53 protein-coding genes (2 of these 53 only partly in view) are annotated in these 55969 nt (G+C 65.9%); 26 read left to right on the top strand and 27 right to left on the bottom strand.

Translation table 11 applies throughout. The annotated features are described in order from the left end of the window. From iolE to BMZ97_RS14070, 4 genes are all read right to left on the bottom strand, one after another. Positions 1-826, bottom strand: partial view of a myo-inosose-2 dehydratase gene (gene iolE / locus BMZ97_RS14085; protein ID WP_092170344.1) — the 5' portion only. The gene continues 74 nt to the left of window position 1, outside the view; 826 of the gene's 900 nt are visible here — the first part of the coding sequence; the start codon lies at positions 824-826; its stop codon lies off the left edge, out of view. Positions 827-962: 136 nt separating this feature from the next. Next, the gene (gene iolD, locus BMZ97_RS14080; protein ID WP_092170341.1) at positions 963-2801 is read right to left on the bottom strand and encodes a 3D-(3,5/4)-trihydroxycyclohexane-1,2-dione acylhydrolase (decyclizing); all 1839 of its coding nucleotides are present in this window, start codon (positions 2799-2801) and stop codon (positions 963-965) included. 11 nt (positions 2802-2812) lie between these two features. Then, on the bottom strand, positions 2813-4726 hold the full coding sequence (iolC, locus tag BMZ97_RS14075; RefSeq protein WP_092170339.1) for a bifunctional 5-dehydro-2-deoxygluconokinase/5-dehydro-2-deoxyphosphogluconate aldolase: 1914 nt from the start codon (positions 4724-4726) through the stop codon (positions 2813-2815). 15 nt (positions 4727-4741) lie between these two features. Next, positions 4742-5605: a MurR/RpiR family transcriptional regulator gene (locus BMZ97_RS14070; protein ID WP_092170335.1), complete on the bottom strand. Its 864-nt coding sequence runs from the start codon at positions 5603-5605 to the stop codon at positions 4742-4744. A gap of 119 nt (positions 5606-5724) precedes the next feature. On the opposite strand from BMZ97_RS14070, the gene BMZ97_RS14065 reads away from it, so the two are divergent. The 6 genes from BMZ97_RS14065 to BMZ97_RS14040 all read left to right on the top strand — a co-directional run bounded on the left by BMZ97_RS14065 (position 5725) and on the right by BMZ97_RS14040 (position 12827). Then, positions 5725-6525 (top strand): SDR family oxidoreductase, encoded by an 801-nt coding sequence (locus tag BMZ97_RS14065; RefSeq protein ID WP_092170332.1) that lies wholly within the window; start codon positions 5725-5727, stop codon positions 6523-6525. A gap of 64 nt (positions 6526-6589) precedes the next feature. Continuing rightward, positions 6590-7588: an inositol 2-dehydrogenase gene (gene iolG / locus BMZ97_RS14060; RefSeq protein WP_092171428.1), complete on the top strand. Its 999-nt coding sequence runs from the start codon at positions 6590-6592 to the stop codon at positions 7586-7588. Between the two features lie 2 nt (positions 7589-7590). Next, positions 7591-8373, top strand: a complete 783-nt coding sequence (locus BMZ97_RS14055) for an inositol monophosphatase family protein (RefSeq protein WP_092170329.1) — start codon at positions 7591-7593, stop codon at positions 8371-8373. Positions 8374-8466: 93 nt separating this feature from the next. Beyond that, positions 8467-9507, top strand: a complete 1041-nt coding sequence (locus tag BMZ97_RS14050; protein ID WP_092170327.1) for an ABC transporter substrate-binding protein — start codon at positions 8467-8469, stop codon at positions 9505-9507. A 30-nt stretch (positions 9508-9537) separates the two neighbouring features. Beyond that, positions 9538-11766: an ABC transporter permease gene (locus BMZ97_RS14045; RefSeq protein WP_092170324.1), complete on the top strand. Its 2229-nt coding sequence runs from the start codon at positions 9538-9540 to the stop codon at positions 11764-11766. Positions 11767-11807: 41 nt separating this feature from the next. Then, positions 11808-12827, top strand: a complete 1020-nt coding sequence (locus BMZ97_RS14040) for an ABC transporter ATP-binding protein (RefSeq protein WP_092171425.1) — start codon at positions 11808-11810, stop codon at positions 12825-12827. A 13-nt stretch (positions 12828-12840) separates the two neighbouring features. Here the strand turns inward: BMZ97_RS14040 and BMZ97_RS14035 are convergent, their stop codons facing one another. Continuing rightward, positions 12841-13350, bottom strand: coding sequence for a 2'-5' RNA ligase family protein (locus tag BMZ97_RS14035; RefSeq protein WP_092171422.1), 510 nt, complete (start codon positions 13348-13350; stop codon positions 12841-12843). 123 nt (positions 13351-13473) lie between these two features. Here BMZ97_RS14035 and BMZ97_RS14030 point away from each other — a divergent pair, with 123 nt between their 5' ends. The 13 genes from BMZ97_RS14030 (at position 13474) to BMZ97_RS13970 (ending at position 27008) form a co-directional block, all read left to right on the top strand. Beyond that, a complete protein-coding gene (locus BMZ97_RS14030; protein WP_244546406.1) occupies positions 13474-14589 on the top strand; it encodes an ABC transporter ATP-binding protein in 1116 nt (371 codons plus the stop codon). A gap of 30 nt (positions 14590-14619) precedes the next feature. Beyond that, positions 14620-15750 (top strand): ABC transporter substrate-binding protein, encoded by a 1131-nt coding sequence (locus BMZ97_RS14025; protein WP_092170323.1) that lies wholly within the window; start codon positions 14620-14622, stop codon positions 15748-15750. A gap of 163 nt (positions 15751-15913) precedes the next feature. Beyond that, positions 15914-16750: an ABC transporter permease gene (locus BMZ97_RS14020; RefSeq protein WP_092170321.1), complete on the top strand. Its 837-nt coding sequence runs from the start codon at positions 15914-15916 to the stop codon at positions 16748-16750. Beyond that, on the top strand, positions 16747-17562 hold the full coding sequence (locus BMZ97_RS14015) for an ABC transporter permease (RefSeq protein WP_092170320.1): 816 nt from the start codon (positions 16747-16749) through the stop codon (positions 17560-17562). Before BMZ97_RS14020 ends, BMZ97_RS14015 begins: the two co-directional genes overlap by 4 nt. A gap of 285 nt (positions 17563-17847) precedes the next feature. After that, a complete protein-coding gene (locus tag BMZ97_RS14010) occupies positions 17848-18435 on the top strand; it encodes an amino acid synthesis family protein (RefSeq protein WP_092170317.1) in 588 nt (195 codons plus the stop codon). Next, positions 18428-20227 (top strand): alpha/beta fold hydrolase, encoded by a 1800-nt coding sequence (locus tag BMZ97_RS14005; protein WP_092170314.1) that lies wholly within the window; start codon positions 18428-18430, stop codon positions 20225-20227. Before BMZ97_RS14010 ends, BMZ97_RS14005 begins: the two co-directional genes overlap by 8 nt. A 15-nt stretch (positions 20228-20242) precedes the next feature. After that, positions 20243-21280, top strand: coding sequence for an LLM class flavin-dependent oxidoreductase (locus BMZ97_RS14000; RefSeq protein ID WP_092170311.1), 1038 nt, complete (start codon positions 20243-20245; stop codon positions 21278-21280). An 18-nt stretch (positions 21281-21298) separates the two neighbouring features. After that, positions 21299-22768: an aldehyde dehydrogenase gene (locus tag BMZ97_RS13995; protein WP_210188264.1), complete on the top strand. Its 1470-nt coding sequence runs from the start codon at positions 21299-21301 to the stop codon at positions 22766-22768. A gap of 14 nt (positions 22769-22782) precedes the next feature. Then, on the top strand, positions 22783-23097 hold the full coding sequence (locus tag BMZ97_RS13990) for an NIPSNAP family protein (RefSeq protein WP_092170306.1): 315 nt from the start codon (positions 22783-22785) through the stop codon (positions 23095-23097). 77 nt (positions 23098-23174) lie between these two features. Further along, positions 23175-24173 (top strand): ABC transporter substrate-binding protein, encoded by a 999-nt coding sequence (locus BMZ97_RS13985; RefSeq protein WP_244546440.1) that lies wholly within the window; start codon positions 23175-23177, stop codon positions 24171-24173. A 37-nt stretch (positions 24174-24210) separates the two neighbouring features. Continuing rightward, complete coding sequence (locus BMZ97_RS13980; protein ID WP_092170301.1) at positions 24211-25089, top strand: ABC transporter permease; 879 nt, start codon at positions 24211-24213, stop codon at positions 25087-25089. 3 nt (positions 25090-25092) lie between these two features. Continuing rightward, positions 25093-25893: an ABC transporter permease gene (locus BMZ97_RS13975; RefSeq protein ID WP_092170298.1), complete on the top strand. Its 801-nt coding sequence runs from the start codon at positions 25093-25095 to the stop codon at positions 25891-25893. Next, positions 25890-27008 carry an ABC transporter ATP-binding protein gene (locus BMZ97_RS13970; RefSeq protein ID WP_092170296.1) on the top strand — a complete coding sequence of 373 codons (1119 nt, stop codon included), beginning with the start codon at positions 25890-25892 and terminating at the stop codon, positions 27006-27008. Before BMZ97_RS13975 ends, BMZ97_RS13970 begins: the two co-directional genes overlap by 4 nt. A gap of 129 nt (positions 27009-27137) precedes the next feature. Here the strand turns inward: BMZ97_RS13970 and glnT are convergent, their stop codons facing one another. From glnT to BMZ97_RS13925, 9 genes are all read right to left on the bottom strand, one after another. After that, positions 27138-28436, bottom strand: a complete 1299-nt coding sequence (gene glnT, locus BMZ97_RS13965) for a type III glutamate--ammonia ligase (protein WP_092170293.1) — start codon at positions 28434-28436, stop codon at positions 27138-27140. Between the two features lie 60 nt (positions 28437-28496). Then, on the bottom strand, positions 28497-29822 hold the full coding sequence (locus BMZ97_RS13960) for an FMN-binding glutamate synthase family protein (protein ID WP_210188263.1): 1326 nt from the start codon (positions 29820-29822) through the stop codon (positions 28497-28499). 56 nt (positions 29823-29878) lie between these two features. Beyond that, complete coding sequence (locus tag BMZ97_RS13955; protein ID WP_092170290.1) at positions 29879-30568, bottom strand: GltB/FmdC/FwdC-like GXGXG domain-containing protein; 690 nt, start codon at positions 30566-30568, stop codon at positions 29879-29881. After that, the gene (locus tag BMZ97_RS13950) at positions 30568-31458 is read right to left on the bottom strand and encodes a class II glutamine amidotransferase (protein ID WP_092170286.1); all 891 of its coding nucleotides are present in this window, start codon (positions 31456-31458) and stop codon (positions 30568-30570) included. Before BMZ97_RS13950 ends, BMZ97_RS13955 begins: the two co-directional genes overlap by 1 nt. 76 nt (positions 31459-31534) lie before the next feature. Further along, positions 31535-32188 carry a helix-turn-helix domain-containing protein gene (locus BMZ97_RS13945; RefSeq protein WP_092170283.1) on the bottom strand — a complete coding sequence of 218 codons (654 nt, stop codon included), beginning with the start codon at positions 32186-32188 and terminating at the stop codon, positions 31535-31537. Between the two features lie 148 nt (positions 32189-32336). Then, a complete protein-coding gene (locus BMZ97_RS13940) occupies positions 32337-33515 on the bottom strand; it encodes an iron-containing alcohol dehydrogenase (protein ID WP_092170280.1) in 1179 nt (392 codons plus the stop codon). Positions 33516-33563: 48 nt separating this feature from the next. Continuing rightward, entirely contained in the window at positions 33564-34295 is a 732-nt protein-coding gene (locus BMZ97_RS13935; RefSeq protein WP_092171414.1) for an amino acid ABC transporter ATP-binding protein, read from the bottom strand. A 29-nt stretch (positions 34296-34324) separates the two neighbouring features. Next, a complete protein-coding gene (locus tag BMZ97_RS13930; RefSeq protein WP_092170278.1) occupies positions 34325-35020 on the bottom strand; it encodes an amino acid ABC transporter permease in 696 nt (231 codons plus the stop codon). Between the two features lie 103 nt (positions 35021-35123). Beyond that, positions 35124-35945, bottom strand: a complete 822-nt coding sequence (locus BMZ97_RS13925; RefSeq protein ID WP_175525583.1) for a transporter substrate-binding domain-containing protein — start codon at positions 35943-35945, stop codon at positions 35124-35126. Between the two features lie 243 nt (positions 35946-36188). On the opposite strand from BMZ97_RS13925, the gene BMZ97_RS13920 reads away from it, so the two are divergent. After that, entirely contained in the window at positions 36189-36878 is a 690-nt protein-coding gene (locus BMZ97_RS13920; RefSeq protein WP_092170272.1) for a GntR family transcriptional regulator, read from the top strand. A 10-nt stretch (positions 36879-36888) separates the two neighbouring features. Here BMZ97_RS13920 and BMZ97_RS13915 read toward each other — a convergent pair whose 3' ends face one another. From BMZ97_RS13915 to BMZ97_RS13885, 7 genes are all read right to left on the bottom strand, one after another. Next, positions 36889-37962 carry a LacI family DNA-binding transcriptional regulator gene (locus BMZ97_RS13915; protein WP_092170270.1) on the bottom strand — a complete coding sequence of 358 codons (1074 nt, stop codon included), beginning with the start codon at positions 37960-37962 and terminating at the stop codon, positions 36889-36891. A gap of 24 nt (positions 37963-37986) precedes the next feature. After that, positions 37987-39015 carry a M14 family metallopeptidase gene (locus tag BMZ97_RS13910; RefSeq protein ID WP_092170267.1) on the bottom strand — a complete coding sequence of 343 codons (1029 nt, stop codon included), beginning with the start codon at positions 39013-39015 and terminating at the stop codon, positions 37987-37989. Positions 39016-39111: 96 nt separating this feature from the next. Further along, entirely contained in the window at positions 39112-39921 is an 810-nt protein-coding gene (locus BMZ97_RS13905; RefSeq protein WP_092170265.1) for a transporter substrate-binding domain-containing protein, read from the bottom strand. A 41-nt stretch (positions 39922-39962) separates the two neighbouring features. After that, positions 39963-40691 (bottom strand): amino acid ABC transporter ATP-binding protein, encoded by a 729-nt coding sequence (locus tag BMZ97_RS13900; protein WP_092170262.1) that lies wholly within the window; start codon positions 40689-40691, stop codon positions 39963-39965. Then, the gene (locus BMZ97_RS13895) at positions 40678-41328 is read right to left on the bottom strand and encodes an amino acid ABC transporter permease (RefSeq protein WP_092170260.1); all 651 of its coding nucleotides are present in this window, start codon (positions 41326-41328) and stop codon (positions 40678-40680) included. The genes BMZ97_RS13900 and BMZ97_RS13895 overlap by 14 nt, the downstream gene beginning before the upstream one ends. A gap of 10 nt (positions 41329-41338) precedes the next feature. After that, on the bottom strand, positions 41339-41998 hold the full coding sequence (locus BMZ97_RS13890) for an amino acid ABC transporter permease (RefSeq protein WP_092170257.1): 660 nt from the start codon (positions 41996-41998) through the stop codon (positions 41339-41341). A 16-nt stretch (positions 41999-42014) separates the two neighbouring features. Continuing rightward, positions 42015-43328, bottom strand: coding sequence for an alanine racemase (locus tag BMZ97_RS13885; RefSeq protein WP_244546405.1), 1314 nt, complete (start codon positions 43326-43328; stop codon positions 42015-42017). Between the two features lie 195 nt (positions 43329-43523). Here BMZ97_RS13885 and BMZ97_RS13880 point away from each other — a divergent pair, with 195 nt between their 5' ends. From BMZ97_RS13880 to BMZ97_RS13870, 3 genes are all read left to right on the top strand, one after another. Further along, entirely contained in the window at positions 43524-44090 is a 567-nt protein-coding gene (locus BMZ97_RS13880) for a helix-turn-helix domain-containing protein (protein ID WP_092170254.1), read from the top strand. A gap of 201 nt (positions 44091-44291) precedes the next feature. Next, positions 44292-45281, top strand: a complete 990-nt coding sequence (locus BMZ97_RS13875) for an aldo/keto reductase (protein WP_092170252.1) — start codon at positions 44292-44294, stop codon at positions 45279-45281. A gap of 321 nt (positions 45282-45602) precedes the next feature. Continuing rightward, on the top strand, positions 45603-46496 hold the full coding sequence (locus BMZ97_RS13870) for a LysR family transcriptional regulator (protein WP_092170249.1): 894 nt from the start codon (positions 45603-45605) through the stop codon (positions 46494-46496). A gap of 89 nt (positions 46497-46585) precedes the next feature. On the opposite strand, the gene BMZ97_RS13865 is transcribed toward BMZ97_RS13870, so the two are convergent. The 5 genes from BMZ97_RS13865 to BMZ97_RS13845 form a co-directional block, all read right to left on the bottom strand. Further along, positions 46586-47719 (bottom strand): polysaccharide biosynthesis/export family protein, encoded by a 1134-nt coding sequence (locus tag BMZ97_RS13865; protein ID WP_244546404.1) that lies wholly within the window; start codon positions 47717-47719, stop codon positions 46586-46588. 220 nt (positions 47720-47939) lie between these two features. Then, positions 47940-49052 (bottom strand): AGE family epimerase/isomerase, encoded by a 1113-nt coding sequence (locus BMZ97_RS13860; protein WP_092170247.1) that lies wholly within the window; start codon positions 49050-49052, stop codon positions 47940-47942. Continuing rightward, the gene (locus BMZ97_RS13855; RefSeq protein ID WP_244546403.1) at positions 49049-49579 is read right to left on the bottom strand and encodes a D-glycero-alpha-D-manno-heptose-1,7-bisphosphate 7-phosphatase; all 531 of its coding nucleotides are present in this window, start codon (positions 49577-49579) and stop codon (positions 49049-49051) included. The genes BMZ97_RS13860 and BMZ97_RS13855 overlap by 4 nt, the downstream gene beginning before the upstream one ends. Before the next feature lie 34 nt (positions 49580-49613). Further along, entirely contained in the window at positions 49614-51074 is a 1461-nt protein-coding gene (gene rfaE1, locus BMZ97_RS13850) for a D-glycero-beta-D-manno-heptose-7-phosphate kinase (RefSeq protein WP_092170241.1), read from the bottom strand. A gap of 392 nt (positions 51075-51466) precedes the next feature. Then, positions 51467-52633 carry a KpsE/RkpR family capsule polysaccharide export protein gene (locus BMZ97_RS13845; protein ID WP_092170238.1) on the bottom strand — a complete coding sequence of 389 codons (1167 nt, stop codon included), beginning with the start codon at positions 52631-52633 and terminating at the stop codon, positions 51467-51469. Between the two features lie 32 nt (positions 52634-52665). On the opposite strand from BMZ97_RS13845, the gene BMZ97_RS13840 reads away from it, so the two are divergent. From BMZ97_RS13840 to BMZ97_RS13830, 3 genes are read left to right on the top strand one after another with little or no spacing between them, the layout of a single operon-like run. Then, a complete protein-coding gene (locus BMZ97_RS13840) occupies positions 52666-54072 on the top strand; it encodes a KpsE/RkpR family capsule polysaccharide export protein (protein WP_092170235.1) in 1407 nt (468 codons plus the stop codon). Next, positions 54050-54784, top strand: coding sequence for an ABC transporter ATP-binding protein (locus BMZ97_RS13835; protein WP_092170232.1), 735 nt, complete (start codon positions 54050-54052; stop codon positions 54782-54784). The genes BMZ97_RS13840 and BMZ97_RS13835 overlap by 23 nt, the downstream gene beginning before the upstream one ends. 42 nt (positions 54785-54826) lie before the next feature. After that, positions 54827-55807: a hypothetical protein gene (locus BMZ97_RS13830; RefSeq protein ID WP_092170230.1), complete on the top strand. Its 981-nt coding sequence runs from the start codon at positions 54827-54829 to the stop codon at positions 55805-55807. Positions 55808-55943: 136 nt separating this feature from the next. On the opposite strand, the gene BMZ97_RS13825 is transcribed toward BMZ97_RS13830, so the two are convergent. Continuing rightward, positions 55944-55969 carry the 3' end of an FkbM family methyltransferase gene (locus BMZ97_RS13825; protein ID WP_175525557.1) on the bottom strand. It continues 709 nt past the right edge of the window, so the window shows 26 of its 735 coding nt (coding positions 710-735); the start codon falls outside the window, past its right edge; its stop codon occupies positions 55944-55946.

Here is a 55969-nt window from a genome sequence, read left to right as displayed (position 1 = left end):
CCTTCTCAGGGTCCTGTTCGGCCTCGACCACGACCCAGCCGGAATAGCCGGGCAGGGCGCGGAAGACGGCGGGATAATCGACCATGCCGTCGCCGGGCACGGTGTAGACGCCGAGATCGCTGCCCTGGCCAAGGACGGCATCGAGGAAGCTCCAGCCGCCGGCCCTGGCCTGCTCCATCACGCCTTTGCGCACATCCTTGGCATGGACATGGCTGATCCGCTCGCGATAGCGCGCGGCGAGCGCGGCCGGATCGGCCCCGCCCCAGGTCGCGTGGCCTGTGTCGAGCAGGAGATGCACGGCCTCGCCGGTTGCCGCCATGAAGGCGTCGATATCGGCCTCGCTCTCCACGATCGTGCCCATATGGTGGTGGTAGACCAGCCTGACGCCCTCAGCGAGGGTGCGCTCGGCGACCTCGGTGATCCGCTTGCCGAATTGCGCCCAGTCGCCCGCTGCCAGCACAGGCCGCTGCGAGAGCGGCTTGCTGCGGTCGCCATGGATCGCGTTCGAGGTCTCGGCGAAAACCAGGACATTCGAGCCCATCGCCTTGAGCAGATCGAGATGCGGCCGCAGCTGGATCATTTCCGCATCGGCGTCGCGCAGCAGCAATTCGGCGGAGTACCAGCCCGAGATGCAGGCCATGCCGAAGGGCGCGAGCGCGGCCTTGAGTGCGGCGGGTTCGCGCGGGAATTTATGGCCGAGTTCCATGCCCTCAAAGCCGGCCTCGCGGGCCTCGCTTAGGCAGGTTTCGAGCGAGGTCGCGCCGCCGATCTCCTGCAGGTCGTCATTCGACCAGCCGATAGGGTTGGCGCCGATGCGGATAGGCATGTCGTTGGTTCCGTAATCTTCGAGGTGATCAGAGAGAGGCAGGGGCCCCGTCATTGCGAGCGAAGCGAAGCAATCCAGGAGTCTCACGCACCCCCCTGGATTGCTTCGCTTCGCTCGCAATGACGGTGGTATTTGATCATGGTCGCGCCTTGAGCGCGTCGTCATAGCGTTGGCGAGCCCGAGCGACCTCGGCCCGCGTCGAAATCTCGGGCACCGCGACATCCCACCAATGCCCGCCGGCATCGGTCGAGATCATCGGGTCGGTGTCGATCACGACGACGCTGGTGCGGTCATGTGCCCTGCTTTCGCCCAGCGCCTCGTCGAGTTCGGCAAGGCTTACCACCTTGCGCGAGACCGCACCGAGCGAGGCGGCGTGCGCGGCGAAATCGATTGCCGGCAGCGTCTCGTGACGACTGTCGGCCAGGAGGTTGTTGAAGGGGGCGCCGCCGGTCGCGCCCTGCAACCGGTTGATGCAGCCAAACCCGCGATTATCGAGCACGACGATGGTGAGCTTCAGCCCCAGCATCACCGAGGTGGCGATCTCGGAGTTCATCATCAGATAGGAGCCGTCGCCGAGCATGACGACGACCTCGCGGGCGGGGTCGGCCATCTTGACGCCGAGCCCGCCGGCGATCTCGTAACCCATGCAGGAATAGCCGTATTCCATATGGTAGCCGCCGGGCGCGCCGGCCTGCCAGAGCTTGTGCAGCTCGCCCGGCAAGCCGCCGGCGGCGCAGACCACGACATCGGAAGGCTTGCTCCAGCGCTGCACGGCGCCCAGCACCTGCGCATCGCTCGGCAGAGCCGCGTTGCCGGCGGCGGTGTAGCGCGCGGCGATGGCGAGCCAGTCGGTCTTTGCGGCCTTCGCCTGCGCCGCCCAGGCCTCGGGCGCGCGATGGCCTGCAAGTGCCGCATCGAGCTCGGCAAGCCCGGCGCGGGCATCGCAGAGGAGCGGTTGGGCGCGCTGCTTGCCCGCGTCGAAGGCCTGCACGTTCAGCCCGATGATGCGGCAGGCGGGGTTGGCGAAGAGCGACCAGGATCCGGTGGTGAAGTCCTGCAGGCGCGTACCGATGGCGAGCACGAGATCGGCCTCTCCCGCCATGGCATTGGCCGCGCCGGTCCCGGTGACGCCGATCGCGCCGAGATTGAGCGGATGGTCGAAGGGCAGGGCGCTCTTGCCGGCCTGCGTCTCGGCTGCCGGCAGCCCATGCGCTTCGCAGAAGCGGGCGAGTTCGACTTCGGCCTCGCCATAGAGCACGCCACCACCGACCACGACGAAGGGCTTTTTCGCGGCCTTGAGCAGCGCGGCGGCTTCTGCCAGCTCGACTTCGTCCGGCCGCTGGCGGCGCGGCGTCCAGATGCGCTCGGCGAAGAAGCCTTCCGGATAATCAAAGGCCTCGGCCTGTACATCCTGGCACAGGCAAAGCGTCACCGGCCCGCATTCGGCTGGATCGGTGAGGACGGCCATGGCGTGCTCGAAAGCCGGTATCAATTGCTCGGGCCGGGTCAGCCGATCGAAATAGCGCGAGACCGGCTTGAAGCAGTCATTGGCCGAGACGGTACCATCACCGAAATCCTCGATTTGCTGCAGCACCGGGTCGGGCCGGCGTCCGGCGAAGACATCGCCCGGCAGCAGCAGCAGCGGCAGGCGATTGACATGGGCGACTGCGGCGGCGGTGACCATATTGGTCGCGCCGGGGCCGATGGAGCTGGTGACCGCCATCATCCGGCGCCGGCGGGAGGCCTTGGCGAAGGCGATCGCCGCATGCGCCATCGCCTGTTCGTTATGGGCGCGGAAGGTCGGCAGTACATCGCGTGCGCCATGGAGCGCCTCGCCGAGGCCCGCGACATTGCCGTGACCGAAGATCGCCCAGACACCTGCGAAGAGCGGCAGCGTCTGCCCGTCGATCACCGTTTTCTGCGCGGCAAGCGCCTTGACCAGCGCCTGCGCCATGGTGAGCCTGATCTTGGCCATCGGCTGTCTCCTCACCGGCTTTCCCAGGCAGCGGCCAGCTTGCCGAAATTCTGTGCCATCCGCGCGGTCGCGGCTTCGTCGTCGATCGTGCCCGAAAGCCATGCGCGCGCCACCTCGCCGAAGATGGTGCGCCCGACCGCGAAGCCCTTGACCGAGGCGGCATTTCGCGAGCCCCGGAAGGCCTGCATGACGATGTCCTCCGGCGCGTCGAGCCCGAGCAGCAATACGCCGCGGCAATGGGGATCGCGTGTCGCGATCACATTGTCGATCGCTTGCCAGGCGGCGGGCGAGGGCTGGGTTTCCAGCTTCCACCAATCGGGCCGGATGCCGATGGCGTAGAGCCGTTCCATCACCTGCGCCGTGGTGTCGTCATGCAGCGGGCCGTGCTTGGAGGCGATGATCTCGACCAGCAATTCGCGCCCGACCTGCCGGCAGGCCAGCGCAACGCGCTTCAGCACGGCCTCCTGCGCGGCCTTGAGCTCGGCAGGGTCGTCCGGGTGGTAGAAGCACAGGCATTTGGCGATGTGATCCATCGGCCATTCCGCCAGTGTCGCCCCCAGCGAGCCGGTCGCATCCGTCTCGAGCTCCAACGGCCGCGAGCCGGGCAATTCGAGCGGGCGCGCGATCCAGAAATCGTGGTCGCAGGCCCGGAACAGCGCCTCGCGGCCATGCTTGCCGTCGATCAGCATGCCGAAGCCTTGGCGCCCGGCCGCGACGCGCGCGGCGGCCGCGACCGCGAGCGTCTTGAAGGTGGCGATGCGCTCGCGCGGTGCGCCCACGGCGTCGGCCATGTTCTCCAGCTGGGCACGATGGTCGATGGCGAGCGCCATGATGCCGGCGGGCTGGGGCCGGCGCGTCGTCGCCCAATGGACGTGGTTGATCTCGGCGTCGTGGCGCAGCGCGCGATGCTGCGAGCCATGCTTCAGGAAATATTGCAGCTCCGGGAAGGTCGGGCTTTCCGGCGAACAGAGCAGCCGCGAGACCGCGAAGGCGCCGCATGCATTGGCCCAGGCGCAACAGGTCTCGATCGGCTCGTCACGCAGAAAACCGCGCAGGAAGCCGGACATGAAGGCGTCGCCGGCGCCCAGCACATTATAGACCTCGACAGGAAAGCCCGGCCCCTTGATGCCGTCCTCGATCGAGGCGGGGATCGCGCCTGTGAAGACCACGCAACCCATCGGCCCGCGCTTGCAGACGATGGTCGCAGTGCTCAAGCTGCGGATCGTGCGGATGGCGGTGAGCGTATCCTCGGAGCCGCCGGCGGCGTGGAGCTCCTCCTCGGTACCGACGATCAGGTCGCAATCCGGCAGGATCTCCTGCAAATGCCGCGTCACATTGTCGGAACGGACATAGCGTTCCTCCCCGGCGGCATGGCCTGCCAGGCCCCAGAGATTGGGCCGGTAATCGACATCGAACACGACCTTGCGGCCATGCTTGCGGGCGAAGCGGATAGCCTTTTTCTGTGCCGCGGCGGCATCGGGCAGCGCAAAATGCGTCCCCGTCACGACGATCGCCTTGGCCGAGGCGATGAAGGCCTCATTGATCTCGCTCTCATGCAGGGCCGCATCGGCGCAGTCGCTGCGGTAGAAGATCAGCGGAAAGGTCTTCTCGTCGCGCACGCCCAGGATCACCAGTGCAGTCAGGCGCTTGGGGTCGGTGACGACGCCTTTCGTCTCGACGCCTTCGCGCTCGAGCTGCTCGAGGATGAAACGGCCCATCTGCTCGTCGCCGACGCGGGTGATCACCGCCGATTTCAACCCGAGCCGCGCCGTGCCGATGGCGATATTGGTCGGGCAGCCGCCGACGGCCTTGACGAAGGTCCCCATATCCTCCAGCCGGCCGCCGATCTGCTGGCCGTAGAGATCGACCGAGGAGCGGCCGATGGCGATGACGTCGAGCGTCGTGTCGGAGGCGGCTGTCGGCATGTGAGGCCTTAGGTTCTATCGATCGAGGTCAGGGTCGGCCGAGAGGCCGGATTTCTCGGCCGTCGCGACGGCCAGCGTCATCGCCACCGCGAAGGTCGCGGCGACCGAGCGAAAGGCGCCGTAATCGGCCTCGGCGACCTCGAGCCAGAGGCGGCAATTCTCGGCGAGCGGGCTGAGCGCGCTGTCGGTCAGGGCGAGCACGGGCACACCGCGCTGATGCGCGGCTGCCGCGATCTCGACGGTCATGGCGGCATAGGGCGCGTAGCTCACCGCGAGCACGACGTCGCCCGGGCCGGCGATCGCTGCCTGCTCGGGCCCCAGCCCCGCGACATTGTCGACCAGCACGGCGCGGATGCCGAGCTTGCCGAAAGCGTAGGCGAGATAGGAGACGACCGGGAACATGCGTCTGGCGCCGACCAGCACGATCGTCCGGGCTCCGGCCAGCAGGGTCACGGCGGCTTCGAGATCGGCAGACCGGATCGCGGCCTTGACCTGCGTCAGCGAGGTTTCGCTGGCATGGACGAAGCCCTCGAGCAGCGCTGCGGCACCGCCTGTCGCCGCTTGCGTGCCGCGCAGCGCCGCCAGCCGCTCGCGATGGTCGACGACCTGGCGGCGCAGGCGCGAGCGGAAGACCTCCTGCATTTCGCTGAAGCCGGAATAGTCGAGCGCCTGGGCGAAACGCACCAGGGTCGAGGCCTGCACGCCGGCGCGTTCGGCGATCTGCGCCGTCGAGCCGAAGGCCATGTCGTCGAGATGGGCGAGAGCGTGGTCGGCGACCTGCTTCAGGCGCTTCGGCAGCATCGGCCGGCGCTGGCGCAGCAGCGCGACGAAGCCGTCGAAGTCCTTGATCGGCGAGGCTGGCTGTGGCTCGGCTGGCATGCGTTTCCCGCTTGGGCACGGCCTTGACTTCGTAAGCCGGCGGGCGGAATGTTTATTCCAATCTACGAGAAAAACAATCCGCTCATATCAAAATGATGCGCATGGGAGTGTGACGCCAGGTGCCGAACCGTGATGCCTTCAGCAGGGATCTGACGGGCAAGCTCGCCGTCGTGACCGGTGGCAGCCAGGGGCTGGGCGAGGCAATTGCGCGCGAATTCGCGGCGCGCGGCATCGCCGGCCTGCTGCTGACCGGCCGCAACCGGGTGCGCGGCGAAGCCGTGGCGGCGTCGCTGCGTGGCGCGGGCTGCGATGTCCGTTTTCATGAGGCTGATCTCGCCGATCTCGCCGCGGTGAAGGCGATCGTGCCGGCAGCCGAGGCCGCCTTCGGGCGCATCGATATCCTGGTCAATGCCGCAGGTGACACCGACCGTGGCACGATCCTCGACACCACGCCCGAGCTCTATGAGCGCATCATGGCGGTGAATCTGCGCGCGCCCTTTTTCCTGATCCAGGATGCGGCGGAGGCGATGGCGCGGCTCGGTATCGAAGGCGCGATCGTCAACATCCAGTCGATGTCGGCCCATGGCGGCCAGCCTTTCCTCTCCGCCTACAGCGTTTCCAAGGCGGCGCTCGCCGCCTTGACCAAGAATGCCGCCTTCGGCCTGCTTGAGCAGCGCATCCGGGTCAACGGCCTCAATATCGGCTGGATGGCGACGCCGGGCGAGGACGCGATCATGCGGCTGCGTCATGATGCAAGGGATGGCTGGCTCGACGAGGCGGCGCGCAAGCAGCCCTTCGGCCGGTTGCTCGATCCGCGCGAGGTCGCCAAGGCGGTGGCCTATCTGGCGTCGGGCGAATCGGGCCTGATGACCGGCTCCAATATCGATTTCGACCAGACGATTCTGGGTGCGCATGACTGATCTTGGCGCGCATGATTGATGCGGGCTCGACGACACGAAGCTTGACCATAGGACAATGACGACGATGCGATTTGGATTGCTGGGCGCCGGGCGGATCGGCCGCATTCACGGACTGAATGTCGCGGCGCGGGCGGATGCCGCGCTGGTCGCGGTCGCCGACGCCTCGAACGAGGCGGCCTCCGCGCTGGCGGCGGGGACGGGCGCGCATGTCGCCGGCATCGACGCCATTCTGGCCGACGCCAGCATCGACGCCATTTTGATCTGCACGCCGACCGACACCCATGCCGATCTCATCGAAGCGGCCGTCTCGGCCGGCAAGGCGGTGTTCTGCGAGAAGCCGGTCGATCTCGATGCACAGCGAATCCGTCGCTGCCTGAAGCAGGTCTCGCAGACCGGCAAGCCGTTGATGATCGGCTTCAACCGCCGCTTCGACCCCAGTTTCGCGGCGCTTGAACGCCGCCTGCGCGCAGGCGAGGCCGGCGCAATCGAGATCGTCAGCGTGATCTCGCGCGATCCTTCGCCGCCGCCGGTCGAGTATGTCTCTCGTTCGGGCGGGCTGTTCCGCGACATGATGATCCATGATTTCGACATGGCGCGCTTCCTCCTGGCCGAGGAGCCGGTCGAGGTTTTCGCGCTGGGTTCGGCATTGGTCGATCCGGCGATCGGGCAGGCCGGCGATGTCGACACCGCTGCCGTGCTGATGAAGACCGCCTCGGGCCGGATCGCGCAGATCTCGAATTCTCGGCGCGCCACCTATGGCTATGACCAGCGCATCGAGGTGCATGGCTCCAAGGGCATGCTGCGCGCCGGCAATATCCACGAGACCACGGTCGAGAGTGCGACCGTTGCCGGCTTTCGCGCGGATCCCGTGCAGAACTTCTTCCTCGAGCGCTATGCGGCGGCCTATCGCGCCGAGCTCGAGGCCTTCATCGCCGCCTGCCGGGGCGGAACGGCGGCAAGGCCGTCGGGTCTCGACGGCCTCAAGGCCCAGATCCTGGCCGATGCCGCCACGGAGTCGGCGCGCACGGGCAAGCCTGTCGCCGTTGCGCTGGAGGCGAATTGACCATGTCGCCTGCCGAACTCGACCTTCGCCAATATGCCGTGCTCGGCCTCGTCACCGAGGCGAGCCGGATGGCGCTCGACTATTTCCGCAAGCGCGACAGCCTCGGCGTCACCATGAAGGGCGCGCAGGACTGGCTCACTGTCGCCGATGGCGCGGTCGAGGATTTTCTGCGCCAGCGCCTCGGCGTGCTGTTTCCTTCGGATGCCGTCATCGGCGAGGAGGGCGGCGGCGAGAATTCCGACGCGGTCTGGATCATCGACCCGATCGACGGCACCTCGAATTTCGCACGTGGCGACCGCAACTGGTGCATCTCGATCGGCTTCCTGAGCCAAGGCGTGCCGGAGATCGGCATCATCGCGGCTCCGGCCCTGGACGAGGTCTATCTCGGCCGGCGCGGGCGCGGCGCGACCATGAACGGGCAGCCGATCCAGGTTTCGGGGGCAAACGACATCACGCGCGCTTATGTCGAGATGGGCTGGTCGACCCGCATTCCCGCAGCCGACTATCTCGCCATGGTCGGGCGTGGCCTGGCGGCAGGCGCATCGGTCAAGCGCTCGGGTTCCGGCGCGCTCGGGCTTTGCCATGTCGCGAATGGCCGCACTGAGGCCTATGTCGAATTGCACATCAATGCCTGGGACGTCGCGGCAGGCGTCGTCATCGCGGGCGAGGCCGGTGCCGTGCTCAATGATTTCTTCACCGGGGACGCCATCGCCAAGGGTAACCCGGTCCTGTGCTGCACGCCAGCGCTCGCCGGCGCGGTGAGGGCGATCAGCGGAATTTTTTAGCCAGCAACTGATCCGTTGATCTTTGCGCGAAAGCCGTCAGAGTTCAGCCAACGACAAAACAACGAACGAAACGTTCGACCAGGGAGGACGACCATGAAGACCCAATCCTGGCTTGCCGCCGGAGTGTTCGCCGCTGTTGCCGCCGCTTCGCCATTGGCAACCTCTCCAGCGAAGGCACAAGGCGCGCTGGTGATGTATTGCGGCGTGCAGGAGGAATGGTGCCGCGCCATGTCGACCGCCTTCGAGAAGGAGACCGGCATCAAGGTTGCGATGACGCGCAAATCGGCGGGCGAGATCTATGCCCAGCTCAAGGCGGAATCGGCCAATCCGCGCGGCGACATCTGGTGGGGCGGCACGGGCGACCCGCATCTCCAGGCAGCCGAGGAGGGGCTGACACAGGAATATGAATCGCCCGCCAACAAGGATCTGAACGGCTGGGCGATTTCGCAGTGGAAGGCCGCCAAGCAGCGCTCGATCGGCATCTATGCCGGCGCGCTCGGCTTCGGCTTCAACACCCAGCAGATCAAGTCCAAGGGCATGGCCGAGCCTAAATGCTGGGCCGATCTGCTCGACCCCAAGCTGAAGGATGACGTCCAGGTCGCCGACCCCAACTCGTCAGGCACCGCCTACAACCTGCTGGCGACGATGGTGCAGCTGATGGGGGAAGACAAGGCCTTCGACTACCTCAAGGCCCTGCACAAGAACGTCAACCAATACACCAAGTCGGGCGCTGCGCCGGCCAAGGCGACGAGCCTGGGCGAGACCGCCGTCGGCATCGTCTTCATCCACGACGCCGTCGTCTTCGCGGTGCAGGGCGATCCGATCAAGCCGGTCGCGCCCTGCGAGGGCACGGGCTACGAGATCGGCTCGATGTCGATCGTCAAGGGCGCGCGCAATCTCGACAACGCCAAGAAGTTCTACGACTGGGCGCTGACGCCCGCCGCGCAAGGGCTCGCCGGACCGGCGAAATCCTATCAGGTGCCGTCGAACAAGAATGCGCCGGTGCCGCCGCAATCGCCGAAGATGTCTGAGATGAAGCTGATCGACTACGACTTCGTCAAATACGGCTCCTCGGCCGAGCGCACGCGGCTGCTCGCCAAATGGGACCGCGAGGTCAAGGCGCTGCCGAAGTAGGCGACGGGCCCTCGGGCGGAGACGGCTGACATGCGCCGCGCCACGCAACTCGTGCTCCTGATCGGCTGGCTCGGCTATGCCCTGCTGCCCTGGTATCTGCCGGAGGGCATGAGCCTGACGCAGTTCGGCTGGCTCTCCGGTTACCCGCTCGGCAAGGCCGGCAGCGCGCTCGCGCTCGCCTTGTCCGGGGAAGCGCCCTGGCTGCTGCCGGTCGGATTGGCCCTTCTGGTGGCGACGGCGTTCTGCCGCGGCGCTGACTCCGGCAAGGTGGCGCGTGTCCTCGTCGCGGCCGGCGCTGCGGGGCTAGCGGTTTTCTTCCTGCAGGGCTTCGGCATCGTCCTCAAGGGCTCGGCCGCCGGCTGGGCCATGGCGCTTTTCGGCGCGGATGTCGCACAGGGCGGCATGGGCGGCGGCGCCTTCCTGACGGTGCTCTCGCTGCTGCTCCTGACCTGCCATGGCCTGGCTTATCGCGGCTATTGCCGGGGCGACCTGTTCACCACCTCGGCCATCGGCATCGTCGTCCTGCTGATCGGGCTGTTCATCTTCTGGCCGGTCATGGTCATCCTGAAGAGCGCCCTGGTCGATCAGAACGGCCATGTCGCGCTCTCGGCTTTCTCGGACAGGTTCTTCAGCGCCACGATCTGGGGGCTCGGCTGCGTCTCCGGCGGCACGAGTTGCGGCGTTGCCTGGAACACGCTGATCCTGGCCGTGCTGACCGGGGTGATCACGACCCTGCTCGGCCTTGCCTGCGCGCTGCTGCTCCAGCGCACGGCGATGCCTGGCAAGCGCCTGATGCGGGCGCTGACGGTGCTGCCGATCATCACGCCGCCCTTCGTGATCGGGCTTGCGCTGATCCTGCTCTTCGGCCGTTCCGGCTTCTTCACCGGGATCATGGCGGACTGGTTCGGGTTTCCGCGCTCGCGCTGGATCTATGGTTTGCCCGGCGTGCTGCTGGCGCAGGTTCTCGCCTTCGCGCCGATCGCCTTCCTCGTCCTGATCGGCGTGGTCCAGGGCATCAGCCCGAGCCTGGAGGAGGCTTCGCAGACATTGGGGGCCGGCCGCTGGCAGACCTTCTCGACCGTGACCTGGCCATTGCTGCGACCCGGCATCGCCAACGCCTTCCTGCTCGGCTTCGTCGAGAGCATGGCTGATTTCGGCAACCCGCTGGTGCTCGGCGGCAATTTCGAGGTGCTCTCGACCAAGATCTTCTTCGCCGTCGTCGGCGCAGCCTATAACCAGGGCCAGGCGGCGGTGCTCGCCATGGTGCTGCTCGCCTTCACGCTCGGCGCCTTCTGGCTGCAGCAGGGCTGGCTCGGCGGCAAATCCTACACGACCGTGACGGGCAAGGGCGATGCCGGCCTGCCGACGCCGCTGCCGCGCCGGGTCACCTGGCTTGCGGGGCTGGCCGTTGCGCCCTGGGTGGCGCTCACGCTGGTGATCTATCTCGTCATCCTCGTCGGCGGTTTCGTCAAGACGATGGGCCGCGACTACACGCCGACGCTGGAGCATTACCGCACCGGTTTCGCGATCGATTTCAGCCGCGGACTCTTCTTCGAGGGCGCGGCCTGGAACTCCTTCTTCACGACGCTCAAGGTCGCGGCGATCTCGGCGCCGTTGACGGCGCTGATCGGCCTGCTCACCGCCTATCTGCTGACACGGCAGAAATTCAGCGGGCGCGGCACCCTGGAATTCGCGACGATGCTCTCCTTCGCCATTCCCGGCACGGTGCTCGGCGTTGCCTATATCCTGGCCTTCAACGTGCCCCCGATCGAGATCACCGGCACCGGGCTGATCCTGATCATCGCCTTCGTCTTCCGCAACATGCCGGTCGGCGTGCGCTCCGGCATCGCCGGCCTGTCGCAGATCGACAAGAGCCTGGACGAGGCCTCGACGACGCTGCGCGCCCGCAGCTTCACCACGCTCTGGCGCGTCGTGCTGCCGCTGCTGCGCCCGGCCCTGGTTGCGGCGCTGGTCTATAGCTTCGTGCGCAGCATGACCGCCGTCAGCGCGGTGATCTTCCTGGTCTCGGCCGAGTACAACCTCGCCACCGCCTATATCGTCGGCCGGGTCGAGGCCGGCGAGTTCGGCTTGGCCATCGCCTATTCCTCGGTGCTGATCGTGGTCATGGCTGCCGGCATCGGACTGATCCAGCTCGGCGTCGGCGAACGCAAGCTCGGCCGGCGCCAAGTCGGCCGGCGCAAGGTCGTGGCGCTCTCCAGCTCGGTCTCCGATCCCATCAGTCAAGGAGCAGCAAGTTGACGAAGGCCGGCCCCGCATCCGTCGAGTTCCGCAATGTCAGCATGCGCTATGGCGCGGTGACGGCCGTCGACGATGTCAGCTTCGCCATCGAGGCGGGCAAGCTCGTCACCCTGCTCGGCCCCTCCGGCTGCGGCAAGACCACGACGCTACGCATGATCGCCGGGCTCGAGATCGCCAGCGCGGGCCAGATCCTGATCGGCGGCAAGGATGTGACGCGGCTCTCGGCCGCCGATCGCGACGTCAGCATGGTGTTCCAGTCCTATGCGCTGTTTCCGCATATGAGCGTGCTGGAGAACGCCGCCTATGGCCCGACCGTGAAGGGGCTGGGCAAGGATGTGGCGCGCGAGATGGCGCTGTCGAAGCTCGCGCTCGTCGGCCTGAAAGGTTTCGAGAACCGCTACCCTTCGGAGCTCTCCGGTGGGCAGCAGCAGCGCGTCGCGGTGGCGCGCGCACTGGTCCTGGAGCCGCAGGTGCTGCTCTTCGACGAGCCGCTCTCCAACCTCGACGCGAAACTGCGCCGCCGGGTCCGCGAGGAGATCCGCGAATTGCAGCAGAGTCTCAACCTGACGGTCGCCTATGTCACCCATGATCAGGAGGAGGCGCTCGCGGTCTCCGACCGCATCATCGTGATGTCGAATTCGCGCATCGCGCAGGAGGGCGCGCCGCGCGAGCTCTATGAGGAGCCGGCCAATGCCTTCGTCGCGGATTTCATCGGCGACGCCAATCTGATCGACGTGACGATCCGCTCCGTCGCCGAGGGGCGCGCCGATGTCGCGATCGGCTCGGCCAGCATCTCCTTGCCGGCGCGCGGGCTTGGGCCGGGGCCGGCCCGGGTCGCGGTTCGACCGGAGAGCCTGATTCTGTCGGAGGCGACGGGCGAGGGGCTGCCCGGCACGATCCGCAAATGCACCTATCTCGGCAACCACCTCGACATCATCGTCGCGACGGAGGCCGCCGATCTCTTCGTGGTGCAGTACGGCGCCCGCCCGATGCTGGCCGAGGGCGCGCCGGTGAAGCTCGGCTTCGCGAATTCGGGCGTGACGCTGATCCCGCCGGACTGAGCCGGCCGCGCCATCAGCCCAGCCGCGCGGTCGCGATCATGCGCCAATCGGCGATCGGGATATCCTGGCCCGAGCGCACCACGCAGAGCCGGTCGAAGCTGATGGCTCGCCCTTTCAGCCTCCGCCCGACCTCCTCTGCAGCTGCGACCTTCAGCTCTGGCGCGACCGCGCCGTAGAGCAGCGAGACATGCGGCATGAAGGCCTCTGCCGCCTGCGCGTCCAATCGCTGCTTCAATCGCGCCAGCGGCGCGCTGACCGCGAAGCGCGCATAGAACGAGCGGAAATAGGTTTCGCTCGTTTCGATCGCGGTGATCTCTTCTGCAAACCTCGCGACCGCGCCGGCCGCCTCCGCGATCGCGGCTTCGAGCGCGGCTATGGGCAGGTCGGTGTCGCCCTTCACCGTCAGATGCGGCGCGAAGAGCGGTGTGTCGAAGCGGCGCGACAGCTCCGTAACCACCTCCGCCAGCAGCGTCTCGTCCTCGGTTTTCGGCAGCAGCCAGATGGAGTGGATCAGGGGTGTCATCAGAGGTTCACAAACCTATTGCACACGGCCGGAGACGGGCGTTATATTTATTCCAAGCGTATCAGAAATTGGAAGAGACGTTCCAATCATTCTGAAAAAGATCGCGGCAAGGGAGACGGCGTTTTGCCAACGGAATTGCAGCACGGGCCGCAAAGCGGCGCGGCCATTGCCGTGCGCGACCTTCACGTCGCCTATGGCGGCACGCGGGTGCTGCACGGCGTCAGCCTTGATTTCACGCCCGGCAGCTTTACCGCGCTTCTCGGCTCGTCGGGCTGCGGCAAGACCACGCTTTTGCGCTCGCTGAGCGGCTTCGTGCCGGTCGAATCCGGCTCGATCATCGTCGGCGGCCGGGATGTCGCATCCCTGCCGCCGGAGAAGCGCGGCATGGCGATGGTATTCCAGTCCTATGCGCTGTGGCCGCATATGACCGTGCTGCAGAATATTGGCTACGGCTTGAAGCTGCGCGGCGCCACCAAGGCGCAGATCGCGGCCAAGGTCGCTGCGATGCTCGAATTCCTCGGCCTTGCCGGCTATGAGGACCGCAAGGTCACTGCGCTCTCGGGCGGCCAGCGCCAGCGCGTCGCGCTCGGCCGGGCGCTTGCGATCGACCCCGGCATTCTGCTGCTCGACGAGCCGCTTTCCAATCTCGACGCCAAGATCCGCATGACGATGCGCCATGAGATCCGGGCGATCCAGCAGCGCCTGGGCTTGACCGCCGTCCATGTCACGCATGATCGCGAGGAGGCCATGACCATGGCCGACCGGCTCGTCATCATGCAGGCGGGCAGGATCGCGCAGGTCGGCACGCCCGAGGAGGTCTATGACCGCCCGGCGACCGCCTTCGTCGCGAATTTCATGGGCGCGGAGAATGTCCTGCCGCTGCGCGTCGAGCGCTCGGAGCAGGGCGCATCCCTTAGTGCCGGAGACGCGACTGCCCACATCGCAGCGGGGCTGTCCAACACTTTGCCCGCCGGTGACGCCGTCGCCTATTTCCGTGACGACGTCGCGCGGCTCGATGCCAGCGACGCGACCTCTGCCGACGATCTGATCGTGCCGGGGTTGATCGCCGCGCGCGCCTATCCAGGCGGCGTCTACCGCTACCGGGTCGAGGCCGCAGGCCGCCAGATCACGGTCGACGACGCCAATCGCCATGAACTCGGAACCAAGATCGGCCTGCGCATCCCGCTGCAGCGCCTCCACATCTTTCCGGCATCCGAGGCCGGGACGATCGCCGCCTGACCGCGTTCTACCCAACAAGGAGTCAGACCCATGCGCATCCTCACCATTGCCTGTTCGCTCGCGGCGCTGATGGCGGCATCGCCGCTCGCCGCCCAGACCCTGAACGTCGCCACCGCCGGCGACCAGAACATGGTCGACTATGTGAAGGACTATCTCGGGCCGATGTTCGAGAAGTCCCATCCCGGCGTGAAGGTGGTTTCCGTCGGCACCGGCGCCGGCGATTCCGGCTCGCAGAAGATCTATGAGAAGCTCGACGCGCAGAAGAGCGCGGCCACGACCGATTTCGATGTCGTCGTCATCCACCAGAAGGCCGCCGGCACGATGGTGAAGGAAGGCCTGCTCGCCAAATACACCGACAAGGTCGACACCGCGAAACTCGTCTCCAGCGAGTCCGCGAAGAACGCGCTCGGCGCCGACGTTTCGGGCTTCGTCATCCCGATGTTCCAGTCGCAGACCGCGCTCGCCTATAATGCCGATCTGCTCAAATCCCCGCCCAACACCTTCGCGGAGCTGCGCGACTGGGCCAAGAAGAACCCCAAGCAGTTCGGCTATAACGGCATCAAGGGCGGCATGTCCGGCGTCGCCTTCGTCGCCGGCTGGGTCTACGCCTTCGGCGGCGACGCCGACAAGCTGATCAAGGGGCCCTATGATCCGGCCGTGAAGGCGTCCTGGGACGGCGCGCTCGCCGATCTCAAGGAGTTCAACAAGTCGGTCGTCATCACCCCCGGCAATGCCGGCACGCTCGACATGCTCAACCGTGGCGAGATCGCGATGGGGCCGGTCTGGGTCGATATGTTCTATTCCTGGCAGGCCGACGGCAAGCTGCCGCCGAACATGAAGCTCAAGCTCGCTTCTCCGGGCATGCCGGGACAGCCGATGTATTACGCGGTGCCGGAGAAGACCGCCAACCGCAAGCTCGCCGAGGAGTTTATCGCGCTCGCCACCAGCCCGCAGGTGCAGGCGGACGGCATCGTCAAGAAATTCAACTGGTATCCGGGCATCGACGCCAAGAACCTCGAGGGCAAGCTCGACCAGGCGGCCTGGAACAAGCTCTTCACCGACATCACCCCGAGCGACCTCTCGAAGAACGCCAAGTCCTTCCCGATCGCGCCCTACTTCAACGACATCCTCGAAGGCTACGAGAAGAAGGTCTCGAACTGAGACCTTTATCGACAGCCGGGGTGACGGAATGCGCCGTCATCCCGGGCGAAGCGAAGCGTAGACCCGGGATCCATGCCGGAACGGTTCAGGCATGGATCCCGGATCGGCGTCGCTGACGCGACTTGTCCGGGATGACCCCGCGAACTTGAAGAAGCGCAGTGGAATGAGCCTCTCCCAACGCCAACTGGCGCTGATCCTCATCGCGCCCGGCCTTCTCCTGGTCGCTGCGCTATTCCTCTACCCGCTCGGCTTCTCGCTGATCTCGGCCTTCACCAAGCCGGACGGCTCGCTGACGCTGGACTGGTTCGCCAAGGCCTATGAGCTGTATTCGACCGACATCGTCTTCACGGTGGTGATCGTGCTGGCGTCCTGCGGGTTGACCGCGTTTGCCGCGATCGTCATCGCCGGCACGCTGACATTGGGCGAGAACCCCTGGATCGTCGGCACGCTCAAGGCGCTCTATCGCTGGCCGCTCTTCATCCCCTTCATCGTCGCGGCGCAGTGCATGCGCACCTTCCTCGCCAAGAACGGGCTGATGAACAACACCTTCGTCTCGCTCGGGCTGATGGAGCCGCTGAGCGCCGTGAGCTATCTCGACTGGCGCGGCATCATCGCGACCTTCGTCTGGAAGCAGACCCCCTTCGTCGCGCTGCTGCTCGCCGGCGCGCTCGCCTCCATCGACCGGGCGACGCTGGAGGCCGGCCGCAATCTCGGTGCCTCGCGTGTCCGCGTGCTCGTCGAGCTGGCCTTACCGCAGGTGATGCCGACGCTGCTCGTCGCGCTCGTGCTGTCCTTCGTGACGATGCTCTCCGTGCTCTCCGTGCCGATGATGGTCGCGGGCTCGCAGCCGACCATGCTGACGGTCGACATGGCCTTCCGCATCAACTCCTACGGTGACTACGCTACGGCGAATGCGCTTGGCGTCATCACCTATCTGATCAGCGCAGGCGCCGCGATCCTCTACCTCAAGCGGGGCCTGTCGAAGGAGGCGGCGCCATGATCCGCCTCGCCTCGACCGCCCGGGCGGCGCTGGCCGCCGCGCTGCTCGCCGCCTTCGCCTTCGTGCTGATCGGCCCATTGGCCAATCTCGCGCTCTGGTCGGTCGCCGAGCGCTGGTACACGCCGTTCAAGCTGCCGGTGACCTATGGCACGCGCTATTGGGAGCAGGTCTTCCGCCCGACCGGCGACGCGATGGTTTCGCTCGGCACCTCCGTCTGGATCGCCGTGCTGACGGTCGTCGTCGCGCTCGCTCTGTCTATCCCGGCGGGCTATGCGCTGGCGCGCTTGAAGCTGCCGATGCGGGCGCTGTTCATGGTGATGTTCCTGCTGCCGCAGGCTTTTCCCTCGGTCGCGATCTACATCAATGTCGCGCGGGTGTTCTACCAGATCGGCATCAACGGCACGGTCTTCGCCGTCGTTCTCGTCCATGCCGCCCATGGCCTGGTCTATTCCGTCTGGATTGCGGCGGCGGCTTTCGCGGCGGTCGACAAGGATCTCGAGCTTGCCGCCCGCAATATCGGCGCCTCGCCCTTGCGCGCCTTCTTCACGGTGACACTGCCCTTGGCCGCGCCCGGCATCATCGCCAGCGGCATCTTCGTCTTCCTGGAGTCGCTCGACGAGTTCACCGGCACCTTCTTCGTCGGCGTGCCGCAGGTCACGACGCTGCCGCTCTTGCTCTACAACGCGGCGATGGGCGGCAATTATCAGGTCGCCTCGATCACGGCGCTGATCCTGCTCGTTCCCTCCGTGCTGTTCATGCTGTTCATCGAGCGCTTCCTGCGCGCCGATGTGCTGGCCAAGGTCGGCGCCTGACAGCGCGGCCGTGGACGCTGCCCCGCGTCTAAGCGGGCGGCCTTCACACACTCACCCCGTCATCCCGGACAAGCGGCGAAGCCGCGCAGATCCGGGATCCGTCGGAGGGCCAATCCTTTAAAGGGTCTGGCCCTCCGACGGATCCCGGCGCTCCGCTTTGCTTCGGCCAGGATAACGGTGCGTTTCCCAGGGTACCGAACCCACCATCCAGGCGCCCTTGACGAAACAATAATATGGCATACCATAATCTCATTCTCGAGGTGGGTCACTTGAGAGGAGAGGGAAGTGAGCTTGGAACTGCGCAAGATCGTCACGTTCACGGAGGACACTTTCATCGAGGGCGGCCGTGAGGCTGCGCGGCCGCTGCGCCTGTTCGCGGCGGCGGCGGTTCTGCGCAATCCCTGGGCGGGCCGCGGTTTCGTCGAGGATCTGAAGCCCGAGATCCACGCCGTCGCGCCGGTTCTGGGCGAGCGATTGACGGCCGAGATCCTGCGGATGACCGGCGGCGGCGAGGCGGTCGAAGGTTATGGCAAGGCCGCGATCGTCGGCACCTCCGGCGAAATCGAGCACGCCTCGGCGCTGATCCACACGCTCCGCTTCGGCAATCATTTCCGCAAGGCCGTCGGCGCGAAGAGCTATCTGAGCTTCACCAATACGCGCGGCGGGCCGAACTGCCCGGTGGTCATCCCGTTGATGCACAAGGCCGATGAGGGCATGCGCTCGCACTACCTTACGATCCAGTTCGGCATTCTCGACGCGCCGGCTCCCGACGAGATCGTGGTGGCGCTCGGTGCCTCCATCGGCGGACGGCCGCATCATCGCATCGGCGACCGCTACCAGGATCTCAAGGATCTGGGCGGCACCGATGTCTGAGCGGGACGCAATCTCCTACCAGGACCGGACGGGAGCGCCCGCGCGGGCGGCCTTCACCCGGCGCGGCAGGGGGGCGCCTGTCCTTCTCGTGCATGGCGTCGGCATGCAGGCATCGGTCTGGGCGGACCAGATCGAGCAATTGTCGAAGCGCTACGACGTCGTCGCCGTCGATATGCTTGGCCATGGCGGCTCCAGCCTGCCGCCGGCGGATGCGCGGCTTTCCGACTATGCCGACGCGTTGCTCGCGCTCATCGACGGCCTCGGTCTGCGGAACGTGCATCTTGTCGGCCATTCCATGGGCGCGCTTGTCTCGCTGGAATTCGCCTTGTCGCATCCCTCGCGGCTGGCGAGCGTGACGGCGATGAACGCCACCTTCTGTCGCACGTCGGAGCAGCGCGAGGCGATCGCGCAGCGTCTCGCGGCGCTCGAGGATGCGGCCGCTCCCCCTGCCTGGGGCGCCACCATTACGCGCTGGTTCGGAGATCCCGTCCCGGCCTCGTGGAGCCTTGCGGCGGCGACGGTGCATGCGCTTCTCGATGCCGTCGATCCGGTCGGTTATGCGCGGACCTATCGGCTGTTTGCGACCTCGGACGCCGCTCATCGCGACCGTCTTCCTGGGCTTTCCGTGCCGGCCCTGTTCATCACCGGCGAAGGTGACCCCAACTCGACCCCCGAGATGTCCCTGGCGATGGCGCGGCTTGCGCCCGGCAGCCGGGCCGAGATCGTGCCCGATGAGCGCCATATGATGAGCCTGACCGCGCCCGGCGAGATCAACCGGCGGCTGCTTGCCTTCTTCGCGCAGGCCGAGGCGGCGCGGGTTACCGAGCCAGCTGAGCCGGCGGCCTTCGACAAGGGCGCCTTCCGCAAGGCGCTCGGCAGCTTCCTGACCGGCGTCACCGTGGTGGCGACGCTCCAGGATGATGGCGAGCCGCGCGGCTTCACCGCCAACTCCTTCACCTCGGTCTCGCTCGATCCGCCGCTGGTTCTGGTCTGCATCGCCAAGACGGCGTCGAGCTGCCCGGTCTTCTCCAAGGCGGGCCATTTCTCCGTGAACATCCTGGCCGAGAGTCAGGCCGATATCTCCAATCTGTTTGCGACCAGGAGCGCCGACAAATTCGCCAGGACCGCTTGGCGCAAGGGGCCGGCGGGCAGCCCGATCCTGAACGACGTCGCGGCCTGGTTCGACTGCCGGCAGCATGAGCTGATCGAGGCCGGCGATCATGTCATCCTCATTGGCGAGGTGATGGGCTTTGACCATGCGCCGGCCAACCCGCTCGGCTATTGCCGGGGCGCGCATGTGGCGTTCGGCCTGTCGCTCGACAGCTTCTCCGCGAAGGGCGGCCGGATGCGCGTCGGCGCGATCCTGGAGCATGAGCGCGCGATCCTGCTCGTCGCGGGCGAGGGCGGGCGGCTCGATCTGCCCGAGGGCGCCTCGCTCGGCGCGGGCGGCGATCCGGCGAGCCTGTCGGGGCGCATGAATCATCTCGGCATCAAGGCGGATCTCGGCTTCCTCTTCGCGGTGTTCGAGGATCGCGAGGCGCCGGGCGCGACCTCGATCTATTATCGCGGCAGGCTTCTGGAGGTGCCGGAACCATCGGCGGCGGTGCATCTGGTGCCGTTCGACGCGATTCCGTGGGACCGGCTCCGCGACGAGGCGATCCGCTCGATGTTGCGCCGCTATGTCCGCGAGCGCAGCGAGGACATCTTCGGCGTCTATGTCGGCGACACCGAGAGCGGCACGGTCCAGACGCTGGCAAAATCACCGACCAAGCCGTTGGCGCAACCGGTCTAGACGAAAGGCGGCGCGATGAAATTCTCCCTCTTCGTCCATATGGAGCGCGCCGATCCGGCCAAGCCCCATCGTGAACTCTTCGAGGAGCTGGAAGAGCTCGTCCTGATCAGCGAGGCGGCCGGTTTCGAGACGGCCTGGATCGGCGAGCATCACGGGATGGAGTTCACCATCGCGCCGAATCCCTTCGTCCAGCTCGCCTATTTGGGGGCGAAGACGACGCGCATCCGGCTGGGCACCGGCAATGTGGTGGCGCCGTTCTGGCACCCGATCAAGCTCGCGGGCGAGGCGGCGCTGACCGATGTCGCGACGAATGGGCGCCTCGACCTTGGCATTGCGCGCGGGGCCTATTCCTTCGAATACGAACGCCTTGTGCCTGGCCTCGACGCCTGGGGCGCGGGCCAGCGCATGCGCGAGCTTGTGCCGGCGGTGAAGAAGCTCTGGGCGGGCGACTATGCCCATCAGGGCGAATTCTGGTCCTTCCCCGAGACGACCTCCTCGCCCAAGCCGGTGCAGCCGGAACTGCCGGTCTGGATCGCAGCGCGCGACCCCAACAGCCATGATTTCGCGGTGGCGAATGGCTGCAACGTCCAGGTGACGCCGCTCGCCTCGGGCGATGGTGAGGTGGCGAGTCTGATGGAGCGCTTCGAGACCGCCGTCGCCAACCATCCCGAGGTCAAGCGCCCGAAGATCATGCTGCTGCAGCATACCTTCGTCTCCGACAGCCCGACCGAGACCGAGGAATTGTCGCAAGCGCTGAGCGATTTCTACGGCCTGTTCGGCGCCTGGTTCCAGAATAAGCGCCCGATCCGGCAAGGCATCATGGCGCCGCTCGATGCCGAGGAGCGCGCGGCGATGCTGCCCGCCTATCGGCCGGAGGCTGTCGCCAAGAACCTGGTCATCGGCGAGCCCGATGCGGTGATCGCGCGATTGAAGGGCTATGAGGCGCTCGGCTTCGACCAGTTCTCGATCTGGATCGACAGCGGCCTGCCGCATGCGCGCAAGAAGAAGTCGCTCGATCTCTTCATCCGGCATGTCCTGCCGGCCTTTCTCTGACGGAGAGCGTCGATGACCCTGCCGCGGTTCCAGCTCTATATCGACGGCGCCTTCGTCGACGCGGCAGAGACTTTTGAGAGCCTCGACCCGGCGACCGGCACGGCCTGGGCGCTGATGCCGGCGGCGGGGGAGGCCGAGATCAATCGCGCCGTCGAGGCGGCGGACCGCGCCTTCCATGACCCGGCCTGGGCCGGGCTGACCGCGACCCAGCGCGGCAAGCTGCTGATGAAGCTCGGCGATCTCGTCGCCCAGCATGCGGGGCGCCTGGCCGAGCTGGAGACGCGCGACACCGGCAAGATCATTCGCGAGACGCGGGCACAGATCGGCTACGTCGCCGACTACTACCGCTATTTCGGGGGGCTTGCCGACAAGATCGAAGGCGCGCATCTGCCGATCGACAAGCCGGATATGGAGGTCTTCCTGCGCCGCGAGCCGATCGGCGTCGTCTCCGCCATCGTGCCGTGGAACTCGCAGCTCTTCCTGTCCGCCGTGAAGCTCGGGCCCGCGCTCGCGGCCGGCTGCACCGTCGTGCTGAAGGCCTCCGAGGACGGGCCGGCGCCGCTGCTCGAATTCGCCCGGTTGATCGATGCCGCGGGCTTTCCCAAAGGCGTCGTCAATATCGTCACCGGTTTCGGCGAGCCCGCCGGGCGCGCCCTGACGAGCCACCCGAAAGTGGCGCGCGTCGCCTTCACCGGCGGGCCGGCGACGGCGCGCCAGGTGGTGCGCAACACCGCAGAGAACCTGGCGCATGTGACGCTGGAGCTCGGCGGCAAATCGCCCGTCCTGGTCTTCGCCGATGCTGATCTCGACAGCGTCTCCAACGCCATCATCGCCGGCATCTTCGCGGCGACCGGCCAGAGCTGCGTCGCTGGTTCGAGGCTCTATGTCGAGCGCCCGGCGCATGACCGCCTCGTCGCCATCCTCACTGAGAAGGCGGCGAAGATCCGCGTCGGCGACCCGCAGGACGAAGCGACGGAGATGGGCCCGCTCGCGACCGCGCGCCAGCGCGCGCATATCGAGGACAACCTTGCCCGCAGCGTCGCCGCCGGGGCGCGGGTGATTTGCGGCGGCGGGCGTCCGGCCGGCCGCGAGGCGGGCTGGTTCTTCGCCCCGACCATCGTCTCGGCGGCTGACAACACCGTTCCTTGCGTCGCTGAGGAGCTCTTCGGCCCGGTGCTCAGCGTCCTTCCCTTCGACAGCGAGGAGGAGGCGATTGCACTCGCGAACGATACGCGGTTCGGGCTGGCGTCAGGCGTCTTCACCACGAGCCTCACCCGGGCGCATCGCGTCACGCGCCGCCTGCGAGCGGGCATCGTCTGGGTCAACACCTATCGGGCGGTCTCGCCGATCGTGCCCTTCGGCGGTTACGGCCAGTCCGGCCTCGGGCGCGAGGGCGGCTCGGAATCGGTGCGTGACTACACGCGCACGAAATCGGTCTGGATCCGCACATCCGACGATCCCATCCCCGACCCCTTCGTGATGCGCTGAGGAGAGAGGCCGCGATGATCTACGAAATGCGGACCTACCGCCTGAAGACCGGGACCGTGCCGGCCTATCTGAAGCTCGTCGAGGACGAAGGCATAGCCGTCCAGAAGAGCCATCTCGGCGCGCTCGTCGGCTACTTCTTCTGCGACATCGGGCCGCTGAACCAGATCGTGCATGTCTGGGCCTATGCCAGCCTCGATGATCGCGAGACGCGCCGAGCAGCGCTTGCCGCCGACCCTCGCTGGCAGGCTTTCCTGCCGAAGATCCAGTCGCTCATCGAAACCATGGAGAACCAGATCCTGAAATCAGCGCCGTTCTCGCCGCTGAAATAGGACGCCACGACGCCTGCCGAACAACCAAACAAAACAGGGGAATGAACATGAAGGCTTGCACACTCATTGCCGCGAGCATGCTCGCGATCAGTGCGACATTGTCGGGAATCGGATCTGCCTCCGCGCAGGACAGCATGGTGTTCACGAGCTGGGGCGGCACCACCCAGGAGGCTCAGAAGAAGGCCTGGGCTGAACCCTTCACGGCGTCCTCGGGCATTGCCGTCAAGCAGGATGGGCCGACGGACTACGGCAAGTTCAAAGCCATGGTCGAGAGCGGCAATGTGAATTGGGATGTCGTCGACGTCGAAGGCGATTTCGCGGTGGCGGCCGCCAAGGCCGGCCTGCTCGAGCCGCTCGACCCCGCCTTGACCAAGAGCGGCGACCTCGATCCCCGCTTCAGCTCCGCCCACCATGTCGGCAGCTTCTATTATTCCTTCGTGCTCGGCTTCAACAAGGCCAAGCTCGGCGGCAAGGAGCCCAAGGTCTGGGCTGACCTGTTCGACACTAAGGCGTTCCCCGGCAAGCGCACCTTCTACAAATGGTCGGCGCCGGGCGTCCTGGAGATCGCGCTGCTGGCAGACGGCGTCAAGCCGGACAAGCTCTACCCGCTCGATCTCGACCGCGCCTTCAAGAAGCTCGACACCATCAAGCCGAACATCGTCTGGTGGAGCGGCGGCGCGCAGTCGCAGCAACTCCTGGCCTCGGGCGAGGCTCCGCTCGGCATGTTCTGGAACGGCCGGATCTTCGCTATCCAGGCCGAGAACCCGCAGGTCGGCCTGTCCTGGGAAGAGAATCTGACGGCGGCCGACGTGCTCGTCATCCCCAAGGGCGCCAAGAACAAGGCGGCGGCGATGAAGTTTCTCGCGGCGGCGAGCTCGGCGCAGGGGCAGGCCGATATGGCGGTCAAGACCGGCTACGCTCCGACGAACCTCAAATCGGCGGCGCTGATGGACCCGAAGGTGGCCGCGACCCTGCCTGACAAGTTCACCACCTCGCAGATCAATCTCGACATGGCCTATTGGGCCGCCAACCGGGACGAGATCGGCAAGCGCTGGTACGAGTGGCAGGCCAAGTAAGCCCCGCGCCTGTCACGCCCGTAATGCCGGTGAGATCATGACGACGGTGCCCACGCCATCGCTTGCAGGCGAGGTCGATCTCTCGCCCGAGCCCCGCCGTCTGGCGGGGCTCGGAGCGGTTGCGCCTGCCTTGGGATTGCTGGCGCTGTTCTTTGTCGTACCCGTGGTCGCGCTGCTGCTGCGCAGCGTCCTGGAGCCGCAACCGGGCTTGCAGAACTATGCCGAAGTGTTCGGCTCCACGACCTATCTGAAGGTCTTCGGCAACACCTTCCTGGTGGCGGGGCTCGTTACGCTCGTCACCTTGCTGCTCGCCTTTCCCGTCGCCTGGTTCCTGGCCGTTGCGCCCAGGCGTTGGTCCGCCTTGCTGTTTGGCGTCATCGTCCTGTCGATGTGGACGAACCTGCTGGCGCGCACCTATGCTTGGATGGTGCTGCTGCAGGGCACGGGCATCATCAACCGCATGCTGATGCAGATCGGCCTGATCTCCGAGCCGCTTTCGCTGATCAACAACCTCGTCGGCGTCACCATCGGCATGACCTACATCATGCTGCCCTTCATGATCCTGCCGCTGCACGCCACGATCCGGACGCTCGACCCGACGGTGTTCCAGGCGGCGTCCCTGTGCGGGGCAAGCCGGTTCCAGGTCTTCCGGCTGGTCTTCGCGCCACTCGTCGCATCGGGCGTCGCTGCAGGCGTGCTGATGGTCTTCGTCATGTCGCTCGGCTACTTCGTCACGCCCGCGCTGCTCGGTGGAACCTCCAACATGATGCTGGCCGAGCTAATCGCGCAACTGGTGCAGTCGCTGCTCAACTGGGGGCTCGCGGGAGCGGCGGCGTTCATCCTGCTCGTGGTGACGCTGGCCATCTATGCGGTGCAGTTCCGCTATTTCGGCTTCGGCGGCGGGGAGGCGAGGTAGGCCATGCTGCTCGATTTCGATCGTCTCGGCTGGCTGCGCTATGCCCTTTGCCTTGTCGCCGTGCTTGTCGGCCTGTTCCTGCTCCTGCCGATCCTGCTGATCGTCGCTTTGTCCTTCGGCTCCTCGCAATGGCTGCAATTCCCGCCGCCGGCCTGGACGCTGAAATGGTACGGCCAGCTCTTCGCCGATCCGGAATGGCTGACCTCCTTCTTCGTCAGCCTCAGGATCGCGCTGACCGTCATGGTGCTCTCGACCGTCATCGGCCTGATGGCGTCGTTCGGGCTGACGCGCGGGCGCTTCCCGGGGCGCGAACTGGTCCGCGCCTTGTTCCTGACGCCGATGGTCTTGCCGGTGGTGGTGCTGGCGGTGGCGCTTTATGCGCTGTTCCTGCGGATCCAGCTCAACGGAACCTTCATCGGCTTCGTCATCGCCCATCTGGTGGTGGCGCTGCCATTCGCCATCATTTCGATCTGCAATGCGCTGGAGCGCTTCGACATCGCGATCGAGGATGCCGCGATCATCTGCGGCGCGAGCCCGCTGGAAGCCAAGCTGCGGGTGACGATCCCTTCGATCCGGCTTGGCGTGTTCGGCGCGGCGATCTTCTCGTTCCTGGCGTCCTGGGACGAGGTCGTCATCGCCATCTTCATGGCGAGCCCCGACCTCCAGACCTTGCCAGTGCGGATCTTCTCGACGCTGCGGCAGGATCTCTCGCCGGTCATCGCCGCCGTGTCCTCGATCCTCGTCGGCTTCACCGCCGTGCTGATGCTGCTCGCCGCCTTCCTGCGCAAGGACAAGCCCTCATGACGACGACCCCCTTCCTGTCCATCAGGGGCGTCGCCAAGCGCTATGGCGCGGTCGCCGCAGTGGAGGATGTTTCGCTGGACATCGCTGAGGGCGAATTCGTCACATTCCTGGGGCCCTCGGGCTCCGGCAAGAGCACGACGCTCTATGTCATCGCCGGGTTCCAGGGGCCCTCGGTCGGCGATGTGCTGCTGCGTGGAAGCTCGCTGCTGCGGGTGCCGTCGAACAAGCGCAATATCGGCATGGTCTTCCAGCGCTACACGCTGTTTCCGCATCTGAGCATTGCTGACAACATCGCCTTTCCGCTCAAGGTCCGTCGTCGCTCGAAGGCGGAGATCGACGCGCGGGTTCAGGCCATGCTCAGGCTCGTGCGATTGGAGCGCTATGCGGAGCGCATGCCGGCGCAGCTCTCCGGCGGCCAGCAGCAGCGCGTGGCCCTGGCCCGCGCCCTGGCCTATGACCCGCCATTGCTCCTGATGGACGAGCCGCTGTCGGCGCTCGACAAGAAACTGAAGGAAGAGATCCAGTTCGAGATCAAGCGCATCCATAACGAGACCGGGGTGACGATCCTCTATGTCACGCATGACCAGGAGGAGGCGCTGCGCCTGTCCGACCGAGTCGCCTTGTTCAACAATGGCCGGATCGAGCAGGTCGGGTCCGGCCGCGACCTTTACGATGCGCCCGCCACGCATTTCGTCGCGGGCTTCATCGGCAATTCCAACTTCCTGCCGGCCAAGGTCGCATCCGCGAGCGGGGCCGCCTTCGAGGCGGTTCTGCCTGATGGCTCGCGGCTTCCGGGCCTTACCGGTGCGCGCCTTGCCGGTGCGAGCCTTGCTGGCGCGGGTCTCAAGGCCGGGGACGATGTCGCGATCATGGTCCGGCCGGAGCGTCTCACGATCACCCGGGGCGACGACATGGCGGCAGGGCTGGTTCCGGCCACTGTCACCGCGACGACCTTCCTCGGCGATGTCGTGCATGTCCTGACGCGCACGAGCTGGGGCGGCGAGGTCTCGATCCGCTTGCCCTGCGACGGTTTCAGGGGCGAGCCGCCGCAAACCGCGGACAAGGTCCGCCTCGGCTGGCCGGCGGGAGCCGCCCGCATCTACAGCGCGCCCTGAGAGCGGGAAGGCGGGTCTCGACCCGCCAACGTCATTGCGAGCGCAGCGAAGCAATCCAGAGCCGTAGTGCGCCCCCCTGGATTGCTTCGCTGCGCTCGCAATGACGAGAGCGATTCCGCCTCGATTACCTCAGCAATCGAGCGTCACGTCACGCTCCCACTGGGTGAGATGGCGTGCGTAATCGTTCCATTCCTGGTGCTTCAGTTTGAGATAGGCGGGAACGAAGGCGCCAAGGCCCTCCTTCAGGACCTCCGACGCTTCGAGCGCGCGCAGCGCGTCGAGCATGTTGAGCGGCAGCTTCTTGACGCCCTCGACCAGGTGGCCGTCCGTGTACATGTTGATATCGAGGCGCTTGCCGGGATCGCGCTTGTTGCCGATGCCGTCGAGGCCGGCGGCGACGATGCCGGCTTGCAGGAGATAGGGGTTGGCCGCGCCGTCGGGCAGCCGCAATTCGAACCGCCCGCCCTCGGGAATCCGGATCATATGGGTGCGGTTGTTGCCGGAATAGGTCACGGTGTTGGGCGACCAGGTCGCGCCAGAGGTCGTGCGCGGCGCATTGATGCGCTTGTAGGAGTTCACCGTCGGGTTGAACAAGGCGCAGAGCGCGTCGGCCGAATGGATCACGCCGCCGATGAAGTGATAGCCGAGCTGCGAGACGCCGAGCTCGCCGGCCTCGTCCTCGAACAGGTTGCGCTCGCCGTTCCAGACCGAGACATGGGCGTGGCAGCCGCTGCCGGTCAGGTTCAGGAACGGCTTCGGCATGAAGGTTGCCCGCAGGCCATGCTTCTCGGCGATCGATTTCGCCATATATTTGAAGAAGGAATGGCGGTCGGCGGTGACGAGCACATCGCCGAAATTCCAGTTCATCTCGAACTGGCCGTTCGCGTCCTCATGGTCGTTCTGATAGGGCTTCCAGCCGAGCGCCAGCATCGCGTCGCAGAGTTCGGCGATGACGTCGTATTGGCGCATCAGTGCCGACTGATCGTAGCAGGGTTTTGTCTGCTTGTCGGCGCTGTCGCAGACTTCGAGACCGTCGGGCGTGGTCAGGAAGAACTCGCATTCGACGCCGGTCTTGATCGTATAACCCTGGGCGGCCGCGTCGTTGACCAGGCGCTTGAGCAGGTTGCGCGGGGCTTGCGCGACCTCCTTGCCGTTCATCCACAGATCGGCTGCAAGCCAGCCGACCTCCGGCTTCCAGGGTAGCTGGATCAGGCTGTCAGGGTCGGGCACCGCGAAGAGATCGGGGTCGGCCGGCGTCATGTCGAGCCAGGTCGCGAAGCCGGCAAAGCCGGCGCCGCTTTTGGCCATGCCGTTGATGGCGCTGGCGGGAACCAGTTTTGCGCGCTGGACGCCGAACAGATCAGTGTAGGAGATCAAGAAATACTTGATGCCGCGCTCCTTGGCGGCGGCCGCGAGATCAACGGTCATTCAGTTCCCCATTCTTCAAACGATAAGGGCCGCCTCGTTGGACGGCCCCGTCAGTGGTTTTCAGAACCCGGCGCTGCCGGGAATCCAGTTGGTGCCGGCCAGCGGCACGCGCGCCATGGCGGCGGCTTCCACGGTCAGCGCGACGAGATCCTCTGGCTCCAGATTATGGACATGGCTCTTGCCGCAGGCGCGCGCGATGGTCTGCGTTTCCAACGCCAGGACGGAGAGGTAATTCGCCAATCTGCGGCCGGCCTTGACCGGGTCGAGACGCGCAGCGAGCTCGGGATCCTGGGTCGTGATGCCGGCGGGATCGCGCCCCTCATGCCAGTCGTCATAAGCGCCGGCCGTGGTGCCGAGCTTGGCGTATTCCGCCTCCAGCCGCGGGTCGTTGTCGCCGAGCGCGATCAGCGCCGCGGTGCCGATCGCGACCGCATCCGCGCCGAGCGCTAGCGCCTTGGCGACGTCGGCGCCGGTCCTGATGCCGCCGGAGACGATGAGCTGGACCTTGCGATGCATGCCGAGATCCTGCAGTGCCTGCACGGCCGGGCGGATGGCGGCCAGGATCGGCAGGCCGACATTCTCGATGAAGACCTCCTGCGTTGCTGCCGTGCCGCCCTGCATGCCGTCGAGCACCACGACATCGGCGCCGGATTTCACCGCGAGTGCGGTGTCGTAATAGGGCCGGCTCGCGCCGACCTTCACATAGATCGGCTTCTCCCAATCGGTGATCTCGCGCAGCTCCTCGATCTTGATCTCGAGATCGTCGGGCCCCGTCCAATCCGGGTGGCGGCAGGCCGAGCGCTGGTCGATGCCTTCCGGCAGGTTGCGCATTCTGGCGACGCGCGGGGAAATCTTCTGGCCGAGCAGCATGCCGCCGCCGCCGGGCTTGGCGCCCTGGCCGATCACGATTTCGATCGCGTCGGCCTTGCGCAGGTCATCCGGGTTCATGCCGTAGCGCGAGGGCAGGTACTGATAGACCAGTGTTTGCGAGTGGCCGCGCTCTTCGGGCGTCATGCCGCCATCGCCCGTCGTCGTCGAGGTGCCGACGATCGTCGCGCCGCGCCCGAGCGCTTCCTTGGCCGGTCCCGACAAGGCGCCGAAGCTCATTCCGGCGATCGTGATCGGGATCTTCAGATGGATCGGCTTCCTAGCGAAGCGGGCGCCGAGCACGATATCGGTGCCGCATTTCTCGCGATAGCCTTCGAGCGGGTAGCGCGAGATCGACGCGCCCAGGAACAGCAGGTCGTCGAAATGCGGCAGCTTGCGCTTCGCCCCGCCGCCGCGGATGTCGTAGATGCCGGTCGCGGCGGCGCGCTGGATCTCCGAGATCGTGTGCGGATCGAAGGTCGCGGAGAAGCGCGGCGTGGTCTGCGCGGTCGCTGGCATGTCGCTAAGCGGTGCAGCCGGCATGGGCTTGAGTGACGCGGTCATGGGGAGCTCGCTCAATACGCCGAGGCGTTGTCGACGTGGAAATGGTAGAGGGTGCGGGCGGAGCCGTAGAGCTTGAACTCATCCGGCGAGACGTCGTCGCTCAGGCCCGCTCGCGCGATGACGCCGGCCAGCGCCGTGCGGTCGGCGGCCTCCATCGGCTTCTCCACGCAATCGGCGCCGAGGCTCCTGACCGTGCCGCGCACGAAGAGCCTGGCCTCGTAGATGGAATCGCCCAGCGCCTCGCCGGCATCGCCGAGCACGACGAGATTGCCCTCCTGCGCCATGAAGGCGCTCATCGGGCCGATCGAGCCTTTCACGACGATGTCGATGCCCTTCATCGAGATGCCGCAGCGGGCCGATGCGTCACCCTCGATGACGAGAAGGCCGCCCCGGCCGGTGGCGCCGGCCGCCTGGCTGGCATCGCCCTTGATGCGGATTTCGCCCGACATCATGTTCTCGCCGACGCCGACGCCGGCATTGCCGGCGACCACGATCGTCGCTTCCTTGTTCATGCCGCCGCAGTAATAGCCGACATGCCCCTCGATCTCGACGGTCACCGGCGCGTCGAGCCCGACCGCCAGAGCGTGCTTGCCGCCGGGATTCCTGATCGTCCAATGCGTCTCATTGGTGTTCTGGGGCAGCTTGTGCAGATCCGCGTTCAGCGAACGCAGCGGAACCGTTGCGAGGTCGACGACAGGCATCAGGCGCGCTCCCAGGCGTAGACCTTGGCTGGCTCGGGTTCGAAGATATGGGCGCTTTCGATGCCGGGCAGGCCGGCGAGCGCACGGTATTCCGAGCCGAATGCGACATAGTCCTTGGTCTCCGCCATCACCGCCGGCTTGCAGGAGACGGGGTCGCGCAGCACGGCAAAGCCGTTCTCGGTGCCGACCACGAAGGTGTAGAAGCCGTCCAGCGCCTTGAGGCTGTCCTCCAGCGCCACGCGTAGCGAAGCACCCTCGCGCATGCGCCAGGTCAGGTAGCCGGCGGCGACCTCGCTGTCGTTCTCGGTCTCGAAGGACAGGCCCTCGCGCGTCAGCTCGCGCCGCACAGAATTGTGGTTCGAGAGTGAGCCGTTATGGACGAGGCACTGGTCCCGTCCGGTCGAGAAGGGATGGGCGCCGTTCGTGGTCACGGCGGATTCGGTTGCCATGCGGGTATGGCCGATGCCGTGCGTGCCGGTCATGCCGGCGAGGCCGAACTGCTCCGCGACCTGGATGGGAAGCCCGACCTCCTTGAAGATCTCCATGCGCTTGCCGGCGCCGACGACGCGCAGGCCGGCGGCAGTCGCGAAGGCCCGCGCCTTCTCCTCGTCGGCGCGGCGCACCGAGACGATGAGGTGGTTGGAGCGGATCGTCCGTTCCGCGGGATAGCCGAGATGGGCGTCGAGCGCGCCGGCAACACGCTCCAGCACGGCGGGGTCGGAATGGCTGAGCGTCAGCTTGACGAGGTCGGCCTTGTCCGCGCCGTAGATGGCGAAGCCCGCGCTGTCGGGCCCGCGATCGCTCATCGTCTCGAGCATGGCCGAGAGGAGCCGGCCCAGATCTTGCTCAAGCTCCGGAGCCTTGATGAATAAGCCGACGATCCCGCACATGTGACCCTCCCGTCATAGCGAGAGTCCTAGCATGGGAAGTTATCCTGTCAAGAAACAAAAGTTCCTACCAGGAAATTTAGAGTGCCTGGCGCGGATAGACGATGATCGAGAGATAGGTCATCGGCAATTGCACGAACTCCTCCGGCCCATGCAGCGCGCCGGAGTCGAACAGCAGTGCATCGCCCGGCTTCAAGCGATAGCGTCCCTCGGCGTGCCGATAGACCACCTCGCCGCTGAGCATGTAGATGAACTCGACGCCGGCATGCTGGAAGCCGGTGAAGGGCGAGGCGTCCTCGCGCAGCGTGATGAGATAGGGTTCGACCACCACGTCGCCACCAAGGGCATGGCCCAGGAGCTCATAGACATGCCCGGCCTTAGTGCCGCGCCGCTCGATGTTGACGCCCTTGCCGGCCGGGACATAGGAGCAGTCGCTCTTCTCCTCGAAGGCGGCAAAGAGCGTGCTGATTGGCACGTTGACGCTGGCGGCGATGGCCGCGATCGTGTTGAGCGAGGGCGAGATCTGCCCGTTCTCGATCTTCGACAGCATGCCGGCCGAAATCCCGGCAGCCGTCGCGAGATCGGCGACCGACAAATCATGCGAGCGCCGGATCGCGCGGATCTGGCGGCCAAGCGCGATTTCCAGTGTTTTGCGGGTCTCCCCCGGTGCTCCCGAGCCGGTCGAACTGTCCTGGATGCTCAACGACAGCACCATCCCTTGCCAATCGCGCATCGTCGCGCTCGCCTGCAGACAGCAGGATCGACCGGGGCGAGTCAACCGCCGCCGGCGCGAGGGAAACGTGTCGCGCGGGCGGCCTTCGCCGATGGTGGAGCGCCGGGCGGGAGCGGCCTGCATAGGGAAGGGGATACCGACCATCATCTTAAAAGACCGGAACTCGGCCATCCCAGGCATTCCGGTAAAGCTCAATGATGTCATCGCTGTCAGGGACGCGTGGATTGTTCTGCGGCGTCCCGGAGCTGAGGGCTTGGCGCGCCATCTCCGGCAGCACAGCCCGGTAGCGCTCCCCGTCGATGCCGAAGCTTTGCGGCGTCGGAACCTTGAGGCGTGCGTTCAGCCCGATGAAGCCTTGGACGAGTGCGCGGCCGGCGTGCTCGTCGCTGTCTCCAGCCGCCGCCCAGCCGAGCGCCCGCGCCGCGGCCGCGTATTGTCGCGGTGCGGCCGACAAGGAATAGGCGGTCACGAGCGGCAGCAGCATGGCGTTCGACAGGCCGTGCGGGACATGGAAGAAGGCGCCGATCGGGCGGCTGAGGCCATGGATCAATGCCGTCGAGGTGTTCGAGACCGCAAGCCCCGCATGGGTCGCCCCGAGCATCATGGCTTCGCGGGCGGCGCGGTTTCCCGGCTCGCTCGCCGCCGTTTCGAGATGGGCGCCGATCAGCGCCAGCGCCGAGGATGCGAGCGCATCGGCATGGGCGTTGCAGTTGCGGTTGATGATCGCTTCCAGAGCATGCGTCAGCGCATCGAGCCCGGTATCGACGGTGACGCGGAACGGGCAGGTCAGGGTCAACTCGAAATCGACGATCGCGGCCGCCGGCAAGGCGGCTGTTCCCAGGATCAGCATCTTCTCCTGGCGCTGGGTGTCGGTGATCACGCAGGCCCGCGTCACCTCGCTGCCCGTTCCCGCTGTCGTCGGAACCGCGATGAACGGCATCACGCTCAGGTCGACGATGCGCGGAACTTTCAAGGCGTGGACCGCTTCCCCTGTGCTGGCGACGATGGCGGCCGCCTTGCCCGTATCGATGGCGCTGCCGCCGCCGAAGCCGATGACGCTGTCCCGGTTGCTACCGCGTATCCGCTCCACGGCGAGATCGACTGTGGCGTCGGTAGGATCCTCGATGACGCCCGCGAAGATATCGAGATCGATTCCGGCGGCGCGCATGGCGGCGATCGCCGGCTCGGCCAGGCCGAGCTTGAGGACGCCGGGGTCGATGACGAGCAGTGGCCGCGAGACGCCAAGGCGCCGCAGCAGGGCGGGAAGCTGCGCGATCGACCCGCCTCCGACGATGAGCTCGCGAGGGGTGAGGATGCGGTTGATCATCTGCGCCTCGCCATCCCGTCGACAGGGATGCTCAATGGGGACGAATGCTCAATGGGGGAGGATCTTCGACAGGAACTGTTTCGCGCGCTCGCTCTCGGGGGCGGCGAAGAATTGTTCCGTGTCGCTGTTCTCGACGATCTCGCCGCGATCCATGAAGACGACCCTGTCGGCGACTTTGCGGGCGAAACCCATTTCATGGGTGACGACCATCATCGTCATGCCCTCCTGGGCGAGCCCGACCATGACGTCGAGAACCTCGTTGATCATCTCCGGGTCAAGCGCTGAGGTCGGCTCGTCGAACAGCATCGCGATCGGGTCCATGGCAAGCGCGCGTGCGATGGCGACGCGCTGCTGCTGGCCGCCCGAGAGCTGGATCGGGTATTTCCGCGCATGCTCCGTCAGCCCGACCCGTTCGAGCAGGGAGAGCGTCTTGTCCCTGGCCTCGGAGGGGGAGCGTCCGAGCACCTTCTCCTGCCCGATGCAGAGGTTCTCCATCACCGTCATATGTGGAAACAGCTCGAAATGCTGGAACACCATGCCCACCCGCGCCCGCAGCTTGGGCATGTCGGTGCCGGGATCGGTCGCTTTCACGCCGTCGATCAGGATGTCGCCATCCCTGACGCTCTCCAGCCCGTTGACGCATTTGATCAGGGTTGATTTGCCGGAGCCGGAGGGGCCGCAGACCACGACGACCTCTCCCTTCCCGACGGCCAGGCTGCAATTCTTCAGGACGTGGAAGCTGTCGCCGTACCATTTGTTGACGGCGCGGACTTCGATCATGGCGTTCGCTTGCTGCATGACTGGGGTGCTCATCGCTGCTCGGTCACGGTGGCCTGCACGTCGAAGGCCCGGCCGAGGCGCTTTTCGATCCGGCGCTGGATGAACTCCCAGGCCGTGGTCATCACCAGGTAGTAGAGCGCGGCGACGATGAAGAGCTCGAGCACCAGGAACTTCTCCTGGATCAGCACCTGCGTGCGGCGCAGCAGCTCCTCCATGGAGATGATCGAGGCGATCGAGGTGGTCTTGAGGATGCCGTTCACCGAATTGCCCAAAGGCGGGATGATGATCCGGAAGGCCTGCGGCGCCACGACATAGCGCATCACCTGGAATTCGCGCATGCCGATGGCGCGCGCCGCATTGACCTGCCCGCGCGGCACGGCCGAGATGCCGGCGCGCACGATCTCGGAGAGATAGGCCGCCTCGTTGAGGGTCAGGCCGATCAGCGTGGATTCGAGCACGGAGAAGCGGATGCCGAGCTGCGGCAGGCCGGTATAGATGATGATGAGCTGCACCAGGAGCGGCGTGCCGCGCATGATCCAGGTATAGAAATAAGCCGGAACCGACAGGATCTTATGCTTCGACATGCGCATCAGCGCGACGAGGAAGCCCAGGATCAATCCGAACACCATCGAGAAGACCGTCAGGCCGAGCGTTATCAGCGCGCCTTCGAGCATGTATTCGTTCGTCAGATATTCGAAGAAGCCGCCCCAGTTCCAGCCTTTCACGCAGATCTCCCGGCAGATGATCGAAATCGGATATGGGACGCCCGGGCATGCGCCAGGGCAGGGTGGTCTTGAGGACAGGAGCGGTCTTGGCTCCTGTGAGGGCCTAGCTGTCGCGCCCCAGCACGCGGACGCTGCCCTCGACCTGGCCGACGCCGTAGTCGGACATCAGCTTGGCCAGCGAGCCGTCGGCCTCCATCTCCTTCAGTGCCTGGGCCACAGCATCGGCGATGGCCTTCTGTCCGAAGGAGAGTGAGCCCGGCGTCGGGAACATGCCGCTGAGCGCATGGGTGAACTCGCCGCGCTCCTGATATTGCTTGGCGACGGGGTCGATCGAGACCGCCGCATCGACCTGCCCGGCGCGCAAGGCCTGATAGACGGTGGCGTAGTTGTCGAAGAGATTGATGGTCATCTCGCTGAGCCCGCGCGATTTGAACTCCTTGTTCAGGTCGCGGATCTTGCGCTCGGCATAACCGCCGAGATCGGTGCTGACCCGCTTGCCGGCGAGGTCGTCGATCGCCGTGATCGGCTTGCCCGCCTGGGTCGGTGTCGAGATGCTGATCGCGAGGTTCTCATAGGGGATCATGTAGAGAATCTTCAGGCGCTCGGGCGTGACGAAGAGGCCGGCATTGATCATGTCCCAGCGGCCGCCCTGCAGGCCTGGCACCATCGCGGCATATTCCGTGCTGATATAGTCCGGCGTCAGGCAGAGGCGCTTGGCGATCTCGTATCCGAGCTCGACCCGCATGCCCTTCAGAACGCCCTTCTGATCCGCATAGGCCATCGGCGGCAAGGTCGGGCTGGTGGCCATGACGAAATGCCCGGGCTTGGTCAGGAGGTTCCCGGCGATCTTCGGCGTGCAGGCTTGCGCCTGAGCCCGAGCGGCGGGGAGGGCGACCAGCGCCATCAGGCCTGCGAGCCCGATCATGCGGATCGCTTTGCGGGGCTTGCGCCCGCAAGGCACGGCAAATCTCCAGAAGGCCATTTGTCGCTCCATCTTCAAACTGGTATCCTGTATTATGGCATACCAAATTTGACGCCACAATCTGGTTGCCCAGGGAAAAATCAGGCAGGACCATGCCCATAAATCAGGCGACGGAGCGCAGGCGAATGGCCTGTTGTCTTCTGTGTCCTGATCGGGCAACTGTCGTAGAAACAGGAAGAACGACCGATGAATTCGACTGAGCGGCCGATGCTGGTCGATCGTCCGGGGAAGACCCTTCGTGAATTGACTCTAGAAAAGATGCGCGAAGCCATCCTCGACATGCGCTTCAAGCCGGGCGCGCGACTTGTCGAGCGCGATCTGTGCGAGCAACTCGGGGTCAGCCGGACCATCGTCCGCGAGGTTTTGCGCCATCTCGAATCGGAAGGGCTCGTCGCGACGCTTCCCAATCGCGGTCCGATCGTGGCCAAGACCACGCCGGATGAAGCCAAGCAGATCTACGAGATTCGCGGTGTGCTCGAAGGCATCGCGGCCAGGGCCTGCGCGGAAAGCAAGCAGCCCGGCGTCGTCTCAGCGCTCGAAAGCCGGCTTGCGAACATCCGCGCGGCCTATGCCGAGAATGCGATGTCGACGGTCCTCGCCGAGACCACCGAATTCTATCGCCTGTTGTTCGCAGCCTCCGGCAAGGACATCGCCTGGGGCATCGTCAGCTCCATCACCGTGCGCATCAATTATCTGCGCTCGATGACGATCAAGACGACAGGGCGCAATGTCGAGGGGCCCAGGCAGATGCAGAACATCGTCGATGCGATCCGGGCCGGCGACGGTGAGGCGGCCTATAATGCGGCGCTGACGCATGTCCGCAACGCCTCGTCGATCGCCCAGGGCTTGCTCTCGGAGCAGGCGGACGCGATCTGAGGACGGGGGGTCAGATGCTCCCGCGCAGGATCAATGCGAGGTCGATGGCTTGCTGCGGTCTCTGCGGCGTAACGCCGGCGAGCCTTTCGCGCAGCAGCGCCCCGGCGCGCCGGCCGATGCTGTAGGCGTCGATGCTGATCGTGGTCAGGCCCGGCGCGATCTCGGCGGCGGCGTCATTGTCGCCGAAGCCCAATATGGCGAGGTCGCCGGGGATGCTGAGGCCCCGCGCACGTGCCTCGATCAGGGCGCCCGTCGCCAGGAGGTCGTTGGCGCAAAACACCGCCTCGACCTGTTCGCCATCCTCCACGAGCCGGCGCAGCGCCGCGCGGCCATCCGCGATGCCGATCACCTCGGGCACGGTCACCTCGCGGGCGATCGTCACGCCAAGCCGTTCCGCTGCCGCCCGGAACCCCCGCAGCCGCAGCGCGCCGCGCCCGCCGGCGCGGCCGATGAAGCCGAGGCGGCGATAACCCCGCGCGGCAAGATGCTCGGCCGCCATGGCGCCGGCATCGACATTGGAGAAGCCGACCAGCATGTCGATCGGATCACGCGGATAGGCCCAGGTCTCAACGACCGGAATCGAGAGTTCGCGCAGCGCCTGCCGGTTGTCCTCGAGCTCGATGACGCCGGTGAACATCACGGCCGCCGGCCGCAAGGAACGCAGCGAGCGGATCATCGCGACCTCCTTCGCATAGGAATAGGAGGTCTGCCCGATCATCAGCTCATAGCCTTCGGGTTCGAGCTCGGCTGCCAGCCCCTGGATCGCCAGGCCGAAAGGTTGGCTAAGGATGTTGGAAATGAAGGCCGCGACGAGCGTCGAGCGGCCGGAGCGCAACGCCCGCGCATGGGGGTTCGATTCATAGCCGGTGTGCGCAACGGCTTCGAGCACTTTGCGGCGGGTCTCCTCGGTCAGCTTCTCCGGCTGGCGCAGCGCCCGCGAGACGGTGATCGGTGAGACTCCGGCGAGGCGCGCGACCGCCTCGATGCGGGGAGGGCGGGCGGAGGGGCGCGGCGCGATCGCCTGGTCGGCGCGCACGCGCACGACATCGTCGTAATTCGGCCGTGGCGTCGCCTCCTCCGTCATCGAGCCTCCCCGATCGCCTGCCGCTTAGCTGAGGCCGAAGGCGGCGCGATCCAAGCGTCGCCCGACCTGTATCAGGCAATCGCCCGATTCGCTGTCGGTGTGCAGGCGGCGCGAAATGACGATGCCGGAGGCCGCGAAGCGCAGCTCGTCCTCGGCCATCTCGAGTCGCCCGAAATCGTGGTACCAGCCTGCCAGATCGCCGGCCTCGACTGTCGCGCCGCAATCGACATGCGGCTCGAACCAGCCCCGGCGCGTGGCGTAGATCGCCTGCGTGTGGCTCTGCAAGGCGAGCAGCGTCATCGCTTGTTCGATCGGCTGATGCGGGCCCAGCACCGGCTCGGCGATGCTGCCGAGCGCCAGGAGCAATCTGTCGATGGCGCGCCGGGTCAGCGCCATGCTTTGCGGCGTCACCGTGCCGCCGCCACCGAACTCGCCGGAGATGCCGATTGCCCCGGCACGGGCGGCGGCGGCCATCGAGGTCGGGGCTGCGGCGCCGTTCTCCGCGACGAAGCCGAAGGGCATGCCGAGCCCGTCCATCAACGCGAGCGCGCGAGCGAAGGTCTCCGGCGAGCCCTGCTTTTCGATCAAGGCGCAAGGCAGATGCGCCATCGAGGTGCCGCCTGAATGCAGGTCGAACACCACGTCATGACGCGGGAACAGCTGTGTCTCTAGGAAATGCGCGATCCGGCTGGTCGGCACGCCGCTGGCGTCGCCCGGGAAAGCGCGGTTGAGATTGCCCTCGTCGAGCGGCGAGCGCCGCCGCGCCGCCATCACCGCCGGCGCATTGGTGAAAGGCAGGATCGTCAGTTCGCCGCACATCGCTTCGGGCGCCAGGCGCCGGATCAACTGGGTGAGCGCGATCTCTCCCTCATATTCGTCGCCATGGTTGCCGGCCATCAGCAGGACGCGCGGGCCCGCGCCGTTGCGGATGCGGCAGACTGGCACCTTGACCTGGAAATAGGGCGAGCGGTCGACCGAGAAGGGAATGCTGAGATAGCCGAGCGACTTGCCGTTCGCGGCGAAGTCGAGCTCGTGGAAAAGGCCGGTATGCATGGGGCACCTTGATGCGCAGCCGGCCGGCGGGAGCCAAACCGGCAGCGGCTTCGGGTCAGGCCGCCGCCCGGCGAAAACCGGGCGGCGGCTGGAAATTCAGAGCGTCGGCAGGGACTGCTCTTCCTTGAACCATTTCAACTGCAGCGCGCCGAGCTTGCCGTTGAGCTTGTTGGAGAAGATCGCCGTGTTGAGCCAGTTCAGCAGGTTCTGCTCGCCCTGGCGCACGCCGATATGAGCCGGCGACTGGCGGATGACGAATTTCATCTCGACCTCCTTGCCGGGGTTCTGCTCCATCACCTTGATGGCGATGGCGCTGTTCTCGGCGAAGGTATCGGCTTGGCCGGCGAGATAGGCGGCGATGGCGGCCGGCGTATCCTCGAAGCGCACGACCTTTACCTCGGGCGCGTTGTCGGTCAGCCAGAGATCGAGCGTCGTGCCCTTGGCGACGGCGACGGTCCTGCCCTTGAGGTTGTCGGGCTTCTTGCCGGTGGCGGCGGGGATCGATTTCGGGCCGTAGACGCCGAGATTCACCACGGCATAGGGTTGCGAGAACATGATCTGCTGGGCGCGCTCAGGCGTGGCGCCGAGGCCGGCGGCGAGCACGTCGATCTTGTCGGAGAGCAGGCTCGGAATGCGCGCCGCGCCGGTGACGGGCACGAGCTCGAGCTTCACGCCGAGGTCGCTGGCGACGAGCTTGGCGAGGTCGGCGTCGAGGCCGGCGATCTCGCCCTTGTCGTCCTTGAAGCCCCAGGGCGCGGCATCGGTCAGGATGCCGACGCGCAGCTTGCCGGCCTTGAGGACGTCCTGCAGCTTGTCGGCCCTGGCGGCGACGGGGGCGGCCAGGGTCGCTGCGGCCAGGGTTGTTGCGGCAATGAGTGCCGCCATCATGGTCTTGAACGGGGTCATGCTGTTCTCCTCTGAGGGCTCGTTGCAGCCTTAGGGACCGGCTACTTCACCGAGTTGATGAAACTGCGCAGCTCGGGCGTCCGGGGATCGGCGAAGAGCTTCTCCGGCGGGCCCTCCTCCCAGACCTTGCCCTGATGCATGAAGACGATCTTGTTCGCGACATTGCGCGCGAAGCCCATTTCATGGGTGACGAGGACCATGGTCATGCCCTGGCGCGCCATATCCTCCATGACCTTCAGCACCTCGCCGACGAGCTCGGGGTCGAGCGCCGAGGTCACCTCGTCGAACAGCATCAGATGCGGCGCCATCGCCAGGCAGCGGGCGATCGCGACACGCTGCTGCTGGCCGCCCGAAAGCTGCTCCGGCCATGCGTCGATCTTGTCAGTGAGCCCGACGCGGCCGAGCACGTCCTGGGCGAGCGCGCGGGCCTCGCCCTTGCCGATCTTCTTGGTCAGCAGCGGCGCCAGCGTGATGTTCTTCTCGACCGTCAGATGCGGAAACAGGTTGAAGGCCTGGAAGACGATGCCGACGCGCTGGCGGAACTGGCGCAGATTGGCCATGCCGGTGGAGACGCGCTGGCCCTCGACCGTGATCGTGCCGGAATTGACGGTTTCCAGCGCGTTGATGCAGCGCAGCAGCGTCGATTTGCCCGATCCCGAACGGCCGATGATCGTGACGATCTCGCCCTCCTCGACATCGAGCGAGACCCCTTTCAGGACCTCGACCTGGCCGAAGCTCTTGCGGACATCGCGGATTTCAACGAGCGCCATTGAGGCGAGCCTCCAGGGAACGGGACCACAGGGTCAGCGGCAGGCACAGCGCGAAATAGATCGCGGCCACGAGGCTGTAGGTGAGGAGCGGCTGGAAGGTCGCCGCGCTCGCGACCTGGCCGGCGCGGGCGAGCTCGACGAAGCCGACGATCGAGGCGAGCGACGTGCCCTTGATCAATTGCACGAGGAAGCCGACCGTCGGCGGCAGGGAGAGCCGCAGCGCCTGCGGGCCGATGATGTGGCGGAACTGCTGCCAGGCGCTCAGGCCGAGGCAAGCGCCGGCTTCCCATTGCGCTGGCTTCACCGCCTGGATGCCGCCGCGCCAGATGTCGCCGAGGAAGCCCGCCGTATAGAGTGTATAGGCCACGCCGACGGCGACGAGCGCCGGCACCTGCAGGTCGAGAAAGACCGGCATACCGAAATAGAAGAAGAACAGCAGGCCGAGCAGAGGCACGCCCTGGATGAGCTGGATCACGGCTGCGGCGAGCCAGCGCAAGGCTGCAAACCGGCTGGTGCGCGCGGTTGCGAGCAGGAGCGCGAGCGGCGCGCCGAAGGCGAGCGCCAGCAGCACGAGCAGCACCGTCCATTGCAGCGCATAGACGAGGGAGACCAGGTCGATAAGGCTGAAGGAACGCATCCCGGGCTCCTCAGCGCCTGACCGGCCAGCGGAAGGCGAGGACGCCGATGACGGCGAACACCGCCTTGAACGCCATCACCATCGCGAAATAGATCGCGCAGATCACCGCATAGACCTCGAAGCTGCGATAGGTCCGGCTCTCGATGAAGCTGCCGGCATGGAACAGCTCCCCGGCCGCGACCTGGGAGGCGAGCGAGGTGCCTAGCAACAGCAGGGTGAACTGGCTGGTGAAGGCCGGATAGACGTTGCGCAACGCCGGCGGCAGCACGACATGGCGAAAGACCTGCCAGCGTGTCAGCCCGAGGCATTGGCCGGCCTCGATCTGGCTTGGCGGGATCGACTCCAGTCCCGCGCGCACGATCTCGATGGCGTAGGCGCCGAAATACAGGCTGAGCGCGACGGCGGCTGCCTCGAAGGCCGGCAGCTTGAGACCGAAGCTCGGCAGCACGAAGAAGATCAGGAAGATCTGGATCAACGAGGGCGTGTTGCGGATGATTTCGATATAGCTGCGGATCGCGAGGCGAACCGGGCGCGATCCGCTGCGCAAGAGCGCCGCGCCGAGGACGCCGATGGCGAGGCCGGCGCAGGCCGCGATCAGCGTCAGGGCAAGCGTGATCAGCGTGCCTTCGACGAGCTGGTCCTGATAGCGCCAGAGCTGCTGGAAGTTCATCGCTGCGCCTCGCCACTCAGCCGAAATGCGTGCGCAGCACGCGCCCGACCGTGCCGTCCTGCGTCAATCCGAAGACCGCCCGCCAACGATCGAGACAGGTGCAGGGATGGGAGATGCCGAGGCACAGGATGTCGCCGACCGTGAGATCGCAATCGGCCGGCAGGGTCAGGAAGGCGTGCTGGTCATTCAGCCGTTCGACGGTGACGCCCTCCATCCCTGCAAGCTCAACCCCGTCGCGATGAACGCTCAGCAGTCGCGGCAAGCCCTGGTCGAAGGAGACGTCGCGCATGCCGAAGCCGGCGATGGCGAGCCCAGGCTCCGGCCGGGACAGCACCTCGGCCCAGAGCCGCAATGCCGGGCGGAAGCTCGCGACCGCCGACAGCGTCTCGTCACCCATGACCAGACCGCCGCGGGCGTCGAGCGCCGCGAAGGCGCGGGCATAGATGCCATGGTCGGAAAAGAAGATCGCGCCGCTGCGCAGGAGCAGGCTCGCTCGCCCATCCGCCTGCGCCACCGGCGAAAGCGCCGCAATGACGAGATCGAAATAGGCCGAGCCGCCGGCGCTGATCAGCAAGGGGGCCTCGGGCTCGATTGCGCGGATGCGGGCGAAAGCCGCGATCGTGCGCTCTATGAGCGTGGCGATGGCGGCTTGGGTCGCGACGGGATCGGGGCTGGCAGCGGCGCCCTCATAGGTCGCGACGCCAGCGAGACGAAGCCGCCCCTTGGAGGCGCCGACCGCCGTGATGACCGCTTCGACGGCCTGCGCATCGCGTGCGCCGGCGCGCCCAGTGCCGATCTCGACGAGGATCGGCAGCCCCTGGCGGTCGGCCGCTTCAGCGGCAATTGCAAGACCAGCGACGGAGGCAGGAGAATCGGCGAAAGCGGTGATCTCGACTTGGGGGTGGGCAGCGAGCAGCGCGCCCAGGCGCCGGCCGGCAGCGATGCCGCCGATCTGGTTTGCGAGCAGCAGCCGCGGCTCGCCGGCCTGCATCAGCACTGCCGCCTGCTGGAGATTGGCGACGGAGGCGCCCCAGGCGCCGGCCTGGCGTAATTCCGCGACGATCTCGGGCGACATCGGCGTCTTGGCGTGCGGCGCAACCAGCGCGCCATGGGCTGCGAGATAGCGGAAGAAGATCTCGCGATTGGAGGCAAGCGCCGCCTCGTCCAAGGTCAGAGCTGGCAATGACAATTCGCCATGGCTCGGGCGCAGGCCCGCCTCGATGAGGTTCTGCGGCGATACCGGCTGGGCGAAGGGCACGCCGCGCAAGCTCGCGTCGAGACGCATGCTTTCGCCATCCATGCGTTCGCCATCCGTGATCGACTGCATCATTGGGCTGCTCCTCCCAGCGAACCTGCCTCTAGCAGGATCGATCGTTCATGACAACGTTGTCATTTATCATTCGAGGGCGCGCATCCGGCATCGTGTGTGGTCACTTCGCGAGTACGGGATGAGGGCGTGCGGAGACACCATGTTGCAGCGCGGCCCGCTTTTGATTTTGGGGATCCGTCCACTATAGTATCACGTATGGCGAAATCTGACGGCATCGATCAGCGCATTGGCGCTCGTATTCGCATCGAACGGGAGGGCAGGGGCTGGTCGTTGTCCGACCTCGCTGAAAAGGCGTCGGTGTCCCGCGCCATGATCTTCAAGGTGGAGCGGGCCGAGAGCAGCCCGACGGCGACCTTGCTCGGCAAGCTCTCCGGAGCTTTCGGCCTGAGCATGTCGACGCTGATGGCGCGGGCGGAGATGCAGCAGGGGCGGCTGCTGCGGAAGGCCGATCAGCCGCTATGGGTCGATCCGCAGACCGGCTATGTGCGCCGCCATGTCTCGCCGCGCTCGGACCTGCCGCTCGACCTGGTGCGCATCGAATTGCCGGCCGGGAAGGAGGTGCCGATGCCCGCCTCGGCCTACGCCTTCATGCGTCAACTGATCTGGGTGCTGGATGGTGAGCTCGTCTTTGTGGAAGGGCAGACGCGGCACGAGATGAAGGAAGGTGATTGCCTCGAACTCGGCCCTCCCGGCGATTGCGTCTTCAAGAACGAGAGCGACCGGACATGCGTCTATGCCGTCGCGGTGCTGAGCAATTCCTAAAGCTCCGGCACTCTTCGGGATCGGGGCTCGGGAACGGGGCAATGCGATGGCGCGCGCGCTTTGGGCGACGCTCGGCTTCAGGGATTTATGAGCAGTCGGCATGACGTCATGCAGCTTATCGCGCCTAATTGATCGCAGGCCACACGCTTAACTTCATGCCAACGCGCGGTCGAAGACCCGCTGCGGAATGGAGAATGAGTTATGCAAAAGCGTGTCCTTGGGACGAGCGGGCTTGAAGTCTCGGCGATCGGCTTCGGCTGCATGGGCCTGAATTTCGGCTATGGCAGCGAGTTGGGCAGGGAAGAGAGCGTCGCGCTGATCCGCCAGGCGGTGGAGCGGGGCGTTACCTTCTTCGACACGGCCGAGGTCTATGGCCCCTACACGAATGAGGCGATCGTGGGCGAGGCGCTGGCGCCGATCCGCGACCAGGTCGTGATCGCCACCAAATTCGGCTTCAGGTTCGAAGACGGCAAGCAAGCGGGTCTGGACAGCCGGCCCGAGACGATCCGCGCAGCAGTGGAGGGGTCGCTGAAGCGGCTCGGCGTCGAGGTGATCGACCTGCTCTACCAGCACCGCGTCGATCCCAATGTGCCGATCGAGGATGTCGCCGGCGCGGTCAAGGACCTCATCGTAGAGGGCAAGGTGAAGCATTTCGGCCTGTCCGAACCGGGCACCCAGACCGTGCGGCGCGCCCATGCGGTGCAGCCCGTCACGGCGCTCCAGAACGAATATTCGCTCTGGACGCGCGGGCCCGAGAGCAATGGCATCCTGGAAGCCTGCGAGGAGCTTGGCATCGGCCTCGTCGCTTACAGCCCGCTCGGCAAGGGCTTCCTCACCGGGGCGATGGGCAAGGACACCGCTCTCGCCGAGGGTGACTTCCGCAAGATCCTGCCCCGCTTCACGCCCGACGCGATGGAGAAGAACCAGGCGCTGGTCGATCTGCTGAAGCGCATCGCCGTCGAGAAGAGGGCGACGCCAGCCCAGATCGCGCTCGCCTGGCTGCTCGCGCAGAAGCCCTGGATCGTGCCGATTCCCGGCACCACCAAGCTGCATCGGCTCGAGGAAAATCTGGCGGCGGCGAAGGTCGAGCTGACCGCGACCGACCGTGCCGAGATCCAGCGTGCCGCAGCGGAGATCCAGGTCGAAGGCGAGCGCTATCCGGCGCAGCTCCTGGCCACCGTCGGTCGCTGAAGCCTGTCGCCATCGCGAGCCCGCGCGCCTCTCGCGCGGGCTCGATCTTTTCTCGGAAATCGGAATCCATCATGTTCCAGCTGCGCTGCCGGAGACCCTGCCGTCGTCGCGGCGCAGCCGGCAGCCGCTTGGACGCGCATTGTCCGATTATGGCGAGTTTCTGTCGATGCTCGCCGGGTGACCGTTGAGCTGCCGAGCCGAGGGCGCGGGAAGAGGAGCGTCGCAGCGCCGGTCCCGCCAGTTTCAGCCGCCAATCTACCGAAAAGGCCGCGGACCCATTAGGTGTTATAGTCCGTATGCATTTATCGGCCGGATTCATGAATGGCGCGCGAGAACCTCAACGATCTCATTTCCTTTCTCGCCGTCGCACGTGAGCGCAGCTTTACGAGAGCCGCCGCCAAGCTCGGTGTCTCGCAATCGGCGCTGAGCCACACGGTCCGTGGTCTTGAGGAGCGCCTGGGGCTGCGGCTCCTGACGCGTACCACCCGCAGCGTCGCGCCGACGGAAGCCGGCGAGCGGCTGCTGCTGACGGTCGGGCCACGTTTCGAGGAGATCGAGGCCGAGATCACCGCTCTGAGCGAGCTGCGCGAGAAGCCCGCCGGCACAATTCGCATCACCACGGCCGACCACGCGGCCAGGACGATCCTATGGCCGAGGCTCGAGCAGTTCCTGCCGCGCTATCCCGACATCACGGTCGAGATCATCCGGGATTACGGCCTGACCGATATCGTCACTGAGCGTTACGACGCCGGCGTTCGCCTTGGCGAGCAGGTGGCGAAGGACATGATCGCGGTCCGGCTCGGGCCGGAAATGCGCATGGCGGTCGTCGGGGCACCAGCCTATTTCGCGACGCGGCCGCAGCCGTTGACGCCGCAGGACCTGACCGCCCACAACTGCATCAACCTGCGCCTTCCGACCTATGGAAACCTGCTGCCCTGGGAGTTCGAGAAGGACGGCCGCGAATTGAAGGTTCGTGTCGAGGGGCAACTCGTTTTCAACGTCATCGACCCGGTCCTGACGGCGACCCTTGCCGGCTTCGGCCTGGGTTATGTGCCCGACGATCTCGTCCAGGATCATATCACTGATGGCCGGCTGATACGCGTGCTGGAGGATTGGTGCGCGCCATTCCCAGGCTATCACTTCTACTATACGAGCCGGCGCCAACCCTCGCCGGCCTTTGAGCTGGTCGTCGAAGCGCTCCGCTACCGAGGTTGAGCGCCATCCAGATCGTGGCGGGGGCGGGCCAGCACGCGCGCGATCCCGCTTTCCGAAGCCTGTCATGCAGGCCCGGCACGGTCGAGTTGTTATCGGTATCCGGCAGCGATGCTGACGCCTTGCACGGCAGGCGACGCCAGGCTCTGGAAGATCGAGAAGGCCTTCTGCACGTCCGTCAGCGGTGCATTCGATACGTAGAGGATATCCCCGCGCTGCATGCGCAGCCCTTGCGCGACAAAGAGCCCGTTCGGATCACGCAGGTTCACGCGATAGATGACCGGGACCTGCCGGCCATAGGCAAGGAGCGGACTATCCGGCTTGATGCGCCGAAGCGTCTCCGACGATTCGAACCGGTACAGAAACACGCCTTCGGGATCGGCGCGGAAGTCGAGCAGGCCGCCGGCCTTTGCCAGCGCCTGAGCGAGGTTCATGGCGTCGGCCTCGAACGGGATCTCGGCGTTCCGGCCGGTCGCGCCCGCGGCGATGAAGGTCCGCGGGTTGCGCACCAGGGTCAGCGTATCGCCGCCGCGGAGATAGATGTTCTCGTTGGGATTGTTGACGATCGTGATCATCGGGACTGCGAGCGTCCGGGGCCCGCGCGTCAGGCGGACTTCCGTCTCGTTGACGGGCGCGCGAATGCCGCCGGCCGCAGCAATCACTTCAAGGACGCGGTCGCCCTTGTTGGACAGCGGAATGCGGCCACCTGAAGCAACCTCGCCGGTGACGGCGACGGTGTTGCTGATCTGCTTGCTCATCGTGACCAGGATCTGCGGCTGGATCGCCTTGCCGGCGAGCCGCTCCTCGATCGTCTCCTGAACCTCCGCGGCGGTCTTGCCAGCCACTCTGACGCGGCCGGCATAGGGCACGGAGATGGTTCCGTCGCGGGCGACAGCCTGCTCCGGGATCGTCGCGGTGCGCGACCCTGGCGTGAAACGGTCGGTCGTCAATGGCGCGGAGAATAGGCCGCCGGCGCCGGCTTCCCAGATTGTCACGGCGATGAAATCACCGATGCCGATCCGTGATTCAGCTATGACGCTGTGATCACGGAAGCTGCCGCTGAAACTGTCGACTGCGCGGGCATTCAGCGTCGCGAGTGCGGCTGGCGCCAGATCGACCAGTTCAAACGAGCGGCCCAGCTCCGTCTCGGTCTGCGAGGTGATGTCCGATGTCGATGGACCGCTTGCCGGCAGGCTGCTGCAGCCCGCTAGCGACAGTGTAGACACAATTGCGACAAGTCCGACCCGCACCAAGCCAATCCCCCACCACACTCGGCGACTAACACCGATCCGCCCAATTGCAAATGAGGGCGATCAGCCGCGAACAAGTTCGTTGCGAAGTGTGGACTTGCCGCATCGCCAAGGGGTTACATTCGCTACGCCTTTGGCGAATATGATTACTAAAATGCCAACCGTTTTTGATGTCTCGATCAGGTTCTCAATGCCATCAGAACTGTGAAAGCGCACAGCACAGATGGTATAGTGAGCTGCTGGGCGCGTTGTTTCTCGTCAACCTGCCGCTGGAGTCGAAATGATCCAGCCAGAGCCCCGGCTGCGCCGGGCGCAGGAAGGTGGCGAGCAAGGTTTCGGCAATTTCATCAGGCTCGCGAGCGATCGCGCCCGGCGGGACGGCAAGACGGGAGCCGCAAGCTTTCAGAGCTTCGGTGAGAGGCCAGAGCCGAACCCCGCTGTCGAGCCTCCTGCCGGAGATCGTGACTGCGTCGAGAATCGCCCCATCGTCACGGAAACCGAACCTCAGCGCGCTTGACCACAAGGCCTGTGCCAGTCCCGCATGGCTCCGGCCCGTGAGCCGCGCGCATTCGGAGAGCAGCCAGATCCATTCGAAATGATGGCCTGGTTCGAAAGCGTAGTCCGGCCCGCCAAGCGGTGCGAGCCGCTCGTCGAAACATTCGACGAGCGCAACGTCGTCGACTCCATGGACGAGGAAGCGCCGTTCGAGCAGATCGACGATCGCCCAGGCGCGGGCGTCGAAGCCTTCATCCGGCGCCACGGCGTGCCAGGCGAGGAAAGCTTCGAGCAGATGCATATGGGGATTCTGCCGGCGCGTCGCGACAGGCCCCGGCGTCGCTTCCAGATACCCTCCGGCCCGGACCGCCATTTCGGCGTCCATGAATGCGAGGGTCTCGTGGGCAAGCCTGAGCGGCTCCGCGCCACCGCCGAGCCGCCTGATGGTCGCAAGCGCCAGAAGCACGAAGGCCTGGGCATAGAGATCGCGCCTCGCATCGACGATGCGGCCGCTCCGGTCGGCTGAAAACGCCCAGCCTCGCGTCCCGCCGGCCTCGCCATAGCGCGCGATCAATTGGCGATAGGCGAGCTCGGCGAGCTGGTCGCCGCCCTGAAACCAGCCGCGCTCATGCGCGAGCCCGAACACATAGATCTGCCGGGCCTGGGCCATCGCGCGGCGCGGGACATCGAGCAGCGGCGTCCGGTCGAAGGCGATCTGCTCGACGAACTGGTCTTCGCGGGCATCGAAACCGGCGCTGCCCCAGAGCGGCAGGGCTTGCTCGACGAACCATCGCCGTAGCGCGGCGACGCTCATGTGATGAGGTCTTTGCGGTGCAGATGGGCCGTGACAAAGGCGTCGAGATCGCCGCCCTTGAACAACAATCCCTTGACGCCGGCATTTTGGGCCGCGGCCATGTCGCTGCTCTTGTCGCCGATCATGAAGCTGCCCGCGCGATCAACCTCGAACCGCTCGATTAATTCGAGAAGCATGCCGGCCGCCGGTTTGCGCAAGGGGGAATCGCGATCGTAGCGCTCCACGCTCGCCCCTGGCAGGAAGGGGCAATAGTGAAAGGCATCGATATGCGCGCCGATCGCGGCGAGTTCGGCCGCCATATGCGCATGGACCGTCTGCACGTCCGCTTCGGTGTAATAGCCACGTGCGACGCCGGATTGGTTGGTGACGACGAAAACCAGGAGGCCGAGCCGATTGAGCCGCGCGATTGCCGCGCGCGCGCCTTCGATCCATTCGAATTGTTCGACCCGGCCGACATAGCCGTGATCGACATTGAGGACGCCGTCGCGGTCGAAGAAGGCGGCGCTTCTTTTGCCAGTGTCGTCCAAGATCCTCTCCGCTGAATGGGGGCCGTCCCTGGCGCTAGGAGTTGGGCTTGACCGTCGCCCGGCGCACCAGCGCGGTCGTCGACTCATCGGGCACGAGGTCGATCAGCACGACGCGGCCGCCATGCGCCATCACCGTATCCGCCCCCACCATGGTCTCGACCGTGTAGTCCGCGCCCTTCATCAGGGCTTGCGGCAGGAGCTCCTTGATGATCTCAGCCGGCGTGTCCTCGTCGAACAGCACCACGAGATCGACCATGCCGAGCGCCGCCATCACGCGCGCCCGCGCCGCCTCGCGCTGGACAGGTCGTGACAGGCCCTTCAGCCGGCTAACTGAAGCGTCGGTGTTCAGCCCCACGATCAGGCGGTCGCAGGTCTCGGCGCTGCGTTCGAGCAGTTGCACATGGCCGGGATGGAGCAGGTCGAAACAGCCATTGGTGAAGCCGACCACCAGGCCCTGAGCGCGCCAGGCGGCGGCGATGGCGCGCGCCTGGGTGCGCGTCGCGATCTTGGCGGCCGAGCCGCCGGCCAGCGCCGGGCGTGCCATTTCGGCTGCGATCTCGGCGGTGCTAACCGTCGCGGTCCCAGCCTTGCCGACGACGATGCCGGCAGCCGCGTTGGCGATGGCCAGCGCATGCGCCGCGCCATCGCTGGGCTCGGCCGGGTTCAGGGCCACCGCCAGCGCCGCCATCACCGTGTCGCCCGCGCCGGAGACGTCGAACACGGTGCGCGCGGCTGTCGGGATATGGAGAGCCGGCCCCTCGGCGCCGATATAGGACATGCCGCGCTCCGAGCGCGTGACGATGATGCTCGCTCCGGTTAGCGCCGTGGCTGCGCGCGCGGCCCGCTCGACCGATTCGTCGCTGGCATCGGTCGGCTGCGTCGCCGCCTCGAGCTCCCTGAGATTCGGCTTGATGATCGCCGCGCCGGCATAGACCGAGAAATCCCGGCGCTTGGGATCGACCAGCAGAGGTTTCTTCGCCTGCGCCGCCAGCGCGATTACGCCGCGGATTACCGCATCCGTGCAGACGCCCTTGGCGTAATCGGAGAGGACGACGACGTCGCAATGCGGCAGCGCTGCCTCGACATGGGCGAGAAGCGCCTGCTCGACCGCTGGCTCCAGCGGTGCCGATTGCTCGCGGTCGAGCCGCACCACCTGAGCCTTGTTGCCGATGATGCGCGTCTTGGTTGTCGTCGGGCGCCCTGCGGCCGTCACCATCTCACTGAGCGAGATGGCGGGAAGATGGGCTGCCATCGTTCGGCGCAGCAATTCGGCATTGGTGTCGGCGCCGACCACCCCGACCAGATGCGCGCTGGCACCGAGGCTTGCGACATTGGCGGCGACATTGGCTGCGCCGCCCGGCACATACCGCTCGGCCGACATCAGCACCACCGGCACGGGCGCCTCGGGTGAGACCCGCGCCACCGAACCTTCGCAATAGACGTCGAGCATCACGTCGCCGACGATCAGCACGCGCCGGCTGGAAAAATCGAGCATCGCCCCCCGCTTCGTTATTCGGCCCGCCCGTATGGCGTGTAATCCCGCTGCAGGTCACGGTGCAAGAACGGAACCGTATCCCGATATTAGGAATGTAAGCGTCTATTCCTGATGGAGCAGGAGGCAACCCATCTGGCGGTGGAGCTGCGGGTTTGCCGCGCCGACAGGCCAAGGGGCGGGAGGACTCTCGCTGGGCAGCTATAACTGACGATCCCGCCAGCGAACGGCATCCATTGCCGGACATAGGCATCGATGCACGTTTCCGGAGATGGACCGCCTTCGGTGACCCCGGCATTGCGTGCCTGGCTCATCTCGGCCTCGGTGAAGTACTGATACTTGCCGCGAAGAACCTCCGGCATGTCGACATAGCGAATGCGCTGGGCGCGTCAGATTCAACGCCTCGCAAGCGCATGCTCCCGCGTCCCGACCATAATCATCCATGTGACGAAAAACAGCAGCAGGCTTCCGGCGAAAATCACCAAGACGCTATGCAGGCGGCGCGGCTGTTCGGAATTGTCGGCCGCGTGCGGCTCCACCACACGCTCAAGATAAAGCTGCTGGCGCCTGGCCTCGTTGCGCGCGAGCTCAAGGCTCGTCACGACCGATGCCAGTGCCTTCACCGCAAATTCCCGCTGCAGGTTGAGCCTCTCATAGCCCGCAATCTTTTCGGCCAGGCCGTCCGAGGCGTTGGAAACGCGCTGGCGTTCGAGCGTGATCTGGCCCTCTAACGCGGCGATCCGGCGTTGCAGGCCGGGGATCTGGGGCGAGCTCGGCGAAGACGCCTCGACCTCGCGAAGCTGCGCCGTCACCGCGGCGAGCTCGGCTGACAGCCGGCCGATCAGCTCCGCCACGATCAGCGAACTCTTCGATGGATCGAGCATGAGTTCGCGGTTCCGGAACTCGGTGATCGCGATCTGCGTTTCGACCAGGCGCTCCTGCGCGCGCGACACTTCGGCTTCGGCGAACCGGATCGCGTCGGCGCGAATGCGCTCGTTCATACGGTTGATCAGTTCCTCGCCGAGCCCGAGCAAGGTGCGGCTGATCATGAGCGCGTCGTCCGCACGGAACGCCTGGACCTTCAATGTCGTCAGGCCCGTCGCTGTGACGTGGACCACTTCAACCCGCGACTTGTAGTACTGGAACAGCTCTTCCTCGCTTTTACCGTATAGCAGGTTGGGATACCGAGCGACGAAGTCCGCGCCGGGCCGGTCGAACATCGCGCGCAGCGGCAGGCGCTGCGACAGCGCCGAGATTGCGTCGCGCGAGAGCATATATTCCTGGACCGAATAGGAATCGTCCTGCGAGCCAGAGATGCCCACCATCTGCAGCAAGCCTCCGAGGCCCCCCGCGACAGGCGATTTCGCCGAGCGGACGACGAATGTCGATTCAGAGACGAAACGATCCGACGCAATCCAGCCGAAATACAATGTCGACGCTATCGTGGGCAGCGCGACCATGACCAGCAAGGCGAGCTTGCTCCGGGTCAACCGGATGCCCGCAGGGTTCGGATGCAGGGTGAGCGCCGGCGGCTCGCGGGCTTCGTCGGCCCCCTGTGACATCGGCATTCGCAAGCGCTTGGCAGCCGGCAACCATGCGGCCCGCGCCGCAGGCCGCAGCCGGCGTGAGAACCTCTCCAGCCGTTGCCTCATGCCGACACCTTGCCACAGTCCCGCCGCCTCGTTTTCGGGCTCATGGCATAGCCCAAGGCCGCAGCGGTCGGGAACATCGATTCGGCATTCCTATCCACGAGTCAGCCTGCTATTTAGCATTCTCGGGCGGAGAGCAGAAGCCGGCGATGTCTCAGTTCGTTACACGGGAAATCGTCCCGGACTATGTCGAGCTCGTGCCGTTGCGTTCCGGCGGCGGCGATTTGAACGGGCCGCTTGAGATTGAACGGCCCAGCTGGCTCCTCTGGTTGCGGCGTCGCGCGCTGATGCTGCTGACATTCGTGCTGCCAAGCGTGCTCGCACTGCTCTATTTCGGCGTCATCGCCGCTGATCGCTATACCTCCGAGGCGCAGTTCGTCGTGCGCAGCCCGAGCCGGGCCAATGTCGATCAGCTGAGCAGCCTGATCCAGACATCCGGGACGCAGCGCGCCTCGGACGAATCCAGTGCTGTGCACGAGTTTATGCGCTCGCGTGATGCGGTGGCGCTGCTGGTGCGGGATGCTGATCTGCGTGCCCTCATGTCGCGGCCGGAGGCCGATCCGCTCTGGCGCTTCCCCGGCTGGTTCACGCGCGACCTGCAGGAGAAGATGTTCGAACGCTACCTCGATTTCATCTCGATCAAACAGGATAGTGCTACCGGTATCAGCACGCTCGTCATCCAGGCTTTCCGGCCCGACGATGCGGTCAAGATCGCGCAAGTGCTGCTCGTCGGTTCCGAGGCTTTGATCAACCGTCTGAACGAGCGCGCCCGTCGCGATACGATCCGGGCCGCCGAAAGGGAGGTCGAATCGGCAAAGGCCCGCGCCTTCGACAGGCGCGAGGAATTGACGGCGTTTCGGACGCGGGCAGGGACCGTCGATCCGGCCAAATCCTCCCAGAATCTCCTGGAAACCATCGGCAAACTGTCCTTCGAGGTCGCTCAGGCCAGCGCACAACTGGCGGAGGCCCTGCGGAGCTCGCCGCAAGGGCCGCAGATATCCAATCTGCGCAATCGCATCCAGGCGATCGACCAGCAGATCGTCGAGGAGAAGCGGCAGATCGGGGGCTCGGCTCAAGCGCTGGCGCCGATCATCGCGGACTATGAGCGCTTGGTGCTCGAACGGGAGTTCGCGGATCGTGCATTGGCCTCGGCGCTCGCGGCCCTCGAAACCGCCCGGATGGACGCCCAGCGGCAGCAGCTTTATCTGGAACGTGTCGTCGAGCCTCATGCCGCCGACTATCCGAGCCAGCCGAAACGCCTTCTCTGGATTGCCATCTCGATCGTGCTGAGCTTTTCGGTCTTCACGATCCTGCGCTCCGTCATCGATAATGTCCGTGCACATCAACCCTGAAGCGGCGGCGCCGGCAGGTGGGCTCGCCGACCGCCATGGCGCCGGCGGGGCGCAATCTGCCCGTGCCGTGCGGGCCGATAATGTCATCAAGGAGTTCCAAACCGAACATGGTCCCCGCCGTGTGCTGGATGGCATCTCTTTCAGCGTCGGGATTGGTGAGCGCATGGCCGTCCTGGGCCGCAACGGCGCCGGCAAGTCGACCTTGATCAAAATTCTCGCCGGGGTGGAAAAGCCGACCCATGGCAGCGTGCATCGTGGCCTCAACATGTCCTGGCCATTGGGCCTCGGCGGTGGCTTCGAAGGCCAGATGACGGGCTATGACACCAGCCGCTTCATCGCCACGCTCTATGGCGCGCCGCTTAAGGAGACCATCGAGTACGTCGCCGACTTCACCGAATTGGGGAGCCAGCTCTTCACCCAGGTTCGCTTCTATTCGGACGGCATGCGCGCGCGGCTGGCCTTCGCGCTCTCGCTTGCCATCGATTTCGAGTGCTATTTGATCGACGAGGTCATATTGGTCGGCGACAGGCGCTTTCAGCAACGCTGCCACGATGAATTGCTCGTGAAGCGGAAAGACAGGGCCATGCTGATGGCGATCCATTCGATGGAGTTCGCCAAAGAATTCTGCAGTTCGGCGCTCGTCCTCAAGCAGGGGCGGGGGCGGGTATTCTACGATCTCGATCTGGCTTGCGCGATCTATGCAACTCTTTGAACCACCACGCGTCGGGGGCGAGCCGGTTTCGGTTCTGGCAGCATGGCGATTGTAGCGCTGGGCATGCCGGGCCAGTTTACGGCCTGGGGTTTCGAGGCCCTTCGCCTGCTTCTGCAAACAGTGAATCCGGGTTTTGAGCATCGTTGGATCGACCGGTTCGACTCCTACGAGCAGGGCGCGGGCGCGACGGCGCTCGTCTGCTCGCAGTTCCCATCTCGCTCGCTGCGAGACGCCGTGGTGGCGCAGCAGATGCCGATCCTGGCCTTCACGACGTCGGGCGCCGCTGCTGTCTGTTATCAATTGGAACATCATCAAGGCTCGGTGCTTGAAGCCGTCCGAACGGTTGGCGCGAGCGTTGCGCTGCTCACCGATTGCCTGCGGCAGCGCAGGGCCTTGATTCTCGATGCGTCCGATCGGCTGGAGCCAAGGCAACTGCTCGGTGCCATGGCACGTCATCTTGGCATCGTGCTGCCAGGCGACGTCCTGGAGGCGTTGCTCGCCTCCATTGGACCGTTGCCGCCTCGTTCTTCAGGCGCGCGTCCCCTGTCCGAAAGCGAGGAGGGAATCGTCACGCTGGTACTGGAGAACGCAGTCGCGCATATCCACGATCCCGACGTGCCGTTGAAGTCCATATGGCCTCACCGCGTCTTCTTTGCAGGCGACAAGCCAAACGAGGAGGCCCCGCTGGTTGCGGATGCGACTGGCGGTTCGCGCGTTCTCTATTACGGCCCCTATCTGCATCTCTCCGCCGGACGCTGGAGCGCCAAGCTGACGCTGGGCTTCACGAAGGAAGCGATCGGATTACCGCTCAAGGTCTCGGCTTTTGGCCCGAATTTGCTTGGCGAAGCCCGCATGCGGCCGCGTCGGGAAGGGATATTCGCAGCCCAGTTCAGTTTTTTGGTCGCTGAGCCGGAGCATCCTGTGGAGTTCCACGTCCGTACCGAAGAGGGGGCGATCGAGGGGCGTGTCGCGCTCGGGCAGGTCGAACTCACGCATTCCGCCGCGGCACAAGTCGTTATTTGACCTGCGGCGGTTCAGCGGTGACAGCGCAGCCTGCTAAAGCGTTTTCGAGCGAAGTGGATACCGGTTCGCGTGAAGAAAACGCGTTGAAACAAAGATCTAGAGCAACTGAACGATCCAACTGGATCGGACCTTGCTTCTAGAGCGACGCGGTTGGCTCGAGAT

The sequence above is a fragment of the Allobosea sp. OK403 genome (assembly GCF_900113835.1).
Taxonomy (GTDB): Bacteria; Pseudomonadota; Alphaproteobacteria; order Rhizobiales; family Beijerinckiaceae; genus Allobosea.
The sequence above is the reverse complement of the archived record's forward strand: the minus strand, read 5'-3'. Positions and strand labels throughout refer to the sequence as shown.

Bases quoted from the DNA above. Each gene is read 5' to 3' on its own strand.
- iolD (WP_092170341.1), bottom strand. From the start codon at position 2,801: ATGGCCAAGATCAGGCTCACCATGGCGCAGGCGCTGGTCAAGGCGCTT.
- iolC (WP_092170339.1), bottom strand. From the start codon at position 4,726: ATGCCGACAGCCGCCTCCGACACGACGCTCGACGTCATCGCCATCGGC.
- BMZ97_RS14070 (WP_092170335.1), bottom strand. From the start codon at position 5,605: ATGCCAGCCGAGCCACAGCCAGCCTCGCCGATCAAGGACTTCGACGGC.
- iolG (WP_092171428.1), top strand. From the start codon at position 6,590: ATGCGATTTGGATTGCTGGGCGCCGGGCGGATCGGCCGCATTCACGGA.
- BMZ97_RS14055 (WP_092170329.1), top strand. From the start codon at position 7,591: ATGTCGCCTGCCGAACTCGACCTTCGCCAATATGCCGTGCTCGGCCTC.
- BMZ97_RS14050 (WP_092170327.1), top strand. From the start codon at position 8,467: ATGAAGACCCAATCCTGGCTTGCCGCCGGAGTGTTCGCCGCTGTTGCC.
- BMZ97_RS14045 (WP_092170324.1), top strand. From the start codon at position 9,538: ATGCGCCGCGCCACGCAACTCGTGCTCCTGATCGGCTGGCTCGGCTAT.
- BMZ97_RS14040 (WP_092171425.1), top strand. From the start codon at position 11,808: ATGCGCTATGGCGCGGTGACGGCCGTCGACGATGTCAGCTTCGCCATC.
- BMZ97_RS14035 (WP_092171422.1), bottom strand. From the start codon at position 13,350: ATGACACCCCTGATCCACTCCATCTGGCTGCTGCCGAAAACCGAGGAC.
- BMZ97_RS14025 (WP_092170323.1), top strand. From the start codon at position 14,620: ATGCGCATCCTCACCATTGCCTGTTCGCTCGCGGCGCTGATGGCGGCA.
- BMZ97_RS14020 (WP_092170321.1), top strand. From the start codon at position 15,914: ATGAGCCTCTCCCAACGCCAACTGGCGCTGATCCTCATCGCGCCCGGC.
- BMZ97_RS14015 (WP_092170320.1), top strand. From the start codon at position 16,747: ATGATCCGCCTCGCCTCGACCGCCCGGGCGGCGCTGGCCGCCGCGCTG.
- BMZ97_RS14005 (WP_092170314.1), top strand. From the start codon at position 18,428: ATGTCTGAGCGGGACGCAATCTCCTACCAGGACCGGACGGGAGCGCCC.
- BMZ97_RS14000 (WP_092170311.1), top strand. From the start codon at position 20,243: ATGAAATTCTCCCTCTTCGTCCATATGGAGCGCGCCGATCCGGCCAAG.
- BMZ97_RS13990 (WP_092170306.1), top strand. From the start codon at position 22,783: ATGATCTACGAAATGCGGACCTACCGCCTGAAGACCGGGACCGTGCCG.
- BMZ97_RS13985 (WP_244546440.1), top strand. From the start codon at position 23,175: ATGCTCGCGATCAGTGCGACATTGTCGGGAATCGGATCTGCCTCCGCG.
- BMZ97_RS13980 (WP_092170301.1), top strand. From the start codon at position 24,211: ATGACGACGGTGCCCACGCCATCGCTTGCAGGCGAGGTCGATCTCTCG.
- BMZ97_RS13975 (WP_092170298.1), top strand. From the start codon at position 25,093: ATGCTGCTCGATTTCGATCGTCTCGGCTGGCTGCGCTATGCCCTTTGC.
- BMZ97_RS13970 (WP_092170296.1), top strand. From the start codon at position 25,890: ATGACGACGACCCCCTTCCTGTCCATCAGGGGCGTCGCCAAGCGCTAT.
- glnT (WP_092170293.1), bottom strand. From the start codon at position 28,436: ATGACCGTTGATCTCGCGGCCGCCGCCAAGGAGCGCGGCATCAAGTAT.
- BMZ97_RS13960 (WP_210188263.1), bottom strand. From the start codon at position 29,822: ATGCCAGCGACCGCGCAGACCACGCCGCGCTTCTCCGCGACCTTCGAT.
- BMZ97_RS13955 (WP_092170290.1), bottom strand. From the start codon at position 30,568: ATGCCTGTCGTCGACCTCGCAACGGTTCCGCTGCGTTCGCTGAACGCG.
- BMZ97_RS13950 (WP_092170286.1), bottom strand. From the start codon at position 31,458: ATGTGCGGGATCGTCGGCTTATTCATCAAGGCTCCGGAGCTTGAGCAA.
- BMZ97_RS13945 (WP_092170283.1), bottom strand. From the start codon at position 32,188: ATGCGCGATTGGCAAGGGATGGTGCTGTCGTTGAGCATCCAGGACAGT.
- BMZ97_RS13940 (WP_092170280.1), bottom strand. From the start codon at position 33,515: ATGATCAACCGCATCCTCACCCCTCGCGAGCTCATCGTCGGAGGCGGG.
- BMZ97_RS13935 (WP_092171414.1), bottom strand. From the start codon at position 34,295: ATGATCGAAGTCCGCGCCGTCAACAAATGGTACGGCGACAGCTTCCAC.
- BMZ97_RS13925 (WP_175525583.1), bottom strand. From the start codon at position 35,945: ATGATCGGGCTCGCAGGCCTGATGGCGCTGGTCGCCCTCCCCGCCGCT.
- BMZ97_RS13920 (WP_092170272.1), top strand. From the start codon at position 36,189: ATGAATTCGACTGAGCGGCCGATGCTGGTCGATCGTCCGGGGAAGACC.
- BMZ97_RS13915 (WP_092170270.1), bottom strand. From the start codon at position 37,962: ATGACGGAGGAGGCGACGCCACGGCCGAATTACGACGATGTCGTGCGC.
- BMZ97_RS13910 (WP_092170267.1), bottom strand. From the start codon at position 39,015: ATGCATACCGGCCTTTTCCACGAGCTCGACTTCGCCGCGAACGGCAAG.
- BMZ97_RS13905 (WP_092170265.1), bottom strand. From the start codon at position 39,921: ATGACCCCGTTCAAGACCATGATGGCGGCACTCATTGCCGCAACAACC.
- BMZ97_RS13900 (WP_092170262.1), bottom strand. From the start codon at position 40,691: ATGGCGCTCGTTGAAATCCGCGATGTCCGCAAGAGCTTCGGCCAGGTC.
- BMZ97_RS13895 (WP_092170260.1), bottom strand. From the start codon at position 41,328: ATGCGTTCCTTCAGCCTTATCGACCTGGTCTCCCTCGTCTATGCGCTG.
- BMZ97_RS13890 (WP_092170257.1), bottom strand. From the start codon at position 41,998: ATGAACTTCCAGCAGCTCTGGCGCTATCAGGACCAGCTCGTCGAAGGC.
- BMZ97_RS13885 (WP_244546405.1), bottom strand. From the start codon at position 43,328: ATGATGCAGTCGATCACGGATGGCGAACGCATGGATGGCGAAAGCATG.
- BMZ97_RS13880 (WP_092170254.1), top strand. From the start codon at position 43,524: ATGGCGAAATCTGACGGCATCGATCAGCGCATTGGCGCTCGTATTCGC.
- BMZ97_RS13875 (WP_092170252.1), top strand. From the start codon at position 44,292: ATGCAAAAGCGTGTCCTTGGGACGAGCGGGCTTGAAGTCTCGGCGATC.
- BMZ97_RS13870 (WP_092170249.1), top strand. From the start codon at position 45,603: ATGGCGCGCGAGAACCTCAACGATCTCATTTCCTTTCTCGCCGTCGCA.
- BMZ97_RS13860 (WP_092170247.1), bottom strand. From the start codon at position 49,052: ATGAGCGTCGCCGCGCTACGGCGATGGTTCGTCGAGCAAGCCCTGCCG.
- rfaE1 (WP_092170241.1), bottom strand. From the start codon at position 51,074: ATGCTCGATTTTTCCAGCCGGCGCGTGCTGATCGTCGGCGACGTGATG.
- BMZ97_RS13845 (WP_092170238.1), bottom strand. From the start codon at position 52,633: ATGTCACAGGGGGCCGACGAAGCCCGCGAGCCGCCGGCGCTCACCCTG.
- BMZ97_RS13840 (WP_092170235.1), top strand. From the start codon at position 52,666: ATGCGGCCCGCGCCGCAGGCCGCAGCCGGCGTGAGAACCTCTCCAGCC.
- BMZ97_RS13835 (WP_092170232.1), top strand. From the start codon at position 54,050: ATGTCCGTGCACATCAACCCTGAAGCGGCGGCGCCGGCAGGTGGGCTC.
- BMZ97_RS13830 (WP_092170230.1), top strand. From the start codon at position 54,827: ATGGCGATTGTAGCGCTGGGCATGCCGGGCCAGTTTACGGCCTGGGGT.